This is a genomic window from Sphingobacterium sp. SRCM116780 (genome assembly GCF_021442025.1).
Taxonomy (GTDB): Bacteria; Bacteroidota; Bacteroidia; order Sphingobacteriales; family Sphingobacteriaceae; genus Sphingobacterium.
This window is the reverse complement of sequence record NZ_CP090446.1, coordinates 115,343-173,013: the sequence shown is the minus strand read 5'-3', so window position 1 is coordinate 173,013 and position 57,671 is coordinate 115,343. Positions and strand designations below refer to the sequence as shown.

The window sequence follows — 57,671 nt, the reverse complement described above, 5'->3', positions numbered from 1 at the left end:
TAAGTACCAGGTTCTGCATAAGTATGGTAAAACGTATTTCCAGCATCGATATAATGAATAGTACCTTCTGAATCGATCCATTGGTCATCGCCATTATAAACTGGAATATTCACAAGTTCTTCCTGACCATCGCCATATTCAAGTTTTGCTAATCCTTCTACCGTATCTGTACGGAGTAAAATCGTTGGTACTTTTGTATTGGCAACCGTCGTCTTTACCTTAAAGATAATATCTGCATTGTTCAGAATCGGGATCAATTGGATTTGCAACGCCTCATCCCTGTCCCCAATTCGGGCATAGCCACTTGCTGGCTTATAGTTGAGACGAGAGATAGACCAGTTGATCTCTGTACCCGGTCTTGCAATAATCGAGTTTCGTACTTCACCATTGATGATGACTTCTGCATCTGCAGGAACAACATCAATACTAAACGTATACTCTTCGTCGGTCAATAAGTTGACATCCCACCAGATCCAGCTGGAATCTTTAACCTTGATATACAGCTTCAGCAACTTGATGAAATAAACGTGCGAACCTGTTTCAAAATCCGCACCATAATTGGCGCGGAAAAAAGCTAGATCTGGTTCTCTGTCCAGTTCCGAATTGATAAAGAGTTCACTACCTGCACCTACTTCACCAATATGGTCGCGTAGGTTTTTTACTAATTCTCGCAGTTTTTCCCCCTGCGTTTTATTTAAATTGGGGTTGTATGTATGATTGGATTTAATAACATCCTCGATGTATTGATCCGTTATTTGTTCGTTTGCCATGTTATATTTATTAGGATTGATATTCTAATTAATAGAAAAAAATTCTTTAGTCATTCAAGAGTGCCATTTCAGCTGTTAGTCCAGAGATGACAATATCTGCATTGTTAGTGCTTCTATTAGCAATAAACTCAAAGCTTTTAAAATTTAAACCGCTAATGGAATCTGCTTCAATCCATCCTCCATCAACGACATGCCCTGAGCTGATAATAGATTTACCATTTATTGTTGTAGATATAGACAGATTTGTGTCATCTAACGTTCTCAGCGCCATTACTTCTATATGAAACTGCCTTGCTGTAGTATCATTCTCTTCTATCATATTAGAAAATAAAGTAAAGTAATATTTATTGTCTTTTTCATATCCTATACCATCTCCAAGATCAACAAATTCATATTCTACAAATGGTATGTATTTCATCCGAAGACTTACTATCCCAGCACTTTTTGGAGTAACAGTAGCTACAAACCTTAACCTTAAGAAACCTTTTTCATTAGGATTCGAATAGAAACGTTCAGGAACTTTAAAATCAAAACTTTCATATGTTCCATTGTTATTTAAGATTGACAGTGGAGTCCATGTATCTGTTTCGCTTTTATTTACAATAGGTGTTCTAGGTGCATCCAACAATTTAACTACTCCATTCATATCACTTGTCAAGCCATCAATACTTGTTTGTAATGGAGTAATCTTTCCATCAACATACTCTGTTGATGCGGAACCACTAGACCAAGTATCAAAATTCCCTATTGCGGTCTGGACATTATCTTTTTCCTCGACTGTCCAATTCACGTCTGATAAAACTTTATCTCCATCTTTATCAACTTTATTATCAATCGTCCCATTACTCTTCTCAATTTCCGTCTCTAATCGGTCACGAAGATCTTTCACTAACTTTCTCAATTGTACGCCTTGAGTGATTTGCGAATTTTCATCCATAATTTCATTCGCTTTAATCACCTGATCAACAATCGCATCCGTGATCGGCGCTTTGCTTATAATATCTGCCATAATTGTATTTTTTAATTTTTGTTAAACTTATTTATATTGTTAATTCACTTTCTTGTAGGCTATACTCACCCAAGGTATTGGTCACACTTAGTTTAAAGCGATAGTACAACGCATCGCCATCCGCATCCAGTCTTGGATATTCGGTTGTATTTATTGCATAATGCATCGTCTGATTGGTATCAGGAGCATGCTGTTCTGCAACCTTAACCCAGTTTCCATTGTTATTCATCTGGAACAGGTAGTAAGCATAATCTTTACCAATTGGTTCCCAAGTCAACTGTGAAGGATTCTCCATATAGGTCAATACCGCCCCTGCTGTCTTCCGTGTATCCGGAATCAGCATCTCGATAATTTCCGATGGCGCAGTAAGCACTTCTTCCAATGCTCCACCTTCATTCACTAGGGTACGTACACCTACAAAGCGGTAGTAATAAGTACTGCCATACGGAAATTCGCTCTTATCCGAAAACGTATCGATCAACGTATGCGTCAGGTCGGCTGGGTTATCGATTATCGCATCAATTGTCGCTTCGCTGCCTGAAAGACTTCTAGCTTGTTCCATCGAAGCAAATCGATACAAACGGATTTTCGTCACCTGATCTTCTTTCAAAAATGCATCTAGTGTAAAACTTACCAAAGGTGATAACCACTCCATATTTTCATTACTTTGCAACACATAGCTCTTGATCTTCGGAGCTTCACTTGCTACAGTCGATAGCACAGTCACAGGTCCCGCAAATGGACTCAAATTACCTGGTTGCAGTTTGGCATTGACTTCCACAGCAGCATAGAAATAGAGATTATTTGAATTACCATTTAAATTATAATCTGTAAATCGCAAGAACCAGCTGTTGGGCAATTGTGCATCTTGAAACTTCCGTACCATCGGGAAAGGATTAAACTTCGAATCATTTGGATCCATGAGTTTTCCATCGATATCCCGAATGGCTGGAATGGCATTTTCAGTTACCTGTCCTTCTTTGACATAAGTAAAGATTACAGGCTGTTCCGTAATCGGCATTAATGCCGACTGAATGGCTCCTATGTATTTCAGCTTTTTGATCTCCAAAGCATCGGTCGCAAGATCCAATCCTGTTTGATCAGGTATAGGGAATCCATATGCCTGAGGTTGTGCCTCAAACACGTTGTATTGCGTTGGATTTGCTGCATCAAAGACCTGATTGGCCAATTCGTAAAAACGCTGGTAATAATATGGGTCTTCAGTCAAGCCAGACAGTTGCTGCTGAATAGCCACAATCGTCTCCGGTTTGTACAACGCTTCCAAGATTTCCTGTTGATCTGTCCGATAAAAGACATATCCAAAAGGATTACGTAAACTACCGTTCGCATCTGAACCGACTGTGATGTCAAATGTAAACGCCGCACTTTTTGTCGAATCAGGACGTACTTTTTTCACTTCCAATGGTCCATCGACAGCTCGTCCTGCAAAGGCTCTTCTTCCCATTGTTTCATTCCCTTCACCTAAGGCTACTGGTTGCTCGATATCCTGTGGTTCATCATGACGCAAGGCAAATAATACCGTAGGCGTAGCAATACCAGAAGTAAAACCTTCTTGAATACGATCCTTACTGTATAACGTCAACAGCGTCTTGCGATCATTTTCTCCAGCAGTAGGCTCAATATGCGTCTTATTCAACTGACCTGAAAGCGGTTCATTGAAAAAGTATGCCCGATATCCAGGATGGAAATTGACTGTAACCAATTCTGTTACTGTTGCTGGTACTTGGATCGGTTTTTCGACATAAGTTGGATCGGCCACATAAAGCAACAATGGATTTAAGGACTCGATTCGGACAACTTGCAACTCCTTGATACTTTCACCACTAAGATCTGCTAATGGCATACGGATAATTCCTTTATACCACTCTACATGGGCAGGATTGACCGTATTTGGTGCATTCCTATTGGGTTGATCCGCTAGATAAGGAATATTAGTCTGCGGATGCGCTGGCAAAACATAATTCGGCAAGCGTACTTCATAATAGCCAGGTAACTGTTCGTTGGCTTGCAAATGTGCTCCAAATAAAGGTGTTACTGTTGCTTCATCGGTAATACCACCAACCCATAAATGCGTCTTATTTCCTTCGATATCGACACGAGTTTCAATCGTAGGTTGATTTACATCGGCAAAGTCAACCAATGGAATAGCTGCTTGGATGGGAGACCAATTGGCGTGCTGCCCTAAGTTTTCAATCGTTGTGAATTTATCACCACTCTTTGGTAACTGCCAACGTGTTGCAATACCGTAACTTGGAACTTCATCCTCATCCGAAACGATGTTTCCTACTCTTCGCTTGTACAGGATAATATCGACACCTGATTGTCCTGCTTCCACAGCTTTGACTCTAAAGTTTCCATCAGAAGTCGTCAGCACACTATCCTGAAAACGAAAGTGATCTGTCTCCGGAATGATCGGTGCCAACTGACTACCATCAATCAAAATGTGGGGTCCTGTCTTCAATCGAACTAATTCGCTTTCCCCTACAATTTCCTCTACGGATAAGAGTTTACCAACCAATTGTAGCGGCATTCGATCCAGGAATAAACCTTCGACTTGATCTGCACGGACAACCTCTGCCAATCGTTCTGGACTATGGCTCGAAAGATCTGAAATATCCATCATATCAAGCCAGTCAAAGGTAACACGGGTCATACCTGTATCTTGGTTCGGAAAAGCTTGTTTACGGCCTGTCAACCAGTTTTGCTCCGTCTGTGTGGTGAAGATAATCGGATCTTCTTCCTGTAGGTATTGTACAGTAACATTGCCAGGTGCCTGCAACTTATTTATCGCAGGAAATACAGTTTCGTCAGAAGATACTTCGTCACTGATAACCGATGCACGGCCAAACCAGTTGATCCCATAGATCGCATAGACATGCTCCCCATTTTCCGTCACAAAGTGTGTGTATAGACTTTCATCGTTGTCAATCACAGGCACCGTTTCCATTACACCTTCAGGATATGCTGGATCATAATCATAGTATATCTTCCCTCCGATTTCCATCGCATGTGTAATCTCAGGTTTCACATAACTCGAATCGCTTCCATTACGGTATTCTACGCCATAATAAACAGCTTTACTCTGTAAGGATTCGTTATGATTCATCTCCGTTGTCAGATCATCAAAGAACTGTAATTCTTTTTCTTCCGAGTGGTATTTTTCACGACCGATATTGATGACACGCATACGTGCAGTCTTGTTGTAACCTTTTGCATCCAACATATTGTTCAACGTACCCATGTTATTGGGAAACGTGTAGCTCACGGGACGTATGGCAGGTTTTTCGGGCAAACGCTCATCGTGGATCGAGGTCGGAATACTGGTATATTGATACACCGTTTCTTCTGTTGACACCAATGAGCTACGGTTACTGTACCGCAACTGATATACATATTTTTCACCTGAATCTGTCGCGGCATCCTGATCGATATGTCCCAATCCCAACATACGAGCAAAGTGATAATCTAACGCGATCAAATTGATCACATCCAAATTACTGATACGAATGGTTTCCATTTCAGCCACTGATGCATCGCGTTCCAATTCCTCTATGGCACGAAAATCAGTTTCGGACAATGTGAGGTACTTCCTGACCAAATCCTTAAGTGCTGGATCGTCAGCATCGCCACTCTGCCATTTATCTACATAATTAGCTGCACGTAGTTTGGTGCCCTCATTAAAATGTGGCCAGAGGTTATCAATCCGTTTGCTTGCATTTTCCAAACGATCCAACACCACCGCATCATTCAATGACAGACCAAATCCATTGCCTACTTCCATCCAGTCCGCTGCTTGTTTGTTGACCAATAAGCCTTCGTAAGTTTCGATCTGCACGCCTTTCAAGAACAATTCCTGCGCTTTTTTGACCCGTACATATTTAAGATTGTCAGCCATAAAAGTCACCATACGGCTGTGTTCAGCAGCGAGTATTTCGGTCGCATATGCCGTATGATCATCCGCATCCATAGAATTATTGGGTACTAGCCCCGATATCCCTTCCAGCTTGACGTGTTGACCTGCATCTGTGCCATTGGATAAACTCAATCCGATCTGAAAATAAGATTTACCGTGAACATCAATAGACAATACACCGTCATACTGATTGATGAAACCTTGTGGATCTTCCGAAGGATCAAAGGGACCCAGCAACTGATCGTAGGCTTCTTGATCTTCAAATACAATCCGCACATGGCTGGTACGGAGCTGCGTTCCTTGGGTTTCATTGATGGTATAAATCCATGTTCTATCTGCTGCAAGGATAACAGGTCTGTGTATTAAAAAATCAACAAACAGCTTATTTTCCTGGCTATAAGGGGTACGATAAATGTGTACAAAATCGTCTGTTTGATTGTATCCATTCAACGTCACAGACTTTCCATTGAAATAGTCGCCTTTAGGCAAATGATTGTGTCCCAGTTCATCTGAGAAACTCCAACGCAGATGTACTCCCTGCACTACTCCTTGTTGTCCATCAGAACCTGCAGCCTGTACCATCACACCATCCGAATTGTGGAAAGCGTTCGCTTCTAAATCCATACAAACTTGTATACCTAATTTTTTGATGGCTGCCTGTATTTTCCAAAAAACGGACAGAAAAACCACCAGGTCAGCATCCAACAGACGGAGTTGTTCCTCATTTAAGGTATATCCGCGTTGTTTGATCTCGTTCAGGATAAGTAAGATTGTTCGAAAGATCACGTTGTAAGAGGTACTATCAAAATCGAGGTAGCCTGCATAGAAATCGTCGAACAGAAAATCCTCCTCATCAAAATCGCCATGGAAATACTCGTCTGGTAATGGTGAGGATTCAGGAGCAACTTTGGCCAGTTCGGCATACAGGTAAATCGCATGTGTATACAGTTTTTTGAGTACATCGCTTTCCAATAGGCGAAACTGCTGCAATAGAGCTGGATGCATTTCAAATTTACCAGCTCTTTCGAGCTGGTAAATGCTATCTAGGCAGTTGGCAATGTTTCCATACGCTGCATGATAGGCGTGATAATTTATTACTTTAGTCATTTTTTTATCTATCTAAATGATTGATGAATTATTCTTTAATACTTTTCGTTAAGCCGTGCCATCCGTTGACAGATGCATCGGTAAGATCACAGCATCCACATCGGTCTGGTAATCTTGACCATTGAATTGCTTATACTTAAAGCTGAGGTGATGATAACCTGCTGCTATTGACAATTGTGCATTGCTCAATAAGACCGACGACAGATTGGTCGAGTGGATCGCCTGGATTGCTGTATCTGCCTGGAATTCCAGACTTGCATTCAGGCTTCCCAATTGGATCGTATCCACCAATGTTTCTTTTGGTAAATTCGGATGGTTGAACGGTTCCGGATTGCGAACGAGTACGGCAATGATCTTCCTGTTTTTCGTGATTGGATCTACCTGGATGATCGGTTGTACCACCGTATGGTCGTAGCTTTGCAAATTCTGCAACTGTAATCCACCATAGATCATACGTTCATATGGATCTGTGTACCGCAAAATATTTGCATCATTACCTGCATAGGTATTGTTCCAGATATCCAGCAACAGTCCTTCGAGCTGTTGTGTATCCATTTCCACTACAATTGGATAGATGGCATGCTGGCTGTTCACTTGCTCATTGAAGTTGGCATAACGCGAGGTCATGATCCCGAAACGATGTACTTCAGCTTTCTTCTCTGCCTGGCCTTCCGGCTGATAGATTGATTCGAATAGCGCAGTATACAATCGGTTTGGCAATAATGTCGGAAAGCGGTACTCCCCTTTCTTCTTCTTCTTCGTAATGACAATATCACTCGGATTACAAGCATCCTCAAAAGCAGAGCGGTTCAATAAATAGATCCGCTGCTGATCGGCAGGAAGACTTCTGAAATTGCTGTCATCAATGGATTCCTCTGGCAATTCTTCCCATACCAATTCTGGTGAGAATGCTGCTCCATACGGATCGATCAACTTCATATCCAGTCGACTTTGAACTGCTGGTCGACCTTGGTAACCATCCCAGTTACCATACATCGCATTCAAGTAAGGCTTAGTAAAGAGCAGTCCGACTTTGGCTTCGTCGTAGAACAAAGGCTTACTGCGATCTTGACGTCCCAAAGCATCCGGGAAAGAGCGCTCATAATCGATGTAATGTTTCAGACTGGCTAGCTTGAATGAAGCTGCCTGATCTTGGCTCGCCAACTGCTGGTACACGGCACTTTGTTCGTGGAAGTGACCAACTGGTCCTGCAGTCTTAAATCCGTAGATAAAATTCTGTTGAACAGCACCTGCCTCATTCTTGTTGACCACATCCTTAGTCTTCACGACAACAGCATAAATCGTATCCGGTCTCCAAACAGGTTGAATTGTTTGGTTGAGGTTGGCATTGATCTTTTCATTCTCTTCAATGAAACCTTCTCTGGTCATTTCGCTTTCTTCCACACGTCGGTGTACAGACTCGGTCATATAGATCATTTCGAAGATATCCGTCGCATAATCACGCGGTGGATCCAGATTGAGCTGACTTGGAATTGGCGCACTTGCTTTCAGCACCTTATCCACATAAATATGGATGGTATTGGAAGCACGAGATACTGTCACTGCGATCTGCGCATATTGTGAAGTCGGAATGAAACCGTTGCTACAATCCATCAGCATATCGGCATGAGCCGTGATACTGCTGGCTGTCTGATCGTTGTAACTTGTAAATACGACGTCGTAACCTGGTAATACCTGATCGTTACGATAGTCATGATTAGCCACCATTCGTTCTCGACGAACCAAGTGAACAGAGAATCCTTTTTTATCCCCATTCTCCGGATGTACGTAGACCTTGGAAAGTAGTGTACTAACACCTGTTTCCAGTGCGCTGAACATCATGGTTAAAGCGATTGAGAAATCTCCTTCTTCCACTTTTAACGATGGTGATGCCATTACCTGCAAGCTATCTGCATTGGCGATATAGGTATGGTTCTTAGACAGTTCCATCAACTCATTCTGTGCAGCCTTCAACCAAAGGGTATCCAGCAAGATTGGCGTATTCATGATGATTGCATCATTAGTCCCCACATGATCAAGACGATCGAATCCGTTCCAATTGCCCACAGCACCTGAAAGTGTCTCCAAATCTGGAGTCAACAGTTCTTGTGCAGCAAGTGCACGATTGAAGAGCACGACATCTGCCAGTGTTTTTTTAGCTTCATAAGCATGTGGCGCAGTCAATCCTGCTGATTCCGGTAGTCTCTGATAACCACCGATCTGTAGATTGCCTTCAAATCCGAGCACCCTTTTAGGTGCTAATTGAACCACAACTTTATGGATCGGTTGCTGCAGATTTTCGTAAGCCAGCTCTTGTTGTTCTTCTGTTACCTGAATATCCGCTGTTTGTATCAAAATTGCCTCCACTTCGGTATGTCCAAATTGTGTTGGCACCTCACGATGGGTATAAAAAGCTACAGTACCTGTATTTTCACTTTTTGCCAAGCGCAGTTGGAAGTAAGTCAGCGGTTCTGGTAATAGAATTTCCAAACTTCCACCATTCTCCCGCAAGCGGAAGTTGTTGTGGATGGTCGTGATATCTGATACAACAACAGCCGAAATACCATTCAAAGTAAACTTGAATCCTTCACGCTCAAAAACACGTCCTTTGCTATAGATAATACCTTCTGGTGTATATTTCCAATCCACCTGATATTTCTTGATGGCATCTTCAAAACAAAACAGATCCTTACGTTTAAAATTCAACGCGTCCATATCTACAACAGCCGATGTTTCGTCTTTGGTCATGGCAAACATATTCTGCGACAGCAAACGGATTTTTTTATACTTATTAGGTTCGTCGAATTGCCAATACCCATCTTTAAGCGTATGCAGATCCACTTGCCCTTGATTGGCTTCGACAATGGCCGTTACCGCATCGTAGACATGGTAAGGTTTCCACTGGTTATCCGCCCAACAGAAGATATCCAATCCCATCATCCGCAATTCGTGTGGTACCTGCTCACTGAGTCCCTTTTCAGGAGGCACCATTTGTAGGTATCCATCTGGAAGTTGGTTCATTGCCCCTCCCAATCGATCGGCTCCATATGGCTTCACCGGGCTCATCAGGTCTATATCGATATAACTATCCAATGGAATCGTTACTAGCTTAGCTTCTTCTTCCGTGTTGAAATTATGGCGCCAGCCTGTCGAACCAGGAGCAGGGATATTCACCATCGTTCCCGGAATTGCCTTATTGAGGTAATTGATTGGGAAACTTTCTTCCGACAGGATATTGATCGCTGCCGCAGGCATATAACCCTCCGCTTCATTCGGTAGCTTCAGAACTTCAATAGGTTCGTTTAAGGCTGTTGTATTTTTGTTGAATGTCCATTCCACAGCCAACTTAAATTTGATATCCTTGATTGGCCATGGTAAATTGAGTTTGACTTCCAATGAACCATAGATCCGGAACGGATTTGGCGCATCAATACCTAAAATGACATTCACAGAAAGACCAAGTTTCACAAAGAATACTTTCAGATAGGCATATCCCCCAAACTGTGCCTGAGCACCAAACTGAATCGGTTTGAAACTGATCGATCCCGATAGATCGATATAAGCTCCTAAGCCTACGGAAACAGGTCCGAATTTCTTTTTAAAATCAAATTTTGCTCCTGCCCCTACTTTGAATCCTTTCGCTGAAAGCATCATATAACTATAACCTTCGAAAAGCGACAGTATCCTCGCTCGAACACGTTCCGATTCGGGTTGATCTTTACCTAGATTGATATACCAACCGGAAGCGTTGTTGAAGAAGAAAGCCAGTTCCATTTTACCTTGTACAGTCAAAATATCACCTGCAGCTGCACCTTTTTCAGGCAAAAGGTAATTGACACCCAGGCTAGCCATCACCGATTTGTTATCGATGGAGATCATCGCACTGAATGGTGGATCCACATCACTGGTTATACCGATACGTTCACGAAGAATAGCTGCCTGTCCCTGTAATAGGAAAACATCAGGTAAGCCCAACATCAGGAAGAGTTTAGAAGAAAAGGTATAGCCACCATCAAATGTTGTCGCAATACTTGCTCCTGCTCCCACAGAAAATCCAGGTTCGTTGGCGAACTTATCGATTTCGATACCCTCAAGACCTGTAATCTTACTCTTTGCTTTGTAATAGTCCCACCAAGTAGCATCCTCGCTCAATGGCGGTGTAGTTGCCTTTTTAGAAGGCATATAATGCTGACCAATCAATCCGCGGAATCCATAGATACCTAAACCTGTAGGTCCTAATGGAATCGGAGTTGGAAGTTCCAATCCAATATCTACGATAAAAGCTGGTACTTTTGGATTCAGGCGCATCTTTGCAGATCCAGCCAACTTAAGTTTAGGTAGGGCAAAGGTGACCGCGCCCGTATACTCGACTCCTGCATTGGATCCAACAATAGTTGGATCGGGATTGCTCATACTTAAGTAACCGTTTAAAATAAAGGCAGCCTGTTCTTTGCTCACATTACCTGGAATAGTCAAGTCGATGCCAATACCATCGATACTGGTAAAGTTGTCAAAAGGTTTGTCTGTGTCGTTATCATCGACCGTAAAATAGTACTTGATTCCATCACCCGTTGCTTTTACCCCAGCTCTTCCTGTATTAATCATCCCGTCAAAACCGAAATAGCGGTAACGACGTTCTACTCCATTATGCATCTTGGTATAAGACCCTAAGCAAATCTCTTTGATCTCCATATTAACAGGACCTACTTTCAACGTGATAGCCTGTGGAATGATGAAACTTCCACCTTCAAATTCAAGATCACCATCTTCCCAAATACGGAATCTTTGGACTTCGATATTTTTTGGAAGCACTTTACCCAATCCTGGAATATCTGCAAGAAAGTCAAGTGAACCTGCTACTTCAACATAGAATCCACGATCTTCTTTTCCTAATTGGAGGCTACGGATCTTGATTTCCAAAATATTCTCCAGCGTAATTTTCAACGGTTCGGACTGTGGTTGGGCCGTCACCATAAAGTTGCCATCATCCTCAATCTGTGCGTCAATATCAATGACAAAAGTTCCTGTATCTTTCTTGAACCTTTCGATTGTCAATGTTCCTGCAATATCCGAGTGGCTAACTTTCCCCTTATTAAAATCTACCGCAAAACGGTCAAGTTCAACTGTGAAATTGCCGAATTTACGCTTCAGTACTCCTTCTGATTCCAGGGCAATACGACCCGAAAGTCCCCCCGTTCCAATGAACAGGTCATCGCCTACAATCGCTAATGAATTTGTGTTGCCATCTGTTTCTCCGAAACCCAGATACTTGATACCTGCATGTTTAATATACAAACCCGTAAAATCTGGTCCATAACCTGCAAGATCGGCTTCGGGGATATTACGTTGCTTGCTGACATCGAGTTTTGCTTTTTCGAATTCCACGATAAAGCCAGTATTCCCTATCATACAGGGTCCAGGCAATAAAGATCCTGCCAGTTCGATTTCAGAACCAATACCAGCTTCTGTATCGGCATAAAAAGTCGCCTCTGCAAATTTGAAAAGCGCTTTTCGGTCAGGATCAGGAAGTTCTTTCCCTTGTGCATCTACAGGTTTCAGGATATTCTTTGGGAATTCAATTCCTGCAGATAGTGTCACCGTAGCGCGTACCTTAGGAACAATTAAACTTCGGATATACTCCTCGATACCCGAAGGTATAATCTGTTGGTAAAATTGCTGCAGCTTATCCTTCGCATCACTTACATCGGATCCGATGTAAATAGCAAATAATACTGCCGAAACTGTTTTATTGATCTGTACATTGGCATTGATCAGTTCCACCAATTTATTTGCCGTGGGTTCTTCGCCTGCAGGAAAAGCTAAATTAGCAGATGGATAAGCCAGATTGATTGCATCAACCAATTGTTGAAATTTATCATCGATCCCTTCCTCAGATTCGATAAAATTATTAATGATATGAGCGGCAGTTTCGCCCTCGCTGATCTTAAAGATCTGGAGTCCGAGATCGAAAAACGCTTCAGGGGTGAAGGCAAACTTCTGTGTCTTGAAAGCCCTTAAATACGCGAGCATTTCCCATTGGTACTGCAATGAGACCGGAAATGAGGAAATGCTGCTATCTCCATCCTCATCGGGATTGAGCACCAGGCGCATGCTAAAGGGCAATGCCAAGCCAATGTTCTTGGCTACGACATCAAGACTATAGTAAGCCGAATCACCACGCTGTGACCGAGAATACTGTAGATTCTTGTAATGGATGCGATCCAGCAAGCCATTCAAGCCTTCCTCCGCGGAGTGCAAAAACTCCGGTAGGTCATCCACAGTAATTACTTCCGACAAGGCCGGATAGTAACGGTTGGTTATGGTGTTAGTTGTTGACATATAGTTTTGGCTATTTGTTTCATGATTTAATTAATTACTTGATCCATCTTACAAAGAGATGGTCGATTTTCTGGTCTTCTTGTTGAAACGGAGCTTACCGAAACGGTAGTAGTCTGTAAGTAGGTTACTGTTCTCTTTTTTAGTCGATAACGTATAGGTTTTCTTATAGAGCTCGGTACCCCCTTGATTGATGAACTCCGTTCCCTGTAGCTGCATGGTTCCACCTTTGTAGGCTTTGATCTCCACTTGAAATAAACCATATTGCGATGGAGCACCTCTCCAGATGGCATACAAACCGACTTCACCCACATTCTTTATATCGTCTACGGAGAAATCAGTCGGTGAAAAGTCTGTATAGGTAAAGTCACCCATGATAGTGTTCGCTGCAAAATCTTCGGTAAATTTTTTCACATTGATCAAAACAGATTCTTCGCCAGTGCTTTTGACATTGTCATTCGCCCACCAGAGATAGGCATTGCTTTCCGTACCATTATCGGGGATAATTGCGCTTGGATTACCATAACCCACATATTGGTTATTAAATCCAGAATCGGTATTTTCAAGACCTACCGCAACATCTAGTCCTCCGGAAGCACCATCCTGCCAATTGTAGCGAATGATCATATAGTCGAAATCTGCAATTGGAACAACAGGTTGGTCAATGTTGATAATATCGATCTGTTGGATCAATGTCGTTCCATCAAATTGCGCCTGAATATCAATTGTTTTGGTTCCCACCAAGCTATCGCTATACTCCGAATGGAAAATATTCCGTTCAAAATAACCTTCAGTTGCAGAGAAGGTATAGGATGAGGACACATCAAATGTGGTGTCATCGGTAAAAGGTCTAATCACCTTAAATTCCGCGGAACTACCTTCCTTAAGGCTAGTCGGCCCCACCAAATAAGGATTAAGCATGGACTTACAATTCGCAAAAGCAAACGTTTTTAATCCCGACCACCCTTCATTTGTTAAGATGCGTGCAGCTACGATATGGTCACCGCAATAGCCTTGACCTTTGAGCTGCAGACCATTGATACCATCCACCAAAACCCCGTCGAGAAACCACTCGGATGCAAGCACATTGCTCGCCGTTAAGCTGGGATCTGTAAACGTGATATCGACCTGAAACTTGGTTCCGGGGAATACTGCTTCTCCTCCGATTGCAAACTTGGCCGATTGTGTACATATAGTTTGTGACATAATAATTTAAATTTTAGTTGGTAAATCCTGTTGCATCTAGCATCGACTGACCGTTGCTTGTCATTGTATCGCCATGGAGCTGATGCGTACAAGGACATATAGATCGTCCTTTGTTCTCTTCCAATGACTCGACTTCCAATCGAACAGTCTGCCGAACAAATCTTGTCTCAGCAATCGCATGTGTATTGTTATTATTGAATTCTTTGTTCATCATTTTTCACTTTTAGTTTAACCTTTTGTTATCCATGGATACCTTTCCCATTGTAGAACTCGGGAAGCAGAAAGAACCCCCTATGACAGGACTTCAATCGCAATGTTTCCATGATTTTTCACGGTGTTCGAACCCGTTACCCTATTTCATATTATCTTCATTATCTGTTAATTGTGCACTCATAAAAGAGCCGTAACAAGCATTGAAGACAAGCGCTTTGAAATAGGATATAACAAAAGTAAGGGGGGAATGAGGCTGAATTACCAATAAAACTGTTGTTTTCTCTCGGTATTTGAGAACTACCGAAAACTCGGGAAAATAACTGCTATTTTTCGAGATGAGCTTGTAGTTTTTTCTGATCATAATAGTAGATTATTTGATCACTACACTTGGTCAATCTTTTGAGGAATAAGAAATATAATTGAAAAGGTTTATTTTTTTTGACTTAAGTAGTCTGTTAAGATTATTTTAGGTTATGTTGCTTTCATTAGAAGAAATAGAGTTATATGCGTTGGTTTAAAATGGAAGTACCCAAGACAAAATAACCATCCATTGGATAGCTGACTACCTTATAGAAACAAGGACAGAATGAGTTCTTAAAAATACAGCCGAGTCTCCAAAATGGGAAACTCGGCTGTATATTAAAAAGAATAGTGTAGAATATACCATCTCCTGCAAAATCTATACTTTTTACATTATCGAATTGCACCTATACTCTAGTTCCATTTAATGGCGGTGTTAACAGAAAATCACGCCATAGTAGGACTATTTCCTTAAAATCCTGAGTTGGTAGTTCATAAGCCCAACCTTGTATATTATCTTTATGAAACTTCACAGTCTGGTAATATATATAAATAGATACCGTTTCACTGCCATTTTCTAGCGCTGCATTAGGATTACTTAATGCATCATCTACATCTGGTAATAATAATTCGTCAATTTCTTTTGCCGAAAACCAACCAATTAAGAATTCACCTAATATGGGATTATTAACATTAACTATTTTGACAATTTCATTGCCAGTCTTGAAGTCAAGTATTTTATTAGAGAAAGATATCTCATATTTGTTTATTATATTCATATATCAGAATTTTATGTCTTATAAATTAGGAAATGCAGTTTTGATAATCCCATTATCTATATGAAATCTTACCTTTACTCCATCTGTCATTATTCCTGTGTATTGATTATGTTCAACGTATTTTCTATATGTATAGGCATAAGCTAATTCATTTTGTAGTTTTTTCTTATCCCAAGAATCAGGGAAAAAAGTACTCATCCCTTTACTACTATTTTTAACTTTCCAATGACCATTATTTGGAAAATCTAAATGATATAGCTGCACTTTTGCTTTGTAATAACCAAGTCCCTCAGGACCAACTGGATATTTTGTATTTTCAACAATTCTCCCTAACCCGCCTTTACCATTTATCATCAATGCATCATAATGGTGTACTCCTTTTGCATCCCAACTAAAAGGAGTTGTTGTAGTATCTGGTGCAATAACTCCTTTAAAAATCTCCAAATCAAGCTCATCAGATTGTTTAATATACCGAATGTTTTTTAAAAATAATGGTGCTTGATCAAATTTTAGAAGATTAAAATAGAATCTATCATATTCTGGTGTCATAATCCATTCTTCCAATAAAGTGATATCATCATTATATTCAGCCAGAACCTTTCTGCTATTTTTCACATCATTTCTAAAATATGTAGAAAAGTCATACACCCTGTTTGCATAATTATTCTTAATTCCATTTAAATATTGTTTCACATTTTCAAACTCTGATGGAATATTATTAACAAATCTATTTACGTCCAAATTAATATCTGCCAATTCCCAAAGACAACTTCTTTGGGCTTCAGTAAATAATACATTTGTCTCAGAACTCATCGCATTCATCATTTTACGAGTGGCTGTTTTTAGAGCTGATCTTGTAAGCGCATTAACAGACATGGAAACCATTTCCAATGCAAACAACCAGGCATTAGCAGATTTACAAAAATTGTAATCATCACTATTGGAATCATTTGTTGATGGAGGTGGTTGACTAGAGTTTAGATAAACTTCGCAGTCACTTGTCACTAACTGGTAAATTATATTTGCAGCAGATGCTAATGTTTCTGCAGTTGAAGTCACTAAACCTCCTATAATCTTATAAAGTAAATGTATATCAACTATTTCAAAAAGTCCAGAAGCAGTATTTCTTAATAAAGAAAATGCTCTTGCATATTTAAACGCTGACACGGCTCCATAATATAAAGTTAAAATATCTATTACAGTTCTTACTGACTGCTTAAAATCACTATAGTCACCCAAATCATCTACGTAATGTAAATAAAAAATCGGCATACTATTTTCTGTAACATTCACATCTTGACCATTTGAAGGTGTCAATGTCTTTACTGGCAACATTATAATAGTATCATCTGCATTTGTTGCTGCAATTGCCACAGGTTGAAATGGGTCATAAAACCCAATAGTATAATCTGTTAAATTGATTCCTAGTTCTGTATTTCCAAGCGTTTCATTGCGTTGCTCTACCACGACAATCTGTTTATTTACAAACCTAAATTTGAAATTATCCACATACCATAGTAGAATTTTATCTGATCTATAAGTCAGAACAGCAGGTGCTGCTGTTATTTGAATCCCCTCTGGATACTGATCTTTTTCGTAATAAGGATATTTTGTATATGAAAAATTACTTAAAGCATTATTGGCTATAATGGAATCGACGTGACCAGGATTATACTTACTTAAAGTCCATAAATTATAAACAGCATGTACAAATTGCCCTTTACGTCCTTTACCATCATCTCCAAATAATCGTGGATCATCTATTTCATTATATAGAATCTCATAATACGTCTGTCTTTTTTCTGCGAGCAACCCTTCATTTATCAGAATATCCTTTCGCAAAAAACTGAAGAAGTCATTTATTTCCGTATAATTAATCTGCCCATTTCTCTCTATGTATATGGCCTGCACCAATTTAATTACAGTTTCCTGCTGTGGCACTGTAAGATTTGAAATGTAACTAATGTTACCTCCTTTTTCTATAAATAAACTCTCTAAAAGATCAATCTTAAACTGATAAGGCAAAAAAGCGAGCTCATCTGAGGGAAACAAATCCAATATTTGCACTTTCAAATCTGTTGGATGTATTGTGGTGTAATTTGTTTCTTTATACTGTAATATCCAGTATCTAAACTGAATAAGTTTCAAACGAAAAATCGAAAAATATTCGTCCGTATACAATCTGTGATATGCTTCATCAATTTGACCATAATCTTTTGAATATCTATTAAACAGAGCCAGATGTGCTTCAAACGGTGCATATAGATTTTCATTAATTAATATATCTTTGAAAGATTGTTCAGTCTCAATGATTTCAAAAACCCGCATAATATCTAGAAATACGTTATTCTCATCTTCATTAAATTCATCAACAGTGCCATTTGATCGTAATAATCCCTTTCGCAAAACGTAATTGCCATAGTTACTTACCGTATCAGAAATAGGTATTTTTATCTCTGTCGATTCATAACTCAAAATTTTTGAATAATCCAAATCTGTGACTTCATCGAGAATTGGATTTAACACCGCATAAGGTATCCGTTTATAACTATAATAAATATCAAAATTATGCTCTTGCGTATTGTTTTCTTTAAGTCGACTACCTATTGAAGCCGTCGCCAAAATAACATTATCATCGGGTTTAATCTTATCTAAATTACCGTATGTATAAAAATTGAAGGCTTCTCCCAATTTTCCAATAGAAGCTGTCGTTAAATTGGTCTTCAAGTCATTTATATTATTATTTTCCCAAAACTTAGTCTCAGAAAAATAACCTTTAAATTTTCCTGTATCTGAATCAAAAATACTCATCAATGGTACCCCATTTAACACAAATCGTTTTATTCGTCCGCTATTAAAAAACATGAGGTCTTGATCCAAAGGATCAAATATAGTTTTATCACTAATCGATGATAATGGTACAATAATGGATTGTTTTACAGGTGTATTTATCCCCGTTAACAGGGGTTGTGTCAATAATACAATTAAATCTGCCATAAATTAAAGTGTTAAGTCAAATGTTCCATTACCTACTTGTTGTTTTTCCTGTTCCAAAACACTACTAAAGTCTTTGGAGAAATAATAACTGTTATCCAAGGAATAAAGAACAACTTCTTGGTCAGGTAAGTAAATATTTATATTGTTTAAATTATCTTCTGCAACTATTCCAAGTTTGAACTTTTGGTAATCCACATTTTCGGATGAAACCAATTGGTTGGGACCATTATAATACGCCAGCAGAAATAACCTCTTCTTGATTAGATTCTGATCAGAAATGATACTTTTTATTTGATTGTTTTCTTCATCAGTTATACCAATGATCAACTGAGAGCCTTTAAAAACTCCAGAGTCCAATAACAACATGCCTTTTATCGTTTCCAGTCCATCCGAAAATTCTTGCAGATAAAAAGGGAATTTTGATAATAGATTCCGTTGACTAGAAGAAGTCACACTTCCAACAGTACTGGATCCAGTACTTACCTGTGGAGAAGTTGCCTCTATATAATCAGTTGCATTGTTCATGTGGTCAATTACGTCGGTAGCATAAATTACTCGATTAAATCGCTCTTCTCCCTGCTCAATATAACCCTGCACTTTATTTGTCTGCACAATTGCTAAGCCTTTGGAATCTTTATTGAATTGTACTGATTTTAATATTTGTGAAGAAATCACAGATTGTTCAGCATTTGAACTTGATTTTAACAATGAAACTTCAGCAATTAAATCAAACAGATCATCATATTGATTTTTATCATACTCTTCCTGATCCGTGTTATTTATTTTATACTTCCGTCCCACTCCCTGATAAATCAACACATTAAACGTTGCTACGATTTTCTTATCCGTGGTGCCCACTGAAGGGTTGCTTAATAGCAAATCGGGTGTATACGCTATCGATGTTTGGCTATTCGGATCTTCAGGTGCTTTTAATGCTGTCGCATTCATAAAATTATTTTTCACAGCATTGGTCAAATCACCAACTTGTACGTAAAGCATCGCTTCGGGATTACTATCTGTCAGCAATTGAATAATGGTCAAGTTATTGACCTCTTCATGTTGCTGCGTTGATTCCACGACGTGCACCGGCCACTCATTCTTTCCAAAGTTGGTTCCTGTACCATCAACTTTGATGTTAAAATTGGAATCAGATGCCAAGCTGTAATTGCCGTAAAAATTGTACGATCGTCCACGATCGCCTTGAATATAGAGGTACAATGTATTCTTCGAATAGAATTTGGATACGATATTGTTATAAATATCCAGTCCTTTGGTTTTTACCGGAGAACCATTATCGTTGACCGTAACACTACCGTTCTCGACATGAAATCCATAAAAAGCTGCTACATCAATAAATTGAGTTGCCTGCTCTTTCACGCGTTTCTTTTGTGCTGCGGTTGTTACATTGGCTACATCGATCTTGACATGACTTTTCCTAGCATAGGCAAGATCAAAGACAAATTCGTCGACAGCATTTTCCAGCTTATAATCGCCATACCCTAATACGATATCAATACCGCATTCGCCCGTTTGAAAAAAACCAAGACTATCACCTGCCTGCACCATTGGTAATTCAAAGGCATCTGTTGCTGATTCAACGGTTGTATCTCCTGTAACCGTTACTTCACTTTCTTTGAAGAAATAACTATCCAGGGTTTCGCTGTCTTGTTGATTCGCTGGATCGAAGCCAATGTATTTGGTTTCAAATGTTGGCTTCTCACTTTTGGTCTGTTCGTAAAAATCATCAAAAGATTTATTGACTTTACGAATAAAATCTGTTTGTGCGGCTGTAGGAGGCAGCACCAATTCGCCTGTAAAAAAATCCTGCCTACGCAATCCGCGATAGACGATATAGCGAATATTAAGCCCTGTAATGGGCTGCTGGTATGGACGAAGGATCAAGTTGACCAATTGACTATTACCTTCCTGTGGTTGAATGAAGACCACGCTCTTACAGAGCGCATAAGCCATCCCTCCCGTACTGCTAAACCGTGCAGTAACATCGAAGGTATTTACATCCTTTGGGCCAAAGGATTGCTCCGCCGTTTGGCTGATCCCATTGGTATCTGTAAAAAAATGTGATTCCGGTATAAACATAGTTTTCGTTTTTTATTTATTAAACCTTTTGTTAGCCATGGATACCCACTCCACTTAAGTTGCTACTGCAGCATAAAGAGCGCTGTACAGCAGTACTTCAAATCGATGGTTCCATGATCATTTCCACGGTGTTCGAACTCGTTATCCCATTTCATATTATCTTTATTACCTGCTAGTTGTGCGCTCATAAAACAGTCGTAACAAGCCTTGAAGACAAGCGCTTTGAAACGGGGTATAGCAAAAGTAAGGGGGGAGTGAGGCTGAATTATCAATAAAACTGCTGTTTTCTCTCGGTATTTGAAAACTACCGAAAACTCGGGAAAATAACTGTTGTTTTTGGAGAAGAGCATATGGTTTTACACCATCCAATAGCAAACTACTGGATCACTACACTTGGTCAACCTTTGAGAAATAAGAAATATAATTGAAAAGGTTTACTTTTTTTGACTTAAGTAGTCTGATAAGATTATTTTAGGTTATGTTGCTTTTATTAGAAGAAATAGGATTATATGCGTTGGCTTAAAATGGAGTACCCAAAGACAAAACAACTATCCAATGGATAGCTGAAAAAAGATACAACCGAACAGTCTCTTATAAACAATTCGGCTGTATCTATTAAATTAGGAATGGTAATTTGAAGCTAAAATAGTGTATCGTTATTATAGGATTGTATGTCCTCTTGTTCATAAGTAGGGATCAAGTAGGGGCTAAGTAGAGACTAATCAGGGATAAAGCGTACATACAGTATTAAAAGCACATCTAAAACGCACTATCAACGCTCTTACCACGCTCTTACCTGTTCCAAATATTGTGCTCTCTTGAATAACGCTTTTAGGACGCTTATACCCTGCTTAGTCCCTGCTTAACGACTGGATCACTAGCGGATGTTTTCTAGTGAAAACATCCAAGTATCGTTCTCTCAAAAAATTCAGGAAGATTAAAAGTTCTATATTTAAGTATTTAAAGGTAGGTAACAGCACGAGAATTACCGACTTATTGTTGATTTTCCAATTTACTATCATCAATATCTAGCTAAGCAGATGAGGTAATTGCTTGAATAAACAAAAAAAAAATGGAACAGCTGTTATTTATCCAGCTGTTCCATTAAATATGTTATTTTTTTCTCTATGGACTCGATTTTTGATTTCAGGATCTTGTTTTCCAGCAGGAGTTCTTTCACATCAGTGGTGATGGTAGCCCGCTGAATCTGTCCCAAGATTGGTTTGCCATAACCATGAAAAAACCATTCATAGTTCAGTTTATATTTTCGGTATAAAGCTTTTACAAAGTCGATCGGAATTTCATATTGTCCATTTTCGTATTTGGATAGATAGGCTTGAGATACCTCCACACCTTCCGAAAACTCAGTTTGTGTAAGTCCTAACAATGTTCGAAACTCTTTTAAACGTTGTGCTTCTTTTTTCATTCGAATAAATTGTTTTTAACGGTCATAAAGTAATCATACATATTTACTTCCTGAGCATCCAAGTTCGATTTTTATTCTTCCATCATGTTCAAAGTCTTCTCCAATCCTATCAGGTTTGACTCCGCTCTGCTTGTGAGCAGCATATTCCTGATAGCCTCATAATGATCGACTGATATCTACGACATTGAAAATCTGATCGACATCGTCTAGTGTGATTGTAAAGTCAGGATATTTATCCTTATCTGTATTCAGCGAATGCAGGGTGAGAATACCCTTCTCTACCTCATGATTGACAATTTCTTTAATGATGACACCTTCGTACCGGTGAACAATAACCCAATAGCGATATTTATGGGTATGGAATTTGGATTGCCATAATTCCCTTTTTATCAAACGTCCTGTCACGATATCTCCATCCAGAACACTTGCATCTGTACCGTCGGTCATACTATCACCGCTGACTTCGAATGATCGGTATACGCCCCGATGGAACTCATTTACGGTGATAAAATGTGCGGGTAGCTCATCCATATATTCGGAATCGGAAAAACCTGACAGATAACCTGCTTTTGCTTTCTCCGTCACTAATTTTGTCTGCATGAGATAACGGCCAGGAGAAACTTCAAAAAAGATATTGTTTTTGTTTTCATCCATGAATTTCACTTCATCAGAAAAATAACCGATCGATTTTCCATTGCCCACATTGATCATGGAAACAGCATTTGACTGTACAAAACTTCCTCGTTTTTCACGCTCTCCTTTGTTATAAACCAACCAGTCATAGTTCACCTGTGGAAAAGCTTTTTCTATTCGTGTCTTCATTGTAAGACCTATAGGATATTCTCCTTTTTTGATCCGGGAATAAACTTGCTCTCTTACACCCAAAATAGCAGCAAATTGACGATTGGTAACTTCCATCTCTGAACGCAAGACCTCAAAATTATTATCTAGGTAAGTCTCCATCTTTTTCATAGTGTTTAACAATTGTTACACAATTTCATAACAACCTGAGGCTAAGTTATACAATCTATTTAACTTAAACAAATAATAAGAAGTTAAAAATTATAAATATCTTATTATAAACACTTTAAATATAAACAAAAAAGTTTAATATATTTCATATTAAACAGCAATATTTAAAATAAATCTGTAAAAACATTTGATTGTTTAACTTTTATGTTTAACTTTGTTTAACTAATCCATTACAATAGACGACAGAATAATATATACAGCACAAAAACTCAGGATTATGAAAGGAAAGTCATTAGTATCAAAGTTTGACACGCATTTAAGAGGTTTGGACATCCATTACCATGTATCCGAAAATATATTCGTGTATAAAGGCTACGCTTACATTGATTATGAAACAGTAGAGATGGGGGCTATCTTTTTTTTTTTACCCATCGAAAAATGGGTTACACAGGATTATGATGAACAGACGGATCTTAAGGAAATCCTCGTGGAATTTGAACCGCAATATGAAATCCTGACAAATTATAATTATGCAAAAGGATTTATCGCGAGTGAAGAAACAGAGGAATTAACGGATCAACATGATGCCTTTGACACACATGAAGCATTAAAAATTGCAGAAAGAAAAGCTTTTGAATATTTAAACGAACAATAGACATGGCACAACAATCAATAAAAACATTAAAAGTCAGCAAATCGCTATATCCATTGGATTTTGATCGCGAAAACAGAATGGATAGCTACAATGACTGGATGCAATATATCTATGAGCAGACCAGAAAAAATGAACGACTAAGATTAAATGATGTCACAGAAACCAAAGCTGATCAACAGTCAAACATAACTTTCATTGACAAACATTTAGAAAAAAACTGTTTGTCGTAGGTTCATTGAACATCACAAGACAATCGTAGCATTTAATTCAATGCGTTATCAACAACATTAATTATCACACAACATGAACACCTTATATCATTCTTTTATTATGAGCTTTTTAACAGAAAATCACCCGGAAATATTAAAGACAATCAACACCATGTATGAGCCTGATCTATCTAGGGTTCAAGCTGTCATCGATTGTTATTGTGCATTTGTAGGGATTAACCCTGAACAGATTAAGGGAGAGTTTATCAACTACAAGGACATTCAACATCGCTATAAGGCCATATCTGTTGTATTAAGGATTTTTCAACCTGAAAAACTGGTTCTTTTAAAAACGAAAGTAAAAAGTTCGATTTACAAAGAGGCAGGGCCTTATTTAAATATCAACAACGATACGTTGCAGAAATCCATTATATGCGCCTGCAATCAGTATGATTTATATACAGATTTTAAAAAAGAAATCAAGCAGATTGCGAATTACTATTTAATTCATTCTCGGTTTAACAGCAAGTAATGATCCGACTATTTTTTATTGCTATCATTCATCTCCATAAGATGTATCGATTGACGAACCATCATCAGATATGATCTGATAATAACTTTAACAGTACTGTGTTCAAATGGAAATCAGTGTATATTTATTTTTCAAACCTCACTGAACTAATTTAAGGATATTGCCTGAGTAACTTCATAACCTTCAAAATTATGTTAGTATTTCATTGAATCAAAAAAGACCACCTTATAAAAGTGGTCTTTTTTGTCAAAATTTAGTTCCGCCTATTCTTTTCTTTATCCAATAAAGACAAATAAAAATCAGACCAACAAGACCGATCCAAAACCAGAAAAAATTGCTCGATTCAGGTTCGTTCACTTGACTTGACACTTTCTTTTCAAAAGCCAATTTCTGTTTAGATGCAATTGATTCCTGACTCTTTTCGTTTTGGTGGATTTCTTTTGTTTGGTTCTTCAACTGAACAACATTGGATTTCTCCACCTCTTGCTTTTTGACCTTCCCTTTACCCATCCGAACAGTTCCATCCTTCGCAATGACAATATCTTCTCCTTCAAGTTGTGTCACGATTTGCCCATCCTTCCATACAAAAGATTGTAAATCTGTCTCCGTCTTCATTTCTATCTGTTTCTCTTGCTGCAGATTACCTTTTATGGTTTTCACAGCTTCAACGGTTTCCAATTGCTTTGTTTTGGAAGTTTTTTTAAATAGTCCACATCCATTAATTAAGAGTATGACTATGATCATTCCTGCTATTTTCTTCATTTTTAATTATCCTTAATTCAATCTGTAATTCATTGTAAAGCTTCATCAGGTCATCATATTCTGCCTCTAACTTTGCTAATGTTTTTGCGCAGGCAATTTTTTCATCATTGGCAAGCTTCAGGGCATCGTTTAAATCTCCAATGACAGAACGTAACTGTTCTATGTTTTTCTCTAATCTATCGGCATAGCCTTCCCACTTATCAATGACTTTTCCTGCATTCTCCACATTGGTGGCTTCCACCTCCGCTTGTTGTTTTGGGCGTCCAACAAAATAACCACCTATTCCAGTGATTATGGGCGCTCCAAATCTTTCTAATAAGTCTAATAGTTCCATATCATTTAACTAAAATATAATTTCGATTCTGCGACCCTTCTTCGGGTCAACCCGGATAAGACCTTTCCTCCTGCCTTATTCCATTTTACAAATTCCTCAGCAATGCTCTTGTCTTCTGGATTTCTATTTACCTTTTTCAATAAGGTTGATTTACTTAAATTACTTCCACCTAAGTTGTAGGTAAAAGACACTAATGCATCAAATTGCTGCTGACGCAGTGATTTAGTCACTAGTCTTCGTACATCGTTTTCATAATTACAAAGAATTTCCGCTAACATCCGATCGCCTTCTGCTCTCGTCAAGGTAACATCTCCCATCGTAACCTTACGCTTGCTGGGCATGTAATAGGTAAATCCATAGCCTATCGTTGGTATTCCTATCGGATCCAGATAGGGTTTACTATACCAACCTTCAAAATCCTTTATGAGTTGTAATCCTTTTTGTCCTGTTTTCATTATATTTCTTTCCTGTCAAAAAAAGCCCTCCAAACGGAGAGCTCTCATTTATTCTAATCTATTCCAAAAAACGGACTATTGTAGTGAACGGTCTTTCGCTACAACCCATCAGCATCAGTTATCGTATCCGTATGTTCCGTAGAAATTGTTTCCAATAACCAATTGCTTGATTAGTCTCATTGTCCGTCTTTTTGCTCTGAACAGAAACTGTATAGTTATTTCCTTCAACACAGATTACTGTGATATTGTGCACATTATTTGGCACCTTATTTTTTGGAGTTACTTGTGTTATACATTGTTTCGTCAGAGCATCAAGAAGAGCTTGATAGCTGTCTGTCGTTTGCTGATCGACGTATTCTTTCTGCTTAAGTGTTTCTTTTTTTGATGCTTCTCCACCTTGTTGATTTTCTTTTTGCTTGGATGTATGCATGTTTTTTAAATTACAACACTTGTTTTTGTTTGCGTCAGTTCGCTTTTCCTGCACCTTTGCTTTTGTCTTGATAACCGCACGCTGGACCCGCGCATCTGTATCGCTTTGAAAGACTTCTAGCAGTCCCTTTACATCTTGGATGGCACCATCAATTTCTTCTTCATAAATTACTTTTTTAGCCAAATAATGGGCTACTTCTGCAATTGCTTTTGCTCCAAAACCGAGATCTTTATATCGGGTCGTAAGAGCTGCTAAAATCTTTTCTTTCATATTTACTTTATTCTATTTTGGAATATCTTACTACAAAAGTACAGCACCTTTGGTATAAAAAAACAAAATATGTGAGGTTTGTAAGCGGTATCTTCAAGATACCGAAAATAAAGGGCGAAGGTTTACAAAAAGTAGGTTTAAACCCCTAAGAAAGGGAATAGAAGGATAATAAAATTTAAAATTTTATTTAACTATAGTGGTGAAATAATTATAAAAAGGTGTTTCACGCTATAAATATAGCTCATAGGATTACTTTATAATGCGATCTCTATTGTGATGCAATTACCCTATAACCTCCTTATTTATCACATGAGGCTTGCACAAAAAATAGACGACTTACATGGTTTTAATGAGTGTAGTATCTATGGCTTTTGCTAATTTGATATCTACGTTGTATTCTTGCGCGTATTCCATCCATTTATTTACCTTATCTTGTACTTCGGCAAGAATACCCTCTGGATGACGAATGGAATTTTGTTTGGCAATGACAAGGAGATCTTCTTTGATAAAGTTTTTTCTTTTACCATTAATGCTAAGGTTATGCTGACTTACCCATTCACTATCTGGTCGGTAAGCATGACATACATCATAGGCAGGTGCCAATGTCCATTTACCATCAGGCTCCATTAAGAAAGCAAAGTTTTTCGTATGATCATCACAGTTTCGAGCGAACACATTGAATACCATTCGACGATATAGTTGCTCTGCTTCAGCATAAGTGAGCTTCAATTGTCGCATGGTTTGAAACAATTGCTCGTAACTATAACTACTAACCTGATTAAAATCATAATGCTGCATGGCACAAAATGTCTGTACATGTAATTTTTGGTTGCCTTTTCTTCGATCGAAACGTTTGGTCATAAAATGTGCCCGTCCTTCTTCTTCAATCAGACGACTTTCCATCATCACTATCCCTGCATCAGTAGCCATTTTATAGTAAGCCATTTCCACACGGCCATAACCATACGATGCCCCAAATTGTGCATCATTTACTCCGTCAAATTTTATCAACCAATGTTCAAAGCCTTTCTCCTGCAACGTTTGCCCAGAGCGGATCATACCCGTGGCTTCGTTATAGGCAATGATTGCTTTAGGGCGAGCCCCACCTGCCGATGTTCCCATTTTCAAGACATCTAACAAGACATCTTGCAGATCATGGTCAGTATGAGCTTCAAAACCAGCTCTGCTCTCGAGCAATTTCATGGTCGTATCTATCAAGCTGGAGAGCTCTATACTGCGGAAACTATCCGCCGTAGATAAGATAGTCGGTTCAAACTCCAATGCTCCCATACCTCTACTACCGATAAAACACAGCAATTCAACAGGGTTTAGTGAATTTTCAGGACGTCCATTTCGAGCCAGCCAAATATTGATCAGTTCATGACCATATTTATCTGGCAACGCATCTGCTAATAATCCGGGAAGACCTTTAAAGGTATTGCTGTTTCGAAGTTCTGGAAAAGAAAAGATACGTAGAGATAATGGCATTTTGATTGGGGCAACATCCAGGTTTCCTGTACTGAATTTTTTATCATATTCAAAAAAACCAAGCTCCTGCTTGTCATCCCAGGCGATCGCTCCAATTCTTTTACCCCACAATTTTACAAAGGCTGTCTTTACCATCCGAGATCATCTTTAGTGATTTGAGGATTGCTTTTAGAAGCTCTTTTTCGTTTTTTCTCGTCTTCCTTTGCCAACAGCATTGGACTGATCTTTGGCTCGACTTTGAACAGATCAAATACATAGAGCGCATCCAAAACCCGTAATACCTTGAGTAAATTGATTAACCCAATATTTTCGCCCCGCTCAGTTAGGCTAAGCGTAGAACGACTAATAGCCGCCCTTTCGGCGACTTCATCCTGTGTGAGATTATGATCTATCCGTTTAGCTTTGACAAACTCGCCAATCTCCCTGAGAATAGCGGCATCACTATAAGATGGATGGTATGATATATCATTCATAACTAATCATTTTTATTATTAATGCGTAAAATATCACTCAAATATACCTATATTTTTTTGATTTAACAAAACAGATACGCATGAAATATCAATCATTAATAGCAAAATTAGCCATTAACGAATGATATTTCATTCAAAAATAGCACAAAAATACAGCTCTCGATGCTAGTTATACTCCAAAGTACCAGCTTAAAATAGCAGACGAGCATTATCTTTAAGCACTGGCTTATGCTCTCATATCCTAAGCAAAAAGAATTATTTTTACAACAAGAGGTTAAACCCGTATAAAAAAGTACTAAACAGGTATTCGATAAGCAATTTTCATTTCTTCCATTATCTTCATTTTTCACAAAAAAAAGAAAAACAGTACAACTAGCCTAGTATATTCGCAACAAAACAGTCTGATATCTTCTTAATTTTTAACGTCTTGTCCTTATTACAATCAGCATAATAATGATAAAATTTCATCAAATTAGGTCATATCATCCTAAACATTTATTTTTACCCTAGTGATACCTACAACTTTGACTTGATGTTATTAACAGATACCCACACCCATATATATTACCACGCCGATAGCAATACATTAACACAACAGATGCAACGTTGCTTTGAGAAAGATATTAAAAGATTATTTCTTCCCAATGTCAATAGCGAATCGATTCCTGCGGTAATGAAAACTGTCGCGACATATCCAGAAAACTGTTTTCCTATGCTAGGATTACATCCTTGTGATGTGAAAGAAAATTATCAGCAAGAATTAGCAAAAATATATGAGGCATTGCAGCAGCATCACGTGTATGCTATTGGAGAAATTGGTTTAGATTTGTATTGGGATAAATCCACATTAGAAATTCAAAAAGATGCCTTTCGAACACAAGTACAATGGGCTAAAGACATGAATTTACCCATTGACATTCACTGTAGAGAAGCTTTTGATGAATTATTCGTCCTTTTGAAAGAATTAAAGGATACAAAATTGTTTGGCGTACTGCATTGTTTCACAGGAGACATTCACCAGGCGCAACATGCGATTGATCTCGGTTTTGCACTCGGTATAGGTGGTGTTGTTACTTTTAAAAAAGCAGGATTGGACGAAGTGGTGAAACAAATTGATTTGCAGCATATCGTCTTAGAGACAGACGCTCCTTATTTAGCTCCTAGCCCTTTTCGAGGAAAAGAAAATGAAAGTAGTTACCTCTACTATGTCGCACAGAAAGTAGCTGATATCAAGGAGATTTCAATAGAAAAAGTAGCAGAAATAACCACTGAAAATTCAAAAAGAATATTTGGAATCTAACTCATAACATGCATAATATATTTATCATATACACGGGCGGAACCATTGGAATGGTGAAAGACGAAACGGGAACATTCGTTCCTTTCGACTTTGAACTGATCAAACGCAATCTTCCGGATCTCAGTCGATTAAACTATAAATTGACTGTACACTCTTTCAGTCCAATTATTGATTCTTCCAATATGAAGCCTGAAATTTGGATTGAAATGGCACAAATTATTAAAAATAATTACGATGATTATGATGGGTTTGTGATCTTACATGGATCGGATACGATGTCATTTTCTGCGTCTGTCTTGAGTTTTATGCTCGAAGGTCTGCAAAAACCTGTCATCTTATCCGGATCGCAATTGCCAATCGGAGAAATCCGTACCGATGCCCGTGAAAACATGATGACCGCCTTGGAAATTGCTTCAACCAAACATCTGGGTGTATCCATGATTCAAGAAGTTTGTATTCTATTTGATAATAAATTATTCCGAGGAAATCGTTCTTTCAAATACAATTCAGCAAAATTTGAAGCGTTCCGATCGCCAAATTACCCTGTTCTTGTTGAAGCGGGTATTCACCTGCAATACAATCAGGAAGCCTTACTGGACAATCGGGATAAGGAGTTTATTTTACACACAAGACTAGATGATCGGGTCGCTGTTCTGAAATTATTTCCTGGCATCAGTCCCAATACAATCAAATCCATTTTGAATGCCGATGTGCGTGCTATTGTGATGGAAACTTTTGGTTCTGGAAATACGACGACGGATCAATGGTTTTTGGACTTACTAAAAGAAGCGATTGATAACGGGAAAAACATTGTCAATATATCGCAGTGTAAAGTTGGTTCTGTGGAGTTGGGTCGATACGAGACCAGTACAGGCTTGAAAGCAATAGGAGTACTGAATGGTTATGATATGACATTTGAAGCTGCGGTAACGAAGCTTATGTATCTACAGGGTGAATTTGAAGGACAACAAGATGTCGCGTATTGGATAGAGAAAAATATCAGAGGCGAATTGACCATTAATGACTAATTAATAGATATGAGAGGAGAGATTTGAGATAATAGATTAATATACTCCCAAATCTAAAGTCTCATATCTTTTATTTAAAGGCTAAGACCGTTTGCTAATACCTCAGAGACAACAAAATTGCTTCCGCCAACAAAGATTAAATCTCCTTCTTGATAATTTGCCTGAGCGGCTTCAAAAGCTTTCAAAACAAGTCCATAAGCCTTTCCTACTAATCCGAAAGCATGTCCTTGCTCGGCAAGCTCTTCAGCAGGCATAGCCCTTGGCATATCCGGATTGCTAAAATAATAAATAGCATCTTTTGGTAATAACGGCAATATATGTCCTAGATCCTTATCACGCATCGCGCCAATCACAAAATGCAATTGAGTAAAGGTCGTTCTGGCTAAATTTTCAAGCACGACTTGAATACCGTCTTCATTATGTCCAGTATCACAAATGACAAATGGTTGTTTCGACAGCGTTTGCCAACGACCTTGTAAACCTGTAAATGCTTGTACTTTTTTCAACGCACTTTTAACAGCAGGTAATGGCAGATTGTATCCCAGTATACGCATCTGTTCAACCACCTGCAAAACACCTAAGATATTTTTAGATTGATACGTGCCTTTTAAATCCAATTCGTACTCTTCTGCTTCCCCATCTTTATCGGCAACTTGGACGACCAGATAATCTTCATCTGAAGCAACAATAGTCGCTGTCAAGGATTCGGATGCGAATACCAACGCTGCATGTTCCTGATTTGCTTTAGCAATAAATACAGGTGCTGTTTCGAGCTGATATTCAGAAACTACAACTGGTGTATTCTCTTTGATGATGCCTGCTTTTTCAAAAGCAATTTCAGCAAGTGTATTACCCAACATATTCATATGATCAAAACCAATATTGGTGATCAACGAAACTAAAGGCTGGATCACATTAGTAGAGTCGAGACGACCACCTAATCCTACTTCAATGATGGCAATATCAACTGCTTGTTTTGAAAAGAAATCAAAAGCCATAGCCACGGTCACTTCAAAAAAGGAAGGTTGAATTTCTTCGATCAATGCACGGTGCGTATGTACAAAATCAATCACAAACTGCTGGTTCACCATCTGACCATCGATGCGAATACGTTCTCTAAAATCAAGTAAATGCGGTGATGTATATAAGGCGGTTTTGTATCCCGCTTCAGAAAAGATAGAAGCTAACATATGAGAAGAAGATCCCTTCCCATTGGTGCCTGCAATATGAATGGATTTAAATTTATGTTGTGGATTACCTAGCGCTTGTAGGAATGCCAGGGTATTATCTAAATCCTTTTTAAATGCAGATGCCCCGTCACGGGTAAACATAGGTAATCGAGCATATAGATACTCGATTACCTCCTTATAGTTATTCATTGACAATGAATTTTTATCTTAATTTAAAATTGAATACAATTCTGCCTGTTTGAGAATCAGGCGCATTTGCTAATTGATTCAAGCGAGCTCCACGAACAGCTTGTTCACATTTTTCCAACAAACCTGGATCTGTAATCGTTGTTCCTTTCACTCCTGCGCGAGCATAGATAATCACACCTGATTGATTCACGCGAAACTCAACAGCAACCTTACCAGCTTGCTGTCCATTATCATCTATTTTAGGTCTTTGGGTAAAACTTCTGTTTTCTATAGAAAGCATCATGTTTCCATTACCAGAACCGCCTGCACCATAATTACTTGCCAAAGGATCGCCCAATTTACTTCCTTGATTCCCAGGAACTGTACCTGTACCATCACCTGAACCTGTCCCATTATTCTTCTTGCCCTTATAAAGTGCATTTGAATTGACTGTTGGTTTACTATCCTTGATTTCCTTCGTTGTTTCAGGTGCCACAGTTTTGACAGCTTTTGTTGATTTTGTCACAGCAGGGGCATCTTCTACATCTTGTGTAACCACAGTTTTATCAGCCACTTGTTGAGAAGGTGTTGGCGTAGGAATCTCTTCTGGCACGACACGATCAGGTTTTACATTATTGGCATTTGGATCCACCGAAGGTTCCTCCACACTCATATAATCTTCTCCCATCCCTTCCTCAGCTGTACCATAATTCACAATCATGCCACCCATACCGTATTCGTCTGGTACCTTAGTACCAAAAATGATAAAGAAACTTATCAAAACCAAAATCCCCATTATGGCAGTGGCAATCCCTAAAGCCTTCGGGAAGTTATTTTCCTCATGTTGAAGATGGTAAGCCATGTATTATATCTCCTATTTCTTAAAATTAGAGCGTAAACCTTTTAGAAAGTTTAAATGATACTTAATCCTTCTTTGGTTCGGTCGCCAGAACAACTTTTATTTTCAAACGGTTTGCAATATCCATCACAGAAATTACATTTTGAATGGGTACGGTATTATCCACATACATCATGATCGTCAACTCTTCTCCAGTTCGTATTTGCGACTGAATAGCTGCTTCCAATGCTTCGTAAGGCACTACAGCCTTATCGACATGATACGCTAGATCAGAGGTAATGGACACTGTCAATGTTTTTTTCGATACAGACTGTTCTCCAGCGCTAGATTTTGGAAGCAGTAACTTCACAACTTGCGGATTGGCAACAGCAGATGCCAACAGAAAGAACAACATCAAAAAGAACATGATATCGTTCAATGCAGAAGTATGCACTTCTGCTGTTGGTTTATTTTTTCTACTTCTTAAATTCATTATCCTAAATTTTAAATGATTAATTAGCTAAAATCCTAAGCAATTACACGCCAGGCTCATCTAATAAATCAATAAATTCTACTGCATCTGTTTCCATACGTAAGATCAAACGTTCCACCATCATGTTTAAGATATGGTAACCAATATAAGCAAGGATACCAACTGTTAAACCAGATGCTGAAGCAACCATTTTTACATAAAGACCACCTGATACAGAACCGATGTCAATACCGCCCGCCATTTCGACGTCATGAAAGATTGTAATTACCCCAAAAATAGTTCCAACGAACCCAAGCATAGGTGCAATCCCGGCGATGATACCTAAAATGTTGATGTTTTTTTCCAATTTAGCGACCTCAAGTTTACCTACGTTTTCAATAGCTCCTTCAATATCTTTGATTGGACGACCCACACGTAATAATCCTTTTTGTAACATACGCCCCAACGCAGAGTTGCTTGAACGACAAACCGCTAACGCAGCGTCCAGTTTTCCAGAAAGGACATTTCCTTTCACCTGTGACATCAATGAAACATCATATTTTGCTGCTTTACGAATAGTCAAATAACGTTCAAAAAAGATAATCAATGCTATAAACAATAAAAGTAAGATTGGAACCATAATCCATCCCCCTTTCATCATCATTTGGATTAAACTCAAATTTTCTTCTTTTACTACTGGAACTGCTTGTTGTGCAGCCTGATTAAGGGTGTCCAAAAGATTGCTGTCGCTCTGAATCAATGACATAATAATTTATAATTTTAAAAATGTGTATACTAGACTATTTTGCTATTTTTTCAACCCATGCCCCAGAGAAAGTTTTCACGACAGTTGCCTGATCACGTTCGGCTTCATCTTTTGTCATATAGGTATTCCAAATTACGCGTTTTTTATTTTTTTTAAATCGACCACCAATCGCACGCACGGTTGTATAACCTTTTTTACGTAAGGCGACTGCTTCTGCTTCTGCTAATGCCATTGTTTTATGTGCACCAATAACCAATTGGTAATTAGGTCGTCCAAGAGGCACAGATTCTTGCACAACAGCAGTCGTCTCTTGATGTACTCCGATACGTTGAGCCGTACTATCAACATTAACCGTATCAGATACTGGAATAGCATCTTGTTTCGGTTGTATGCTATCTATTTTTGATAAAGTATCAACAGGAACTGTAGCTACATGAGGAGCTGCCTTTTTTGTGCTCAATAGCTGATCTTTCAAGGAAGGATTTAGTAAAAAAGCCACAATAACAGATACAACAACAATGATGGCTGCTGAAATATAATACCAGATGGTATTTGACTTAGGACTATCTTCTTCCTGGTATAGATCTGTATGCTCTACGGGTGATTCGACATCCTTCGAGACTTCTTCTGAAGAGATAGATTTCTCTAAAACAGGAGAAGCTAAAGAAGTTTCTTCGTCAATCAATACAGCATCTGCGATAATATCAGAACTTTCCTCCGTTTGTTCATCAGCTGCCTTATACGATTCTGCTATTACCGTACTTTTCTCTTCAACTGCATGTAAGGGAAGAATTTCCGCTAATTCTCGATCTGGAATAACAGTTTCGATTTCTGCAGCAACAACATGTTGAACAGGCTCAAAATTGAAACCAGTTAAATCTAAAGGTTTAAAGACTAAACTAGAGCCATAACTAACAATATGCCCTAAATCTTCTAGTTTAGCTTGTCCATTTTGTATTAATTGATCTTTTAAATCTGCAACGGCCTGTTGCAATACAGCTGTTGCAGCATCCAGATTCAAGTTTTGTTGCTGTTGGATATAATGAATAAAATTAAATCCTTCTCCTCCTGTCGAATCAAATTCTACGTAAGAAATAGGGGGTAAAAATAATGCCCGTTGCTTATCGAACTGCGCCGCAGAATGTTTCCTTTTGAACACACCTAAGCCCTTGACGTAAACTTCTGGGTAACGCTTTAATAAACTATTGATATTTTTACCTAAATTCATTCTTATTCATTGTTTGCCTTCGCAAAGTTATCATCTTCTTGTATTAAAAAGAAAAGTTTATACCACCAATTACGTTAAAACCTAAACGTGGATAATATAAATAACGTTCGTATTCTTTTCCAAAGATATTATTTGCTTTTACAAATACACCTAATTGTTTTTTAATACGGTATTCTGCTCCTGCATTAAAATCTGCAAAAGAAGGTATCGTTACTTTCGAAGCAGTTGCTGAGCGATTGGTTCCATCAACGTAATCATATGCTAATGCATAGGTCTGACCTTGTGTTGACAACTCAGCATCTACAAAGAATTTATCTGATATATTGAATCTTGCATTGGCTAAGAAACGGAATTTTGGCAATGACCAAGCTTCCTCATAAGTAGTCACTTTATAGTCATCAATATTGATTTTTCCACCAAGATTAACCAATTGTGATAAACGAATATTGATTTCACCTTCTACACCAAAATGTGTTGCTTTGTTGCCTAAGCCATCGTATACAACATCGAATTTATAAGGTACAAATCCTCCATTCGATACTGTATCAGCACTATTGACAAATAATGGAAGTCCTTCGATCTGTTTGTAGAACACTTTTACTTTATAACCAAAGTTGGCTCCTGCATTTCCTTTAATACCACCATATACATGTAGTTTTTCAAGAGTATTCTGAATGTCAATACCACTATTTAAATATGGATTTTCTTTCGCAAATCCACGAAGAGAACCTTGTTTCACACCTCCATTTACTCCTGCAAATAAATGTGCATATTGGGGAACTAAAGCGAAATCAGCTTCTACAGCTGGAAACACATTAAAACGACTAACATCACCAAACTCAGAAACCAAATTAGCGCCTAATGTTACATTGTAGTTATCTCCTTTAAATCGAATATAAGGATTGATATTCGCAACATGATTTTTCGTTGCTACTTCATCGTTTACCGAATTAAAGCTCGCACTTAAATTAGCACCAACATTGAATGTATTTATTTTTTTGTTCAGATAACCCGAAATAGCTATGGAATTCTCTTTTGCATTATACTTATCCTTGAATAAATAGGCATCTGCTTTAGCAGAGTAACTTACTGACCCTTCTTTTTCAGGATCAACATTACTAGTCAATTCGCCATTAAAGTAAATATCATTAAACGTTTGCTGTTCTGGTGTCATATTCAACAACGTTGTGTTTGTTTGATCAAACACCTGTCCGTAAAAGTTTGTAGCGTAACGATTATAACCCAAAGTACCATTTAAAGTAAAAGGTTGGTAAACGCGACGACCAAAAATACCAATATCTTGCGTAGAAAATTTTTGTCCTTCGATATCTCCTTTTTGATTCAAGTGTTTAGCAAATAATCCAAAGCGTGTGTTCTCAAATTTATCAACAGCTAAGTATGCTTCGCCTAAAATGGTATTGAAATTACCAACACCTAATTTGATATAATTACTCGTCTGATCTGCAGGTTGAGAAAAAGGTAATTCTTTTACATTCAATTCTTTCAAACCCGTATTGATGTCGAGCTTCTTATCTGTTATATTATTGTAGCTTAACTTCGGTTGATACTCTCTTTTATTGGTCATATCAGGGCTACGACGGATTTTTACCGCATCAGCAAGAATAGGCTTATAGTCACGAACGACATCAAAAGAATCTATCGTCACTGGTGTTGCAGGGTCGACTTTCTTTGGTGTTTCTTGTGCAAAGGAAGGTAGTCCAGCTCCCAGTAACAAGGTTGCTAATGTATATTTCTTCACTGTTGTATTGTGCAACTTCTTCATTATTTCCTATTTCTTTTTGTTCAATTGTTCTAAACGAGCTTTTGCTGTAGGCAAAATATCGTCCTTACCCTCATAGTTCTCAATCACACTTTCTAAAGTAGATTTCGCTTGGAAATTATCTCCTTTGCCTACGTATGCATCAGCCATTAAAATAAAGCTTTTCGCTACCCAATAATCATACGATGAAAAGGAGTCTGAGACATCAAATGCTGATTTGATTGCCAAATCGTATTCTTTGTTCTCATACTGCATTAAAGCCACATTGTATCGTGCTTCTGCGCCAACAATTGTACGGCTCTTTAATGCGGCTAAATTAAATTCCTTTAATGCTTCCGTACGTTTGCTTTGTTTCAAATAAGCTTTACCAGCATATAAGTAAGCATTTGCAATCTCTTCTTCTGATGATTTTTCGTAGTTTTTAACAGCGGTTGAATAGTTCAATGCTTCTTTGTAATCTCCTATTTCAAAATAGCTGACCATTAAATTATTGATCGCATAGCTATAATTTGATTTATATTCAGAAGTCAGCTCAAGTTTTTTCAACAATTGAGTCGCCTCATTATATTTTTTCTGTTTCAAGTACAATTGTGACACACTCACTAAAGTACGCTCAGTATAAGCACTTGTCCAATCATTCAAGATAATATTGTAATCATGAAGAGCTTCATCGGTATTACCCAAAGCGGCATTACTTTCTGCACGAATAAAACGTGCATATTTCTCTTGAATTGGTTTTGGAAATTTATCAAAATAAGCATTCACAGCTTCTACCGAACCTTTATAATTCGACCTTGAAAATAAAGTCGTTGCGACTGCAAATGTACGGCTATCCTGTTCCGCTTTCGGTAAGTCTCCGATGTTGGTACCTGTAGCATATTGTATATATCCAGTAGCATCGCTATTATCCAAATAGATATTTTCAATAGAGCGCATCGCTTGCTTCGCTTCGTCTGTAGTTGCATACTGATCGACCACACGTTGGAAAGTTTTTAATGCCGCGTCATTATTATCTTGGTTATATTGAACTAAACCAATGGTTACCAATGCGCGTGGAACATAACTACTACGCGGGTATTTCTCTACCATCGTTTGCAAACCCGAAATCGCCTGCTCTGACTGTCCCATCAAGAAGTAAGTATAAGGAATCTCAAAAGCAACATCATCTGCATAATTTGAAGACGGATATTTTGAGATAACAGAATTCAATGTTGCAATCTTGCCATTGTTATTACCTTGTAATCCTTGGATGATACCGCGTTGGAATAAGGCATAATCTTGGCTAGCAGCTTTCGCATTGATCAGCTTATCATATTGTTCCATGGCTTTGCCATAGTTTTTAGCAGAAAAATACGAATCTCCAAGACGAGCAATTGCATCATTACGGGTATTGAGCTCAATTCCTTGAGAACCGCCAGTCGCTAAGAACCGTTCGAAATAATTCGCTGAGGTATTGTAATTTTCATTTCTAAATGCCGCATAAGCCAATGCATAATTAGCATAGTTATACACATCTGTTTTACTTGCTGCTGGTAAACGTAAAAATTTATTAAAATTAGTTACTGCTTCACCATACTTACGTACTTCATACATAGCTTCAGCTTTCCAATAAGTTGCTAAAGCATAGATTTCTTCATCATAACGATTTGCTTCGGAACGCATAAAGAGAGAAATCGCATTTTCAAAAGCACGTTCATTATAATATTCTAAACCACGGTAGTAAGTTACTTTTTGATAAGCAGCATTTGCTTCTTTTCCTCTTTTTGGAATAGTTTCCAAAATATCAACCGCATCGCGGTAATTCTTAGTGCTTAATAAAACTTCTGCTAACAACGTTTTGGCTTCTTCCTGACGTTTTGACTTTGGATACGTTTTTAAATATTCTTGTGTCGAAGCCAAAGCTACTTGGTGAAATTCTAGTTCATAAGAAAGTTTAGCATAGTTGAATAAACCTTCTTCTTGCATGTCTTTATCAAAATCCAATTTCGATGCTTTGAAAAAAGCATTACGTGCAGATTGCTTATTTCCTTTTTTCAAGAATGAATCTCCTAACGTAATCATCGCACTTTGATAATATGCATCTGGTTCCGTCATTTTCTCCAACTCCAGAATCGCCTTATCATAATCTTTCAATTTATAAGCGATATAACCGATTTGATAACTATCTTGATTATTTTGGGTTTTTCCTTGATCTTGTGCTTGAAATTTATCGTAGTAATTTTTAGCAGATTTTAAATCGCCTTTGATAAAGTATGTTGCCGCTACAATACGGAACATCTCCGTTTCATTTTCTTGTTTTGTACTCTGCAAAATAGGTAATGCATAATCCAAAACATCATCATAACGTTTATCCAAGAAATATAAAGCTGTAATATAGTAAGGATAACTTGTTTCAAATGTTTTCGAACCATTTAAGCGTTCAAATTCATTCAAAGCAGTTTTATATTCCGCGTCTAAATAACATAAATAGGCATAATAATAGATTGATGCTTCCTGATATTCAGATTTTTGATCTTTTAATGCTTCAAAGAGTGGTTTAGCTGTGGTATAGTTTTTAGTCGTAAAATAAGAATAACCTAATTTAAAACGATATTCTAAACTTTCATTACCTGCAAGATTTTTGCTTTCAATCTTCGTAAACCATTCGATTGCTTTTACATAATCCTTTTTTGCATAATAAGATTTTCCAATTTGGAAATATGCTGCTTTAGCATTGGCACTTGCCGGATAGTCTTTAATATATTTCAGAAATTGACCTTCCGCATTCGTCTCACCTAACTCTAAAGCACAAACAGCTTGATAGTAACGAACATTCTCTTTCAACAATGTCAATTCTTCAGTTTCATCTAATTGCAAAGAGGATTTTGTACGTAGTGCTTCAACACGATTAAATTGTTCGGAAGCAGAGGTAAACTTACCTCTTTCCAACAACTCCATTCCGGACTTGTATGCTTTATTGATTTGTTGCCATTCTGTTTGCTGTGCTAACGCTGGTGTCGCCATCAAACTTAGCGCAAACCCTACCTGGTAAATCTTTTTATACATAATATGTAAAATATTTTATCTGTTTTTTATTTTGTATTGAATGTTCCCTACCTTTCAGATATCCTAGGAAAGTAAAGTAAAATCCATAGTATTTTTCAAAGTACTAAATTAAGCGTTAAATAAGAAGTTTTCCTCAAAAGTTATTAACAATTGTTAACATAGTTACTATATAACGTATTTAATACAAAAAAAATATGCCTGATTTAAAATAAAAATCAGGCATATTTTTCTTTATTGATTATCGATTTATTACCCGCGCTGTCCTGCTAATAAATAAAGAACTGCCATACGGACTGCGACTCCATTTTCGACTTGATCTAATATAATCGAATGTTGGCTATCGGCCACATCGGACGTAATCTCCACCCCTCTATTGATTGGTCCTGGATGCATAATTGTAATTTCTTTATCCAAGGAATCTAATAGCTGTTTATTTAACCCATATAACATCGAATATTCACGTAAGGAAGGAAAATAAGCAATGTCTTGTCTTTCTAACTGGATACGCAACATATTCGCCACATCACACCAATTCAGCGCTTTCATCAAATCATATTCGACTTTAACGCCTAGAGATGAAATATATTTAGGGATCAACGTTGTTGGCCCACAAACCATTACTTCTGCTCCTTGTTTTTGAAGACATAGGATATTTGATAGTGCCACACGTGAGTGCGTGATATCGCCTATAATCGCGACTTTGCGTCCCGCTACATCTCCATAACGTTCACGAATGGAAAACGAATCCAATAATGCTTGCGTTGGATGTTCATGTGCTCCATCACCGGCATTGACAATCTGTGCATTCACATGTTTACTCAAAAACACGCCTGCTCCAGCATAGGGATGACGCATCACAATCATATCGACCTTCATCGCTAAGATGTTATTAACAGTATCGATTAATGTCTCTCCTTTACTCACAGAAGATGATGAAGCAGCAAAATTAACAATATCAGCAGAAAGCCTTTTCTCAGCCAACTCAAATGATAAGCGCGTGCGTGTAGAGTTCTCAAAAAAGACATTCGCAATCGTGATATCACGAAGAGAAGGAACTTTTTTTATCGGTCTGTTTAATATTTCTTTAAAATTGCTTGCTGTATTTAGAATCAATTGAATATCAGATTCATTCAAATCCTTTATTCCTAATAAATGACGTGTACTTAATTGTTCAGCTGTTGATGACATTGTATAACGTATTCAAAATTTTCTTTATTCTATTTCTTCTCAGTTACTAACGTGATGCTATCTTGATTCTCTGACTCCTGCCAATTGACAATTACTTTTTGTGAATCAATAGAATCAACTTGTATCCCGATATAATCCGGTTGAATCGGTATCTGCCTCGAGAAACGGCGATCCACCAATACCAGCAATTCGATACGCTCTGCACGACCAAACGCTTGAATAGCATCCATCGCGGAACGAATGGTTCGACCAGTCCAAAGAACGTCATCCATTAAAATGACCTTTTTACCTTCTATTATAAAATTGATATTTGTACTATTAGCTAGAATGGGACCATCGTTACCTTTTCTTCGAAAATCGTCACGATAAAATGTAATATCCAAATCGCCATTTAAAATTGATGCGCCTAACATGTGTTCCAATTCTTTGACAATACGTTTGGCTAAGAAAGTTCCTCGAGGCTGTATACCAATGATAACGGTATTTGAAAAATCACCATGATTCTCAATCAATTGACGACATAGTCTTTGAATGGTGATCTGAAATTTTGGTCCATCTAATAAAATCGATTGTTTCATTAAGGGAATATTTAAGCAAACGTACTACTTTTTTTGAAAAAAACCGAATTATAGCAGACTTTTATTGCCGAGTCTATGCATAATCAATCACTTAAAAAATAGAGACTGATCCTTTTTTCTGATCTTATTGACTATAGTGCAGACACAAACGATTTCAACAACTTTTTAAATGATCTGCTCAGATACCAAATTTGGATCAACTTCTAACCAACTTCGGACTTTCTTCTAGCGCCCAACACCTTTACACCGCTCTTGCACCACTCTTTTACCACACCTGCATCGGGAAAAAGGCGGTGCAATAGCGGTAAAAAAGTGTTCCAGGTGTATTGAAACTCCGAAGTTGGTTAGAAGAAAGTACGAAGAAGGTTAGAAAAAGGTCAAGGTGTCTTACAAACTGAATGGATGTCCTTACAACCTATTCTATTTCTTTACCAACGTCAGCACCCCGCTTATTGATCAACCAATAAACAGGGAGACCTAAAACGATGAGGATAAAACCTGGCCACGTGTATTGAGGTTTATATAAAATCAGGAGGATACAAAATGTGCCTCCAATCAATAAATAAATCAATGGAACAATAGGATATCCGAATGTTTTATAAGAACGTTCCAGTTGTGGTTTTTTGATTCTTAACCAAATTACAGCAAAAACAGTGATCATATAGAAGAGTACAATCACAAAAGATATCATATCTAGCAAATCTCCATACTGACCGCTTAGACAAAGCAGAGAAGCCCAGATACCCTGTATCCATAACGATCTTTCTGGTACTTCATTTTTGTTATTTGGAATAACTTGTTTCAAAAACAGGCCATCTTTTGCCATCCGTTGAAAGACACGAGCTCCAGAAAGTACGATACCATTGACACAGCCAAACGTGGAGATCATCACCAAAATAGCCATAATAATTGTTCCTGTTCCTCCTAATATCTTTTGGGCAGTAGCTACTGCTACGCGGTCGTTGACAGCGAATGCAATCTCCTCTCTATTTAATGCCGATAGATAAACATAATTACAGAATAAATACAACAACATAACTAAGGAGGTTCCGATCACCATCGCACGTACAACATTACGCTTTGGATTATCAATTTCTCCAGCAATAAAGGTGACATTCTCCCAAGCAACGCTACTAAAAACGGAACCTACCATTGCTGCCGCAATACCTCCAAGAAGTAAACCACCACTTATACCAGTCCATCCTTCTCCTTTTAAGTTTTGAAAGGAGTCTAATCCATAGCTCAGGTTTTCAGAAAAATGATTTTCCTTGATCATAAAAACCCCACCTATAATCAAAAGAATAAGAGCAATTATTTTGGAAGAAGTAAAGAATGACTGAATGATTTTTCCGCTTCTCACTCCTTTGGTGTTGATAAATGTGAGTATCAGGATAATGAAAATAGCGAGTATTTGAATCCAGGTAATTTTAAAAGAACCATTTTCATAAAGAGGGGCTGCATCATTTAGCTGAGGAATCAAATAAGCAGCAAATTTCCCAAAAGCGACCGCAACCGCGGCAATTGTTCCGGTTTGGATCACGGTAAACAAACTCCATCCATATAGGAAGCCTGTCATTTTGCCAAAAACCTCGGTCAAATAGGTGTACTGACCACCAGCTTTAGGAAATAAGGAAGATAACTCACCGTAACAAATGGCCGCTGAAACTGTCATAACAGCGGTAATTAGCCAAACAATTATCACCCACCATCCTGAACCCAATTGTCGCATCATATCCGATGAAACAATAAAAATTCCACTTCCAATCATGGATCCCATTACAATCATAATAGCATCCCAAAGTTTGAGTTGTCGATTCATCTTGAATTGTTAATTCTTACATTTAGGTTGGTTACCTGTTAACAAACTTACAAATATTCTTGAAAAACAATTGATTTACAAACAAATAAAACTGCGGCAATCAAAACGAATGATGAGAGTAAAAAAACAAGGTTATGAAACTTATCATAACCGTGTTTTTACCCCAAGAGGGGTCATATGAATGTTAATCTTATAGACTTGGTTTTTACGAAATATTTTATCCAAAAAATTTCGTAGGATCAAAGCCATGTTGTTTTAAAACATCATCTGGAACACCTGTCCAAACGCCGGGTGTATTTCCTTGAAATCCTATCGCCTTCACGCCAATTTCACTGGTATAAAATCCAGAAGATGTTAAATTACGCATCAACGAGAAGAACGATACTCCTTGTTGCATTTCAGGTTTCGCTAGTTCTGGATAAGCAATGTCGTCAACGATAGCCAATTGTTCTTTTTCTTTACACTTAATGAAAGCCTGTCCATATCTTTTCTGACACTGTACATCCAACCATTTTAACCCGCCACGCATTGGAATTTTGTTATCTGGTAGATCTTTGACAATAAACTCGATGAAATCTGGTACTCCAGCGTCCGAAGCACTTCCTGAAGTGGCGTCCTTTGGTATAATGATATCTGCAAGAACCGTAATTGTAGCAAATTCATGTTCATTGAAAAATTTCTCTTCTAACAGTGCTTTTGTACGTTCATACTCAAAATCCTGAACACCTGGAAGTTTATCCTTAGGAGATGCCGCCACTGCGCCTTTACTGTTGTCAGAGTTACATGATTCTGCCAATAGGCCAGTTCCTGCAGCGATCAGACCTAATGCTTTTAGTGATTCTCTTCTGTTCATGAGTCTTAGCTATTTAAGTTTTTCTTCTCTTGTAAAATATATTCTGCTGTTCGCATAGACAATGCCAATATTGTCCAAGTCAGGTTCTTATCCCCTTGTTGAACAAAAGGTCCCGCATCTACCACAAACAGATTTTTGCAATCATGTGCTTGTCCCCATTTATTCAAGGCTGAGGTTTTAGGATCATTACCCATACGCGTTGTTCCACCTTCATGAATAATTTTACCTGGGGCTTCTAAACCATACAACGTATCTGCACCTGGCATCTTTGAAGTAACCACCGCTCCCATTTCATGCATAATCGACTGGAACGTCTCCTGCATATGTTTGGCTTGCGCAATTTCTTCATTCGCCCATTTATAATGAAAGCGTAATACAGGAATACCATATTTATCCACTTTAGTAGGATCGATTTCACAATAGTTATCAATTCTCGCCAGTGCCGTTCCTCTTCCCGCCATACCTACATTTGCACCATAGAAACTATTATAATCCTGTTTTAATGACTCTCCATATCCTCCTTGTGGTTTATTTTTTCCATCAGCACCTTTTGCATGTTGATTTACCTTAGGCACCCAATTTAAAAAGCCATAAGAAGGCATATGTAAACCACCACCGTATTCAATATGGTAACCTCTAGGGAAATTTAAGTTCTTGTTTTCTCCCCACCAAGGAGAATAAATATGCACACTACCAACACCGTCTTCATTGTATCGTTTGCGATCTAATAGTTGCGGTAAAAAACCAGAAAGACTAGCGCCAGTTGAATCATGGAGATACTTCCCAACGACTCCACTGCTATTTCCAACACCCCCTGGGTGGGATTTTGATTTTGAGTTAAGCATAATACGCGCACTTTCACAAGCACTAGCTCCCAAAATAACCGTTTTCCCTTTCACAGAGTATTCTTGCAAATCTTTGGTATCTACATAAGAAACTCCTATCGCTATCCCTTCATCATTTGTCAGGACTTCACGCACCATGGCGTTATCGATTACTTTTAAATTTCCAGTCTTCATAGCTGGAATAACCAGACAAGAAGATGAAGAAAAGTCACCATACACTTTACAAGAACGGCCACATTGCCCACAGTAAAAACAAGTCCCCCTACCTTTAATTTCCTTCGATACTTCGGTCAAGACAGCTCCTCTACCTGGTATAACCGGTACTCCTGCTTTTTTAGCTCCTTTTGCTATATATAATTCATTTAGCCTTGGCTTTGGTGGTTTCATAAAGATCCCATCGGGTTCGTTATGAATTCCTTCTACGGTACCATAAACACCAATCATTCGATCGACACGATCATAAAATGGTTTAACCTCATCATACGTAATCGGCCATTCTGCGGTTACACCATCTTTTGGTTTGAAATCATCAGGTCCCATACGCAAAGATATACGTCCCCAGTGGTTGGTACGACCTCCAAGCATTCGTGCACGAAACCATTCAAATTCCGTTCCATCCACCTGACTATAAGGTTCTCCTTCAATTTGCCATCCACCGAATAAGGCATCAAAGTCCCCAAAAGGGCGCGTAGTAGAAGCTCCTCTACGTGGAGATTCCCAAGGCCAACGTAATTGCAACGAGTCTTTTGCTGGATCATAAAAAGGTCCAGCCTCCAACATCAATACTTTAAGACCTGCATTTGCTAAGATGTAACCTGCCATACCCCCACCAGCTCCTGATCCAACGACAATAGCATCATAGACTTCTGCACTTTCTTTTATTTGATAATTTACCATAATCTACTTTTTGTTTTTGAAGGTTTAGTTTAGTTTGACCATAAAATTTGGTTATTTGAGCTTAACCCTCCAAAAATTTTGGTTATCAATAATTGCTAGATAAAGGTACAAATTATTGAAAACACTTGACATTTCAAAACAATTTTATCGTTTTAGCAGATTGTAAACAAGACTTTACAATTGAAACCACCGATGGTATTAATTAGAATTCTTCAAAAAAGCCCTTTAGACAAAGTTGTATAGGTTATGCGAATACGTCGGTGATCCGGATTCACGTAAGAGCTAGTCGATCACTATTTTTAAGTATAAAATTAAGGCACAAAAAAAGGGGCTTACGAAATGTAAGCCCCTTTTCAAATTTTGATTTATTCTAATCCAAATTGTTTTTTATAACCATTTTCAAGTTGAGTTACTTCTTGTAGAAGTTTCGTCTCTTTCGTTTGTGATAAAATACTTTTATAGGCTCCTAGTGTTCGAAGCGCTGTTTGAATATTTGCGTATTCTAATTCTGCTTTCGTTTGAGCGATGTCATTATAATAAGCCATATTTTGTTTTAAGAATAACAAATTACGACTAACAATATCATTTGCTTTCTGATTTTCTCCCACACTATACAATACATTAATAACTAGTGCATAACTTAAAGCATCACGCATCAAGAAAACACGTTTTGGCATTTTCTCATAAGTCAATACCGCAACTTCTTTGGCTTCTTTTGCTTTTCCTTGTTCTAATAACTGCGTAGCGGTACTACCTGTTATTGTATTGGTAATCAAACTCAACATACGGTACGATTCAGGATCCAAATAAGGTGATGTCGCAAAATTACCCCAAGCATATTTCTTTGTGATATCTGTATATGCTGCATCTGTATTAATCACAGATCCTTCATTTTCTTTAGCTACGTTAATCGGCATCAAACGCAATGCAAAACCTTCCTGTACTAAATACTTATCTAAACCTAAATAATTATCATTGGGAACAGTGGTTGCAAAATAAATAGGACGTTTCCAGTTATTGTGCGCTAGAATAGATAAAATAGATAATTCTGCACGCGTTACATATCCTTTATTATAGGTCCATGTTAAGGTATCTGTAATTGAGCTTTCCCATTCTTTAGGCACTACTTTATTTTGAATAACTGCATTTCTATCTACAGCCAAAGAAAGGTTTTTCGTTGGTAAGAAATTCTCAAACTCTCCTGTATTTAACTGCGCCTTATTTTTAGGATCATCGGAAAGCATAATCTGTAATACCAGGTTCAAATCAACATGTCCTGGAACTTGTACATCTTGATAATACATCACATCACGAACACCTTTTTTAAATTTCTCTTTATCAATATTAATCGGTAGTGCATCGGCATTGTTCGCTTTATACTGCATTTGTTCCATGTACCAATCAGCACTCAATAAGCTTAGATTCACCACACGAACATCTGTACGTATACCTTCTACCTCTTGTGCATACCACAATGGATAGGTGTCGTTATCACCATAAGTGAATAAAATCGCATTTGGAGCACAAGATTCTAAATAATCTTTTGCCAAATCGCGAGCAGTTAATTTATGTGAACGATCATGATCATCCCAGTTTTCTTTTGCCAATAAAACTGGAGCTGCTAACAAACAAGCTACCGTTGTCAATCCAGCAGCAGTTTTTGGATTCATTTTCTTTCCTAGAAAATCTGCTATTGCAAACACCCCCAATCCGATCCAAATGGCAAATGCATAGAAAGAACCTGCATAAGCGTAATCACGTTCACGAGGTTGTAAAGGACTCTGATTTAAGTATAATACAATAGCTAAACCCGTAAAAAAGAACAATAGTCCAACAACACCAGCATCTTTTTGTCTTTTACCAAAGTGCCAAAAAGCACCAATTAGACCAATAATCAAGGGCAAGAAATAATATTTATTATTCGATGGATCTGTTTTCAACGAATCAGGAATGGCGTTTTGTCCGCCTACGAGCATTTGGTCAATAGGCTTAATCCCCGAAATCCAATTCCCTTCCGTAAAGGTGCCATGACCTTGCTGGTCATTTTGACGTCCTGCAAAGTTCCATAAGAAATAGCGTCCATACATATGTCCTATTTGATAACTAAAAAAGAATTTCAGGTTATCGCCAAATGTAGGAGATTGACCTTCACCTAATTTCAAGAAATCAGCATAATAGCCAGGATGTCCATCGCGATTACTATATACCCTTGGAAACAAGACTTCCTTATCGTATTGATAAGTGGAACCTGTTTGTATTTTGGTGTATTTATCTTGATCTTTTCTATACGAATAGGTAGGTTCTACACCTGTAATTTTAGAATCAAAGTTAGGTCCTTTAAACAAAGGTTCGCTTGCATATTGCTCACGTCCCAAATAACTCAAGAATGTAAAAGCATTTTCAGGATCACTGTTATTTAAAGTAGGATTGGCCTTTGCACGAATCATGATCATAGCGAAAGAACTATAACCAAAAATAATAAAGGATGCACCGATAAGCACTATATTTAGAATTGGCTTCACTTTTTTGATAGAATACCAAATGCCATATGCTAATAATCCGACTAACAGAATAACAAAGAAAGAAAATCCAGTACCAAAGCCCATTCCTAAAGAATTCACGAAGAATAAATCAAAATAGGCAGCAAATTTAACGGAGTATTGAATGACACCCCATAGAATAACCGCTAGTACAACAACACCTAATAAGAATGATTGGATAGCACCTTTACTTGTAACTGTTTTTGCTCTTTTAAAATAGATCACCAAAGCAATTGCTGGAATAACAAGCAAGTTCAATAAATGGACACCAATAGACAATCCCATTACATAGGCGATAAAAATCAACCAACGATCTGAACCTGGTTCATCTGCATGATTCTCCCACTTCAAGATGCCCCAGAATACAACAGCAGTACATAATGAAGACATCGCATATACTTCGGACTCTACTGCGGAGAACCAAAATGTATCTGAGAAAGCATACGCCAATGCACCTACCAAACCTGATCCAAAAATCTTGATCAAATCGGCGCTCGAGTAGTCTCCTTCTACAGTTTTTGTTACGACTTTTCGTGCTAATGCAGTAATCGTCCAAAACAAAAATAAAATAGTGATACCACTACATACACCAGAACCCACATTCATCCAAAAAGCGATACGTGTAACATCACCTAAGGCAAGATTTGAGAATATATTTTGAATCATCAAAAATAAAGGAGCACCTGGCTGGTGAACAATCTGCATTTTATATGCGGAAGCTATAAACTCACCACAATCCCACCAACTCGTTGACCGTTCGGCGGTTAACATATAAGTGACTGTTGCTATAATAGCACAAGCCCACCCTAAAACATTATTAATTTTAGTATAGTTCATAAATTATACTGTATAAAGATTATAATACGCACCGAAAATAAGGATATTTAATAACAAACGAATTAAATTATATTTTTTTATCCTATAAAATTCAAATTTGTTACTTCTTCTTAGTCTAGAATTGCCTCTATCTCCAATACGTAACGAATGTATTTTAAAATTATTAGCCTGAGAATCAATTAAAATACATTTATTCGATTTTTTTTATTTGCAGAAATGAAAAAGCGCCGTATATTTGCATCATCAAAAGTGACCGACACGCTTCCATAGTGTTCCATTTTTGATAATGTTTGCTCGATAGTATAAGGGTAGTACGACAGTTTTTGGTACTGTTTGTCTTGGTTCGAATCCAGGTCGAGCAACATTTAAAAAGGCTTACTTAGGTAAGCCTTTTCTTTTTAAAATCGATTCAAAGTAGGATCCCAAGTTACTTTTGGAAAATCTAAGGGATCATAAGCTACAACCCGATAAACCCTGTGCAACTATATTTTAGTATTTCGTATACGTTGTGTTTTGACAGCCTTTTCATTTTTTTTGAAATCGAGTTTTGAAATTAAAAACATTTATATAACTTTGCAGCATCGAAAAGATTCGGTAGTGAAGGCTACTCTTATTTTTAAGATAGATTGCTCGATAGTATAAGGGTAGTACGACAGTTTTTGGTACTGTTTGTCTTGGTTCGAATCCAGGTCGAGCAACTTTAAAAAAAATGGATTGTTGTAAAAAGACAATCCATTTTTTTTAAATCATTAGAAAGTAATTGGCAACATACTAACAGAAAATTCTATTCTAATCCACTATATCAAAAATAAAAACCATGCCTTTGCAATTCAACACGGTTAAGTTATTCGCTGGTTCTGGCACTACAGAATTGGCAGAAAAAATCGCTACTGCTTATGGAAAGCCTCTTGGTGACAAGAGTTTATCTCGTTTTAGCGATGGAGAAATCCAACCTTTTTACAATGAATCCGTTCGTGGAAGTGATGTATTCATCGTTCAATCAACCAATCAACCAACCGATAATTTGTTTGAATTATTATTGATGATTGATGCAGCAAAACGTGCTTCAGCACATTACATCACTGCAGTGGTTCCTTATTTTGGTTTTGCTCGTCAAGATCGTAAAGATAAACCACGTGTAGCCATTGGAGCAAAAATGATCGCGAACCTGATCACAGCAGCAGGTGCCTCTCGAATCATGACAATGGACTTACATGCTGCTCAAATCCAAGGTTTCTTTGATATTCCTGTTGATCACTTAGATGGTTCCATTATCTTCGTTCCTTACATCAAGTCACTTAACCTTCCAAACCTGACGATTGCATCTCCAGATATGGGAGGTTCATACCGTGCTCGTACATTTGCAAAATTCTTCAATGCTGAAGTTATTATTTGTGATAAACGCCGTAAACGTGCCAATGAAATTGAATCTATGTCAATCATTGGTGATGTAACAGGTCAAGATGTTGTATTGATCGATGACATCTGTGATACTGCTGGAACTTTATCAAAAGCTGCTGCATTAATCATGGAAAGTGGTGCTCGATCAGTAAGAGCAGTATGTACACATGCTGTATTATCTGGTAAAGCATATGAAACAATTGAGAATTCGGTATTGTCTGAAATGATTGTTACAGATACGATTCAATTAGATCCTGAAAAAATGAAACAGTCTACTAAAATTAGAGTGTTATCTACAGCAGATTTATTTGGAAAAGCGATTAAAAATGTAAATCAACATAGTTCTATCTCAGATTTATTCACGATTGATTAATCGCTGATATAGAAATCAATGTATAATAAAAAACGAATCTCCATCATAGAGATTCGTTTTTTATTTAAAATAATAGCAATCAGTATTTTATTATCCAATTAAATACATATCTTTGCACCTCAAAATTTAATAAAAATTAAACATGAAATCAATTGCTATTAGCGGTTCTGTAAGACAGAACGTAGGGAAAAGAGATTCAAAAGAATTGCGTTATGAAGGTAATATTCCTGCAGTTCTTTATGGTGGTGCTACACAAACACACCTGTCTGTATCCGCAGCTGATTTGAAACCAGTTCTTTACACACCAGAGGTTGTATTCGTAGAATTAAACCTTGATGGAAAAACTGTAAAAGCTATTGTTCAAGACGCTCAATTCCATCCATTAACTGACTTAGTTACTCATATCGACTTTTTGGAGTTAAATGATGAGAAAGAAGTTACTTTAAATATTCCTGTAAAATTAACTGGAACTTCTCCAGGTGTTAAATTAGGGGGTAAATTAGTTCAAAAACTACGTAAATTACGTATTAAAGCTTTACCTGGAAACTTGCCTCAAGAGATTGAAGTTCCTATGGAGTCTTTAGAAGTTGGTAAATCATTCCGCGTAGCTCAAGTAACTTTACAAAATGCTAAAGTATTAAACAATGCTGACGATACAATCGTATCTGTTATCATGTCACGTGCTTTACGTCAAGCAGAACAAGAAGCTGCAAAAGCAACTAAAGGTGGTAAAAAATAATCTCTCGAGATTTATTAAACGCCTACAAAAGGCATCGAAATTCGATGCCTTTTTTTATTAATATCCATTTGATTTTTATTAACAAGGAAGTTTTACTTACAATCTTATCGTTTACCCTTCCTTCAGTTTTGGTTACTGTATTACATAAATTTTGATTATCAAATGATGATTGCAATTATTTTGCTTTGTTACTCATACAGAAACGCTATTGTATATAAAAAGGTTTCCTTACTTTTGCAGGTAAAGTATTAAACAATGAATTATCTTATCGTAGGATTAGGCAATATCGGAAGTGAATATGCCGATACTCGACATAATATTGGTTTTATGGTTGCTGATCAGCTTGTCAAAGAGGCAAATGCGACTTTTTCAACCTTAAAACTAGCGGCTTACTCAGAATATAAACAACGAGGACATAGTGTCTATGTCATTAAACCCACAACTTATATGAATTTGAGTGGTAAGGCCATGAACTATTATATGCAGCTACTGAAAGTACCTATTCAGAACACGTTGGTGATTGTGGATGATCTAGCTATTCCTTTTGGGTCACTGCGCATTAAACCTAAAGGCTCTGCAGCTGGTCACAATGGATTGAAATCAATCGAAGCATTATGTGGAGGTCAAGCATATCCTCGCCTTCGTTTTGGGATTGGTGACAATTATCCCAAAGGAAGACAAATCGATTATGTTCTAGGCCCTTTTGACTACGAGGAGCAAAAAGAACTGCCTCAACTTATCGATCATGCTGTAAAAATGATCAATAGCTTCATCAACATCGGAATCGAACTGACGATGACAAATCTGAATACAAAATAAATATAAAGCCGTTGCTTAAATTACGTGAACGGCTTTATATTTATTTTATAGCGACATCTCCAAAAAGCGCAAACGTTTGATATAAGAAACTCCACAGTTCAATTAAAATGATTTTCTAACTTTAAGCGAACTTAAATTAATATCAATCCGATTACATCATGTTTTATTTCCAAAAAAAAAGAAGAAATACCTTATTTCGGTAGCTGTTTTATTCGTTTCTTATCAATTACAAGCACAGGATTCTCGTTTTGCAATTATCCCAAAGCCTACGGAAATCATTGCTCACAATGGAGAATTTACGTTAACTCCACAAACATTAATATTAATAAATAAAGAAAACCGTTCTGAAATACAAGAACTAGCAAAGTTGATTAAAGTTTCTACGGGTTTTGATCTTAAAATTGAAGAAGAAAGTACAAGAAAAAAAGGAATACACTTCGTCATTGATAAAACTTTAAAAAATATTCCAATAGAAGGATATAAATTAGATGTAATAGCCAATAATATTATTGTCAAAGCAAATTCACCCACTGGTTTATACTATGGGACACAAACCCTCAGACAATTATTACCAAGTAAGATCGAAAGTACATCTATCGTAAATAATAGCAAATGGATAGTTCCAAATGTCACCATCACTGATGCTCCAAGGTATCATTGGCGTGGCTATATGCAAGATGCAAGCAGGACATTTTATAGTGTTAATGTCATTAAAAAGTATTTGGATGTGATGGCGCTATATAAAATGAATACTTTTCATTGGCATTTAACAGATGATCAAGGTTGGCGCATTGAAATCAAAAAATATCCGAAATTGACTTCTGAAAAAACAACTGTTTTCCATCACACGACGAATCAGCCAGCTGAAAGAAGTGGATTTTATACACAAGATCAAATCAAAGAAGTTGTAGCATATGCTAAAGAAAGACATATTACGATTGTTCCAGAAATTGATGTTCCAGGACATTCCTGGCCAACAATTTTGGCATATCCAGAGTTAGGAGTTAATAAACATTCTTACCCAAACCATATATTCCCTTTTGTTTCTTCATGGGGTTATTGGGGAAATCAATTTACGCCAAATACGTTAGATCCAACCAAAGAGATCGTGTATGAGTTTCTAAATGATGTTTTTACCGAAGTCATTTCTTTATTCCCAGGTCAATATGTTCACTTTGGAGGAGATGAAGTACGTCATGATCTTTGGGAAAAAGAGCCTCATGTAATAGATTTCATGCAAAAAAATAACCTCAAAAATGTTCAAGAACTTCAAAGCTACTTTGTAACAAGAATTTCAAAAATAATCAGTGGTAAAGGAAAGATACCACTAGGATGGAATGATATTTTAGCTGATGCTAAAAATCTACCAAAGGAGACTGCGATTATGAGTTGGCTTGGTGCTGATGCCATAAAACAAGCCGTTGAGAATGGCTTTCAAAGTGTGGCGACTCCTACTGCCCCTTTATATTTCGATATCACACAGGCTGATCGCAATGATGGTACGATGAGTGACCTTGCTTATGATAATATCAATACAATTGAGAGGGTTTATAATTATGATCCAGCTCAAGGATTAACGTCTGAAGAAGAAAAATTGGTATTAGGTGTACAAGCAAATCAATGGACTGCATTGCCCCAAGAAGTAAAAGATATGAATGTTCAAAACTTCCCTCGTCTATTAGCTGTTGCCGAAACAGGATGGACAGCTAAAGACAAGAAAGATTTCACTAATTTCTCTAATCGATTGAATCATCATTATGATCGATTAAACGAATTGAAGGTTGATTATTATAGAAGTGGTGGCTATATCGTATCAAAATGGTCGCCTGCTACTGTTTCTGAAGAATTCAAGGAAATGAATGTTGACGTAACTAAAAAAGTGTACACAAATGGGCGTATCCAAACAGGTTTTTTCTTTACTGAAGGTAAAAATTTCTTAGAAATTGATGGCGTACAGCTTTTAGAAGATGGAAAGGTTATTGCTTCAGATAATCATCATGCTTTGGCTGATAAATTTAGGGGGACGAACAAAATCAAACCTTTTTTCTTTAATTTTGAAGTCAAAAATTATAACCCTCATTCAAAATATACGGTAATGGCCAAAGTGAGAAGTGTTGGTGGTACAAATTCATATGGAAATTTTACTTTCAATTTGAGTCCTTATCAACCTTTTACCATAGCGGAATCGAGATAACGGAAGCATAAGAAATATAAAAACCTTCAAAATTGAAGAATTTTGAAGGTTTTTATATTTCTTATTTTTCAAATTCCATCTTCATTTGCCTCTTAATATTTTATTTTTTGTCGGATCCAACTGATTTCACTCCCATAATAGTGACAGTATCGGTTTTGTAACCTGACTTTCCATCCGTTTTATCGTCACCATTTTTTGTCGTGACAAGAATCACACCATTTCCAACTTTAGCTCCATAAAGATCAGTAGCTGAAGCGTCTTTTAAGACAGTAACCGATTCAATATCGTTTGGATTTATGGTATTCAAATCGAAATCATTATCCTTCGGCTTTCCATCCAAAACAATTAATGGTTTTATTTCTTTTTCACGAATCATTATCTTGTTTTTATTTGAAGAAGTCTCATCTAAAATGAATGGTTTTTTATTGTTTAAGATTATTGTTTTGTAATTTTTTGAAGATTCTTTTTTATCTACAAAATTTTTAGAACTATATCCCACGACCTTCTCTCCCTTCTTAGAAGTGATTAAAATAACACCATTTCCACCTTTAACTCCATAAAGATCAGTAGCTGAAGCGTCTTTTAGTACCTCTATACTTTCAATATTATCTGGTTTAATAGAATTTACTTCACCATCATAGATTTTTCCGTCCAGAATAACTAATGGTTCTACCGCTTTCCCACGTAGCCTAATTTTGCTAACTCCATCTACATGATCAACAGACTCCATATATAAACCAACAGCGTCACCTTTTGTTACCTCCTCAACAGAATTTTCTCTCGATCTGCTCGTAATCTCTACAACCCCATTATTACCTTTATCTCCATATTTGCGAGTTGCACTTTTATCTTTAAGAACATTTATTGCTTTTATGCTATTGGGGTCTACAGTCTTAATATCTTCTGCATCAATTTCCTTTCCATCCATAACATACAATACATCCCTTTTTAAAATTGGATTTCCTTGGGTGATATTATCTTCAATTTCTATTCTTTTAACGATCTTAACCGAACCACCATCTTGTTTTGCTTTAACAGACAGTGTGTCACTTTTCACCCTTATACCAGTCACTTTTCCTTTCAACGTGCCTTGACTTAAATCTAAAATTGAGATATTAGGTAAAACAGGTTTTAAATTGATGTCTTTAGTTGCATCAATGGCTTCCATGATTTTGGCTTCTGCTTTATTTAAAGTGAAAGCGCCTGCAGTTAAAATAAAAACAGGTAACATAAAAGCATATTTGCTCATTTGTATTTTTGCGGAGCGTTTTTTATTCATCATCATAATTCTTCTTTTTAAAGTTTTAAAACTAAATTGATTACCCAATGCTGCGGTGCCATCGTTATTATTTACACGTAGCAAACTATATTGATATGTTTGTCTATCAACGCCATTATTTAATACCTGTTGATCCGTTAAGAATTCTAAATTTTCGCGTATCGCTTTGCGTATGAGCCATACGAAAGGATTAAACCAGCTGCTGATTAAAGTAAACTCACTGATTAAAATATCAATCGAATGCAGACCCTTTACATGGATATCCTCATGCTTAAAAATATCTAGTAACTCAGGATCATTATGATGTTCACGATTGACATATATTTTATTTAAAAAAGAAAAAGGGACGATCGGTATAAAAACATTTCTGAAGAAATAAGACTGCCATTGCGCTGGTTCCGAATAAATATGAATACGCAATAAGCTGACCATCTGCAGAATAAAACGGCAAAGTAATAGCAAAATGCCAATTGCAAATAAGACGAGCAGTAAATTATTTAATGTAAAAATTGAAGTTTCAGTATCTTTTCTAAAATACATAGACCAATCCATCGCGATCTCCCCTACGGATGGAATAGGTTTGGCAAACCAAGATTGTATATCTAAAAAAGGGTAAGTGAATGAAAATAAAATACCTGCCATAAAATAAGAGCGGTTCAGCTTATAAAATGTTAGGTTTTTTAATAACAAAGCATAGCCTAAGTATACGACACTGAGCAATACATTAATTTGAATAGCAT

41 protein-coding genes (2 of these 41 running past the window's edge) are annotated in these 57,671 nt (G+C 37.4%); 9 read left to right on the top strand and 32 right to left on the bottom strand.

What is annotated here, in order from left to right; genetic code table 11:
- The 12 genes from LZQ00_RS00710 to LZQ00_RS00660 all read right to left on the bottom strand — a co-directional run.
- Positions 1-770 carry the start of a hypothetical protein gene (locus LZQ00_RS00710; protein ID WP_234511036.1) on the bottom strand. Its footprint begins 1,273 nt before the window's first position, so 770 of the gene's 2,043 nt are visible here — the first part of the coding sequence; the start codon lies at positions 768-770; the stop codon falls past the left edge of the window.
- A gap of 46 nt (positions 771-816) precedes the next feature.
- A complete protein-coding gene (locus LZQ00_RS00705) occupies positions 817-1,779 on the bottom strand; it encodes a hypothetical protein (protein ID WP_234511033.1) in 963 nt (320 codons plus the stop codon).
- A 31-nt stretch (positions 1,780-1,810) separates the two neighbouring features.
- Positions 1,811-6,820 (bottom strand): hypothetical protein, encoded by a 5,010-nt coding sequence (locus tag LZQ00_RS00700; RefSeq protein WP_234511029.1) that lies wholly within the window; start codon positions 6,818-6,820, stop codon positions 1,811-1,813.
- 48 nt (positions 6,821-6,868) lie between these two features.
- Positions 6,869-13,159, bottom strand: a complete 6,291-nt coding sequence (locus LZQ00_RS00695; RefSeq protein ID WP_234511027.1) for a hypothetical protein — start codon at positions 13,157-13,159, stop codon at positions 6,869-6,871.
- A gap of 48 nt (positions 13,160-13,207) precedes the next feature.
- A complete protein-coding gene (locus LZQ00_RS00690) occupies positions 13,208-14,362 on the bottom strand; it encodes a hypothetical protein (RefSeq protein ID WP_234511024.1) in 1,155 nt (384 codons plus the stop codon).
- 13 nt (positions 14,363-14,375) lie between these two features.
- Positions 14,376-14,573, bottom strand: a complete 198-nt coding sequence (locus tag LZQ00_RS00685) for a hypothetical protein (RefSeq protein WP_234511021.1) — start codon at positions 14,571-14,573, stop codon at positions 14,376-14,378.
- Positions 14,574-15,282: 709 nt separating this feature from the next.
- Positions 15,283-15,654, bottom strand: coding sequence for a hypothetical protein (locus LZQ00_RS00680; protein ID WP_234511018.1), 372 nt, complete (start codon positions 15,652-15,654; stop codon positions 15,283-15,285).
- A gap of 18 nt (positions 15,655-15,672) precedes the next feature.
- Positions 15,673-18,651 carry an EndoU domain-containing protein gene (locus LZQ00_RS00675; RefSeq protein WP_234511015.1) on the bottom strand — a complete coding sequence of 993 codons (2,979 nt, stop codon included), beginning with the start codon at positions 18,649-18,651 and terminating at the stop codon, positions 15,673-15,675.
- Positions 18,652-18,654: 3 nt separating this feature from the next.
- Complete coding sequence (locus LZQ00_RS00670) at positions 18,655-20,748, bottom strand: hypothetical protein (RefSeq protein WP_234511012.1); 2,094 nt, start codon at positions 20,746-20,748, stop codon at positions 18,655-18,657.
- A gap of 62 nt (positions 20,749-20,810) precedes the next feature.
- Complete coding sequence (locus LZQ00_RS18440) at positions 20,811-20,936, bottom strand: hypothetical protein (RefSeq protein ID WP_262910918.1); 126 nt, start codon at positions 20,934-20,936, stop codon at positions 20,811-20,813.
- An 896-nt stretch (positions 20,937-21,832) separates the two neighbouring features.
- A complete protein-coding gene (locus tag LZQ00_RS00665) occupies positions 21,833-22,174 on the bottom strand; it encodes a helix-turn-helix domain-containing protein (RefSeq protein WP_234511008.1) in 342 nt (113 codons plus the stop codon).
- A 156-nt stretch (positions 22,175-22,330) separates the two neighbouring features.
- Entirely contained in the window at positions 22,331-23,146 is an 816-nt protein-coding gene (locus LZQ00_RS00660; RefSeq protein ID WP_234511005.1) for a hypothetical protein, read from the bottom strand.
- 277 nt (positions 23,147-23,423) lie between these two features.
- Here LZQ00_RS00660 and LZQ00_RS00655 point away from each other — a divergent pair, with 277 nt between their 5' ends.
- The 3 genes from LZQ00_RS00655 to LZQ00_RS00645 all read left to right on the top strand — a co-directional run bounded on the left by LZQ00_RS00655 (position 23,424) and on the right by LZQ00_RS00645 (position 24,542).
- Complete coding sequence (locus LZQ00_RS00655) at positions 23,424-23,801, top strand: hypothetical protein (protein WP_234511002.1); 378 nt, start codon at positions 23,424-23,426, stop codon at positions 23,799-23,801.
- A 2-nt stretch (positions 23,802-23,803) separates the two neighbouring features.
- Positions 23,804-24,031, top strand: a complete 228-nt coding sequence (locus LZQ00_RS00650) for a hypothetical protein (RefSeq protein ID WP_234510999.1) — start codon at positions 23,804-23,806, stop codon at positions 24,029-24,031.
- A 100-nt stretch (positions 24,032-24,131) separates the two neighbouring features.
- Positions 24,132-24,542 carry a hypothetical protein gene (locus tag LZQ00_RS00645; protein WP_234510996.1) on the top strand — a complete coding sequence of 137 codons (411 nt, stop codon included), beginning with the start codon at positions 24,132-24,134 and terminating at the stop codon, positions 24,540-24,542.
- Between the two features lie 246 nt (positions 24,543-24,788).
- Here LZQ00_RS00645 and LZQ00_RS00640 read toward each other — a convergent pair whose 3' ends face one another.
- The 6 genes from LZQ00_RS00640 to LZQ00_RS00615 form a co-directional block, all read right to left on the bottom strand.
- Entirely contained in the window at positions 24,789-25,304 is a 516-nt protein-coding gene (locus LZQ00_RS00640) for a hypothetical protein (RefSeq protein WP_234510993.1), read from the bottom strand.
- Positions 25,261-25,638 (bottom strand): hypothetical protein, encoded by a 378-nt coding sequence (locus LZQ00_RS00635; protein ID WP_234510954.1) that lies wholly within the window; start codon positions 25,636-25,638, stop codon positions 25,261-25,263. Before LZQ00_RS00635 ends, LZQ00_RS00640 begins: the two co-directional genes overlap by 44 nt.
- A gap of 5 nt (positions 25,639-25,643) precedes the next feature.
- The gene (locus LZQ00_RS00630) at positions 25,644-26,093 is read right to left on the bottom strand and encodes a lysozyme (protein ID WP_234510952.1); all 450 of its coding nucleotides are present in this window, start codon (positions 26,091-26,093) and stop codon (positions 25,644-25,646) included.
- A 118-nt stretch (positions 26,094-26,211) separates the two neighbouring features.
- Complete coding sequence (locus LZQ00_RS00625) at positions 26,212-26,793, bottom strand: hypothetical protein (protein ID WP_234510950.1); 582 nt, start codon at positions 26,791-26,793, stop codon at positions 26,212-26,214.
- 336 nt (positions 26,794-27,129) lie between these two features.
- Positions 27,130-28,416 (bottom strand): type II toxin-antitoxin system HipA family toxin, encoded by a 1,287-nt coding sequence (locus LZQ00_RS00620; protein ID WP_234510948.1) that lies wholly within the window; start codon positions 28,414-28,416, stop codon positions 27,130-27,132.
- Positions 28,410-28,754, bottom strand: a complete 345-nt coding sequence (locus LZQ00_RS00615; protein ID WP_234510947.1) for a helix-turn-helix domain-containing protein — start codon at positions 28,752-28,754, stop codon at positions 28,410-28,412. The genes LZQ00_RS00620 and LZQ00_RS00615 overlap by 7 nt, the downstream gene beginning before the upstream one ends.
- Before the next feature lie 532 nt (positions 28,755-29,286).
- Here LZQ00_RS00615 and LZQ00_RS00610 point away from each other — a divergent pair.
- A complete protein-coding gene (locus LZQ00_RS00610; RefSeq protein WP_234510945.1) occupies positions 29,287-30,054 on the top strand; it encodes a TatD family hydrolase in 768 nt (255 codons plus the stop codon).
- Positions 30,055-30,062: 8 nt separating this feature from the next.
- Positions 30,063-31,082 carry an asparaginase gene (locus LZQ00_RS00605; protein WP_234510943.1) on the top strand — a complete coding sequence of 340 codons (1,020 nt, stop codon included), beginning with the start codon at positions 30,063-30,065 and terminating at the stop codon, positions 31,080-31,082.
- 74 nt (positions 31,083-31,156) lie between these two features.
- Here the strand turns inward: LZQ00_RS00605 and LZQ00_RS00600 are convergent, their stop codons facing one another.
- The 13 genes from LZQ00_RS00600 to LZQ00_RS00540 form a co-directional block, all read right to left on the bottom strand.
- Entirely contained in the window at positions 31,157-32,461 is a 1,305-nt protein-coding gene (locus LZQ00_RS00600) for a bifunctional folylpolyglutamate synthase/dihydrofolate synthase (protein WP_234510941.1), read from the bottom strand.
- 13 nt (positions 32,462-32,474) lie between these two features.
- On the bottom strand, positions 32,475-33,302 hold the full coding sequence (locus tag LZQ00_RS00595) for an energy transducer TonB (protein ID WP_234510939.1): 828 nt from the start codon (positions 33,300-33,302) through the stop codon (positions 32,475-32,477).
- 61 nt (positions 33,303-33,363) lie between these two features.
- Positions 33,364-33,771 (bottom strand): ExbD/TolR family protein, encoded by a 408-nt coding sequence (locus tag LZQ00_RS00590; protein WP_234510937.1) that lies wholly within the window; start codon positions 33,769-33,771, stop codon positions 33,364-33,366.
- Positions 33,772-33,814: 43 nt separating this feature from the next.
- The gene (locus LZQ00_RS00585; RefSeq protein ID WP_234510935.1) at positions 33,815-34,516 is read right to left on the bottom strand and encodes a MotA/TolQ/ExbB proton channel family protein; all 702 of its coding nucleotides are present in this window, start codon (positions 34,514-34,516) and stop codon (positions 33,815-33,817) included.
- Between the two features lie 34 nt (positions 34,517-34,550).
- A complete protein-coding gene (locus LZQ00_RS00580; RefSeq protein ID WP_234510933.1) occupies positions 34,551-35,744 on the bottom strand; it encodes a hypothetical protein in 1,194 nt (397 codons plus the stop codon).
- Positions 35,745-35,787: 43 nt separating this feature from the next.
- A complete protein-coding gene (locus LZQ00_RS00575; protein WP_234510931.1) occupies positions 35,788-37,527 on the bottom strand; it encodes a TonB-dependent receptor in 1,740 nt (579 codons plus the stop codon).
- Positions 37,528-37,533: 6 nt separating this feature from the next.
- Positions 37,534-40,569 (bottom strand): tetratricopeptide repeat protein, encoded by a 3,036-nt coding sequence (locus LZQ00_RS00570; protein ID WP_234510929.1) that lies wholly within the window; start codon positions 40,567-40,569, stop codon positions 37,534-37,536.
- A gap of 249 nt (positions 40,570-40,818) precedes the next feature.
- Positions 40,819-41,757, bottom strand: a complete 939-nt coding sequence (locus tag LZQ00_RS00565) for an aspartate carbamoyltransferase catalytic subunit (RefSeq protein WP_234510927.1) — start codon at positions 41,755-41,757, stop codon at positions 40,819-40,821.
- 29 nt (positions 41,758-41,786) lie between these two features.
- Positions 41,787-42,335, bottom strand: coding sequence for a bifunctional pyr operon transcriptional regulator/uracil phosphoribosyltransferase PyrR (gene pyrR / locus LZQ00_RS00560; protein WP_234510925.1), 549 nt, complete (start codon positions 42,333-42,335; stop codon positions 41,787-41,789).
- A 415-nt stretch (positions 42,336-42,750) separates the two neighbouring features.
- Positions 42,751-44,154, bottom strand: coding sequence for an APC family permease (locus tag LZQ00_RS00555; RefSeq protein WP_234510923.1), 1,404 nt, complete (start codon positions 44,152-44,154; stop codon positions 42,751-42,753).
- 217 nt (positions 44,155-44,371) lie between these two features.
- Positions 44,372-45,007: a gluconate 2-dehydrogenase subunit 3 family protein gene (locus LZQ00_RS00550; RefSeq protein WP_234510921.1), complete on the bottom strand. Its 636-nt coding sequence runs from the start codon at positions 45,005-45,007 to the stop codon at positions 44,372-44,374.
- A gap of 5 nt (positions 45,008-45,012) precedes the next feature.
- Positions 45,013-46,749, bottom strand: coding sequence for a GMC family oxidoreductase (locus tag LZQ00_RS00545; RefSeq protein WP_234510920.1), 1,737 nt, complete (start codon positions 46,747-46,749; stop codon positions 45,013-45,015).
- A gap of 365 nt (positions 46,750-47,114) precedes the next feature.
- A complete protein-coding gene (locus tag LZQ00_RS00540) occupies positions 47,115-50,126 on the bottom strand; it encodes a DUF2723 domain-containing protein (RefSeq protein ID WP_234510918.1) in 3,012 nt (1,003 codons plus the stop codon).
- 817 nt (positions 50,127-50,943) lie between these two features.
- Here LZQ00_RS00540 and LZQ00_RS00535 point away from each other — a divergent pair.
- The 4 genes from LZQ00_RS00535 to LZQ00_RS00520 all read left to right on the top strand — a co-directional run bounded on the left by LZQ00_RS00535 (position 50,944) and on the right by LZQ00_RS00520 (position 55,652).
- On the top strand, positions 50,944-51,900 hold the full coding sequence (locus LZQ00_RS00535) for a ribose-phosphate pyrophosphokinase (protein ID WP_234510916.1): 957 nt from the start codon (positions 50,944-50,946) through the stop codon (positions 51,898-51,900).
- Positions 51,901-52,042: 142 nt separating this feature from the next.
- On the top strand, positions 52,043-52,639 hold the full coding sequence (locus LZQ00_RS00530) for a 50S ribosomal protein L25/general stress protein Ctc (RefSeq protein WP_234510914.1): 597 nt from the start codon (positions 52,043-52,045) through the stop codon (positions 52,637-52,639).
- Positions 52,640-52,894: 255 nt separating this feature from the next.
- On the top strand, positions 52,895-53,458 hold the full coding sequence (gene pth / locus LZQ00_RS00525; RefSeq protein ID WP_234510912.1) for an aminoacyl-tRNA hydrolase: 564 nt from the start codon (positions 52,895-52,897) through the stop codon (positions 53,456-53,458).
- Between the two features lie 139 nt (positions 53,459-53,597).
- Complete coding sequence (locus tag LZQ00_RS00520; protein ID WP_317259299.1) at positions 53,598-55,652, top strand: beta-N-acetylhexosaminidase; 2,055 nt, start codon at positions 53,598-53,600, stop codon at positions 55,650-55,652.
- Positions 55,653-55,752: 100 nt separating this feature from the next.
- Here the strand turns inward: LZQ00_RS00520 and LZQ00_RS00515 are convergent, their stop codons facing one another.
- Positions 55,753-57,671 carry the 3' portion of a M56 family metallopeptidase gene (locus tag LZQ00_RS00515; RefSeq protein ID WP_234510910.1) on the bottom strand. The gene runs 19 nt beyond the window's last position, so only the last 1,919 of its 1,938 coding nucleotides appear in the window; its start codon lies beyond the right edge, outside the window — the gene reads right to left on this strand; it ends in the stop codon at positions 55,753-55,755.

Bases quoted from the DNA above. Each gene is read 5' to 3' on its own strand.
- LZQ00_RS00705 (WP_234511033.1), bottom strand. From the start codon at position 1,779: ATGGCAGATATTATAAGCAAAGCGCCGATCACGGATGCGATTGTTGAT.
- LZQ00_RS00700 (WP_234511029.1), bottom strand. From the start codon at position 6,820: ATGACTAAAGTAATAAATTATCACGCCTATCATGCAGCGTATGGAAAC.
- LZQ00_RS00695 (WP_234511027.1), bottom strand. From the start codon at position 13,159: ATGTCAACAACTAACACCATAACCAACCGTTACTATCCGGCCTTGTCG.
- LZQ00_RS00690 (WP_234511024.1), bottom strand. From the start codon at position 14,362: ATGTCACAAACTATATGTACACAATCGGCCAAGTTTGCAATCGGAGGA.
- LZQ00_RS00685 (WP_234511021.1), bottom strand. From the start codon at position 14,573: ATGAACAAAGAATTCAATAATAACAATACACATGCGATTGCTGAGACA.
- LZQ00_RS00680 (WP_234511018.1), bottom strand. From the start codon at position 15,654: ATGAATATAATAAACAAATATGAGATATCTTTCTCTAATAAAATACTT.
- LZQ00_RS00675 (WP_234511015.1), bottom strand. From the start codon at position 18,651: ATGGCAGATTTAATTGTATTATTGACACAACCCCTGTTAACGGGGATA.
- LZQ00_RS00670 (WP_234511012.1), bottom strand. From the start codon at position 20,748: ATGTTTATACCGGAATCACATTTTTTTACAGATACCAATGGGATCAGC.
- LZQ00_RS18440 (WP_262910918.1), bottom strand. From the start codon at position 20,936: ATGAGCGCACAACTAGCAGGTAATAAAGATAATATGAAATGGGATAAC.
- LZQ00_RS00665 (WP_234511008.1), bottom strand. From the start codon at position 22,174: ATGAAAAAAGAAGCACAACGTTTAAAAGAGTTTCGAACATTGTTAGGA.
- LZQ00_RS00660 (WP_234511005.1), bottom strand. From the start codon at position 23,146: ATGAAAAAGATGGAGACTTACCTAGATAATAATTTTGAGGTCTTGCGT.
- LZQ00_RS00655 (WP_234511002.1), top strand. From the start codon at position 23,424: ATGAAAGGAAAGTCATTAGTATCAAAGTTTGACACGCATTTAAGAGGT.
- LZQ00_RS00650 (WP_234510999.1), top strand. From the start codon at position 23,804: ATGGCACAACAATCAATAAAAACATTAAAAGTCAGCAAATCGCTATAT.
- LZQ00_RS00645 (WP_234510996.1), top strand. From the start codon at position 24,132: ATGAGCTTTTTAACAGAAAATCACCCGGAAATATTAAAGACAATCAAC.
- LZQ00_RS00640 (WP_234510993.1), bottom strand. From the start codon at position 25,304: ATGAAGAAAATAGCAGGAATGATCATAGTCATACTCTTAATTAATGGA.
- LZQ00_RS00635 (WP_234510954.1), bottom strand. From the start codon at position 25,638: ATGGAACTATTAGACTTATTAGAAAGATTTGGAGCGCCCATAATCACT.
- LZQ00_RS00630 (WP_234510952.1), bottom strand. From the start codon at position 26,093: ATGAAAACAGGACAAAAAGGATTACAACTCATAAAGGATTTTGAAGGT.
- LZQ00_RS00625 (WP_234510950.1), bottom strand. From the start codon at position 26,793: ATGAAAGAAAAGATTTTAGCAGCTCTTACGACCCGATATAAAGATCTC.
- LZQ00_RS00620 (WP_234510948.1), bottom strand. From the start codon at position 28,416: ATGGTAAAGACAGCCTTTGTAAAATTGTGGGGTAAAAGAATTGGAGCG.
- LZQ00_RS00615 (WP_234510947.1), bottom strand. From the start codon at position 28,754: ATGAATGATATATCATACCATCCATCTTATAGTGATGCCGCTATTCTC.
- LZQ00_RS00610 (WP_234510945.1), top strand. From the start codon at position 29,287: ATGTTATTAACAGATACCCACACCCATATATATTACCACGCCGATAGC.
- LZQ00_RS00605 (WP_234510943.1), top strand. From the start codon at position 30,063: ATGCATAATATATTTATCATATACACGGGCGGAACCATTGGAATGGTG.
- LZQ00_RS00600 (WP_234510941.1), bottom strand. From the start codon at position 32,461: ATGAATAACTATAAGGAGGTAATCGAGTATCTATATGCTCGATTACCT.
- LZQ00_RS00595 (WP_234510939.1), bottom strand. From the start codon at position 33,302: ATGGCTTACCATCTTCAACATGAGGAAAATAACTTCCCGAAGGCTTTA.
- LZQ00_RS00590 (WP_234510937.1), bottom strand. From the start codon at position 33,771: ATGAATTTAAGAAGTAGAAAAAATAAACCAACAGCAGAAGTGCATACT.
- LZQ00_RS00585 (WP_234510935.1), bottom strand. From the start codon at position 34,516: ATGTCATTGATTCAGAGCGACAGCAATCTTTTGGACACCCTTAATCAG.
- LZQ00_RS00580 (WP_234510933.1), bottom strand. From the start codon at position 35,744: ATGAATTTAGGTAAAAATATCAATAGTTTATTAAAGCGTTACCCAGAA.
- LZQ00_RS00575 (WP_234510931.1), bottom strand. From the start codon at position 37,527: ATGAAGAAGTTGCACAATACAACAGTGAAGAAATATACATTAGCAACC.
- LZQ00_RS00570 (WP_234510929.1), bottom strand. From the start codon at position 40,569: ATGTATAAAAAGATTTACCAGGTAGGGTTTGCGCTAAGTTTGATGGCG.
- LZQ00_RS00565 (WP_234510927.1), bottom strand. From the start codon at position 41,757: ATGTCATCAACAGCTGAACAATTAAGTACACGTCATTTATTAGGAATA.
- pyrR (WP_234510925.1), bottom strand. From the start codon at position 42,335: ATGAAACAATCGATTTTATTAGATGGACCAAAATTTCAGATCACCATT.
- LZQ00_RS00555 (WP_234510923.1), bottom strand. From the start codon at position 44,154: ATGAATCGACAACTCAAACTTTGGGATGCTATTATGATTGTAATGGGA.
- LZQ00_RS00550 (WP_234510921.1), bottom strand. From the start codon at position 45,007: ATGAACAGAAGAGAATCACTAAAAGCATTAGGTCTGATCGCTGCAGGA.
- LZQ00_RS00545 (WP_234510920.1), bottom strand. From the start codon at position 46,749: ATGGTAAATTATCAAATAAAAGAAAGTGCAGAAGTCTATGATGCTATT.
- LZQ00_RS00540 (WP_234510918.1), bottom strand. From the start codon at position 50,126: ATGAACTATACTAAAATTAATAATGTTTTAGGGTGGGCTTGTGCTATT.
- LZQ00_RS00535 (WP_234510916.1), top strand. From the start codon at position 50,944: ATGCCTTTGCAATTCAACACGGTTAAGTTATTCGCTGGTTCTGGCACT.
- LZQ00_RS00530 (WP_234510914.1), top strand. From the start codon at position 52,043: ATGAAATCAATTGCTATTAGCGGTTCTGTAAGACAGAACGTAGGGAAA.
- pth (WP_234510912.1), top strand. From the start codon at position 52,895: ATGAATTATCTTATCGTAGGATTAGGCAATATCGGAAGTGAATATGCC.